The sequence below is a fragment of the Alcanivorax sp. DP30 genome (assembly GCF_009882945.1).
In the GTDB taxonomy this organism is placed as follows: Bacteria; Pseudomonadota; Gammaproteobacteria; order Pseudomonadales; family Alcanivoracaceae; genus Alcanivorax.
Genome location: NZ_WTUY01000006.1, coordinates 1 through 47688, shown reverse-complemented (window position 1 = coordinate 47688; position 47688 = coordinate 1). Strand labels below are relative to the sequence as shown.

The 47688-nt window shown below is 51.5% G+C and carries 38 protein-coding genes; 36 read left to right on the top strand and 2 right to left on the bottom strand.

The genetic code is table 11. The features are described 5' to 3' along the window. Positions 1 to 620: 620 nt before the first annotated feature. Together GQF00_RS14810 and GQF00_RS14805 are read right to left on the bottom strand one after the other, a co-directional pair. Positions 621 to 1553, bottom strand: coding sequence for a metal-dependent hydrolase (locus GQF00_RS14810; protein WP_161319966.1), 933 nt, complete (start codon positions 1551 to 1553; stop codon positions 621 to 623). A gap of 184 nt (positions 1554 to 1737) precedes the next feature. Further along, positions 1738 to 3162 carry an aldehyde dehydrogenase family protein gene (locus GQF00_RS14805; RefSeq protein ID WP_161319965.1) on the bottom strand — a complete coding sequence of 475 codons (1425 nt, stop codon included), beginning with the start codon at positions 3160 to 3162 and terminating at the stop codon, positions 1738 to 1740. Positions 3163 to 3380: 218 nt separating this feature from the next. On the opposite strand from GQF00_RS14805, the gene pbpC reads away from it, so the two are divergent. The 36 genes from pbpC (at position 3381) to GQF00_RS14620 (ending at position 47511) form a co-directional block, all read left to right on the top strand. After that, entirely contained in the window at positions 3381 to 5705 is a 2325-nt protein-coding gene (gene pbpC / locus GQF00_RS14800; RefSeq protein ID WP_161319964.1) for a penicillin-binding protein 1C, read from the top strand. Between the two features lie 161 nt (positions 5706 to 5866). Continuing rightward, entirely contained in the window at positions 5867 to 6397 is a 531-nt protein-coding gene (locus GQF00_RS14795; RefSeq protein ID WP_161319963.1) for a lipocalin family protein, read from the top strand. A 389-nt stretch (positions 6398 to 6786) separates the two neighbouring features. After that, the gene (locus GQF00_RS14790) at positions 6787 to 8268 is read left to right on the top strand and encodes a capsule assembly Wzi family protein (protein WP_237440561.1); all 1482 of its coding nucleotides are present in this window, start codon (positions 6787 to 6789) and stop codon (positions 8266 to 8268) included. Between the two features lie 24 nt (positions 8269 to 8292). Continuing rightward, positions 8293 to 9420 carry a polysaccharide export protein gene (locus GQF00_RS14785; RefSeq protein ID WP_161319961.1) on the top strand — a complete coding sequence of 376 codons (1128 nt, stop codon included), beginning with the start codon at positions 8293 to 8295 and terminating at the stop codon, positions 9418 to 9420. Then, a complete protein-coding gene (locus GQF00_RS14780; protein WP_370519513.1) occupies positions 9420 to 9854 on the top strand; it encodes a protein tyrosine phosphatase in 435 nt (144 codons plus the stop codon). The genes GQF00_RS14785 and GQF00_RS14780 overlap by 1 nt, the downstream gene beginning before the upstream one ends. 439 nt (positions 9855 to 10293) lie before the next feature. After that, positions 10294 to 12510, top strand: a complete 2217-nt coding sequence (locus GQF00_RS14775) for a polysaccharide biosynthesis tyrosine autokinase (protein WP_161319960.1) — start codon at positions 10294 to 10296, stop codon at positions 12508 to 12510. A gap of 367 nt (positions 12511 to 12877) precedes the next feature. After that, on the top strand, positions 12878 to 14152 hold the full coding sequence (tviB, locus tag GQF00_RS14770; protein ID WP_161319959.1) for a Vi polysaccharide biosynthesis UDP-N-acetylglucosamine C-6 dehydrogenase TviB: 1275 nt from the start codon (positions 12878 to 12880) through the stop codon (positions 14150 to 14152). 248 nt (positions 14153 to 14400) lie between these two features. After that, positions 14401 to 15435 carry an NAD-dependent epimerase/dehydratase family protein gene (locus GQF00_RS14765; RefSeq protein ID WP_161319958.1) on the top strand — a complete coding sequence of 345 codons (1035 nt, stop codon included), beginning with the start codon at positions 14401 to 14403 and terminating at the stop codon, positions 15433 to 15435. Between the two features lie 109 nt (positions 15436 to 15544). Next, positions 15545 to 17377 (top strand): ABC transporter ATP-binding protein, encoded by a 1833-nt coding sequence (locus GQF00_RS14760; protein WP_161319957.1) that lies wholly within the window; start codon positions 15545 to 15547, stop codon positions 17375 to 17377. Positions 17378 to 17517: 140 nt separating this feature from the next. After that, a complete protein-coding gene (locus GQF00_RS14755) occupies positions 17518 to 18378 on the top strand; it encodes a sulfotransferase domain-containing protein (protein ID WP_161319956.1) in 861 nt (286 codons plus the stop codon). A gap of 29 nt (positions 18379 to 18407) precedes the next feature. Continuing rightward, positions 18408 to 19139: a sulfotransferase family 2 domain-containing protein gene (locus tag GQF00_RS14750; protein ID WP_161319955.1), complete on the top strand. Its 732-nt coding sequence runs from the start codon at positions 18408 to 18410 to the stop codon at positions 19137 to 19139. Between the two features lie 2 nt (positions 19140 to 19141). Further along, on the top strand, positions 19142 to 20263 hold the full coding sequence (locus tag GQF00_RS14745) for a glycosyltransferase (RefSeq protein ID WP_161319954.1): 1122 nt from the start codon (positions 19142 to 19144) through the stop codon (positions 20261 to 20263). Positions 20264 to 20329: 66 nt separating this feature from the next. Next, the gene (locus GQF00_RS14740) at positions 20330 to 20941 is read left to right on the top strand and encodes a sulfotransferase family 2 domain-containing protein (protein WP_161319953.1); all 612 of its coding nucleotides are present in this window, start codon (positions 20330 to 20332) and stop codon (positions 20939 to 20941) included. Between the two features lie 5 nt (positions 20942 to 20946). Further along, positions 20947 to 21879, top strand: coding sequence for a sulfotransferase (locus GQF00_RS14735; protein ID WP_161319952.1), 933 nt, complete (start codon positions 20947 to 20949; stop codon positions 21877 to 21879). Positions 21880 to 21884: 5 nt separating this feature from the next. Continuing rightward, complete coding sequence (locus GQF00_RS14730) at positions 21885 to 22991, top strand: glycosyltransferase (protein ID WP_161319951.1); 1107 nt, start codon at positions 21885 to 21887, stop codon at positions 22989 to 22991. A 13-nt stretch (positions 22992 to 23004) separates the two neighbouring features. Then, positions 23005 to 23895, top strand: a complete 891-nt coding sequence (locus GQF00_RS14725; protein ID WP_161319950.1) for a sulfotransferase — start codon at positions 23005 to 23007, stop codon at positions 23893 to 23895. Further along, on the top strand, positions 23895 to 25016 hold the full coding sequence (locus GQF00_RS14720; RefSeq protein WP_161319949.1) for a glycosyltransferase: 1122 nt from the start codon (positions 23895 to 23897) through the stop codon (positions 25014 to 25016). Before GQF00_RS14725 ends, GQF00_RS14720 begins: the two co-directional genes overlap by 1 nt. A gap of 186 nt (positions 25017 to 25202) precedes the next feature. Then, the gene (locus GQF00_RS14715) at positions 25203 to 26285 is read left to right on the top strand and encodes a glycosyltransferase family 4 protein (protein WP_161319948.1); all 1083 of its coding nucleotides are present in this window, start codon (positions 25203 to 25205) and stop codon (positions 26283 to 26285) included. A gap of 235 nt (positions 26286 to 26520) precedes the next feature. Further along, positions 26521 to 27111, top strand: a complete 591-nt coding sequence (locus GQF00_RS14710) for a sulfotransferase family protein (protein WP_202560551.1) — start codon at positions 26521 to 26523, stop codon at positions 27109 to 27111. Positions 27112 to 27233: 122 nt separating this feature from the next. Further along, a complete protein-coding gene (locus GQF00_RS14705; RefSeq protein WP_161319946.1) occupies positions 27234 to 28226 on the top strand; it encodes a glycosyltransferase family 4 protein in 993 nt (330 codons plus the stop codon). Between the two features lie 27 nt (positions 28227 to 28253). Further along, positions 28254 to 30233 carry an asparagine synthase (glutamine-hydrolyzing) gene (asnB, locus tag GQF00_RS14700; protein ID WP_161319945.1) on the top strand — a complete coding sequence of 660 codons (1980 nt, stop codon included), beginning with the start codon at positions 28254 to 28256 and terminating at the stop codon, positions 30231 to 30233. A 3-nt stretch (positions 30234 to 30236) separates the two neighbouring features. Continuing rightward, positions 30237 to 31223, top strand: a complete 987-nt coding sequence (locus GQF00_RS14695) for an EpsG family protein (protein WP_161319944.1) — start codon at positions 30237 to 30239, stop codon at positions 31221 to 31223. A gap of 18 nt (positions 31224 to 31241) precedes the next feature. Continuing rightward, positions 31242 to 32345 (top strand): glycosyltransferase family 4 protein, encoded by a 1104-nt coding sequence (locus GQF00_RS14690; protein WP_161319943.1) that lies wholly within the window; start codon positions 31242 to 31244, stop codon positions 32343 to 32345. 19 nt (positions 32346 to 32364) lie between these two features. Continuing rightward, a complete protein-coding gene (locus GQF00_RS14685) occupies positions 32365 to 33114 on the top strand; it encodes a YdcF family protein (RefSeq protein ID WP_161319942.1) in 750 nt (249 codons plus the stop codon). A 368-nt stretch (positions 33115 to 33482) separates the two neighbouring features. Then, the gene (gene wecA, locus GQF00_RS14680) at positions 33483 to 34556 is read left to right on the top strand and encodes a UDP-N-acetylglucosamine--undecaprenyl-phosphate N-acetylglucosaminephosphotransferase (protein ID WP_161319941.1); all 1074 of its coding nucleotides are present in this window, start codon (positions 33483 to 33485) and stop codon (positions 34554 to 34556) included. Positions 34557 to 35370: 814 nt separating this feature from the next. After that, positions 35371 to 36801: an MBL fold metallo-hydrolase gene (locus tag GQF00_RS14675; protein ID WP_161319940.1), complete on the top strand. Its 1431-nt coding sequence runs from the start codon at positions 35371 to 35373 to the stop codon at positions 36799 to 36801. Between the two features lie 978 nt (positions 36802 to 37779). After that, positions 37780 to 38850, top strand: coding sequence for a dTDP-glucose 4,6-dehydratase (gene rfbB, locus GQF00_RS14665; protein ID WP_161319939.1), 1071 nt, complete (start codon positions 37780 to 37782; stop codon positions 38848 to 38850). Then, on the top strand, positions 38847 to 39716 hold the full coding sequence (rfbA, locus tag GQF00_RS14660; RefSeq protein ID WP_161319938.1) for a glucose-1-phosphate thymidylyltransferase RfbA: 870 nt from the start codon (positions 38847 to 38849) through the stop codon (positions 39714 to 39716). Before rfbB ends, rfbA begins: the two co-directional genes overlap by 4 nt. Further along, a complete protein-coding gene (locus GQF00_RS14655; protein ID WP_161319937.1) occupies positions 39716 to 40816 on the top strand; it encodes a DegT/DnrJ/EryC1/StrS aminotransferase family protein in 1101 nt (366 codons plus the stop codon). Before rfbA ends, GQF00_RS14655 begins: the two co-directional genes overlap by 1 nt. Then, positions 40813 to 41502, top strand: a complete 690-nt coding sequence (locus GQF00_RS14650; RefSeq protein WP_161319936.1) for a WbqC family protein — start codon at positions 40813 to 40815, stop codon at positions 41500 to 41502. Before GQF00_RS14655 ends, GQF00_RS14650 begins: the two co-directional genes overlap by 4 nt. Positions 41503 to 41536: 34 nt before the next feature. Then, complete coding sequence (locus GQF00_RS14645; RefSeq protein ID WP_161319935.1) at positions 41537 to 42493, top strand: NAD(P)-dependent oxidoreductase; 957 nt, start codon at positions 41537 to 41539, stop codon at positions 42491 to 42493. Beyond that, positions 42490 to 43416 carry a hypothetical protein gene (locus GQF00_RS14640; RefSeq protein WP_161319934.1) on the top strand — a complete coding sequence of 309 codons (927 nt, stop codon included), beginning with the start codon at positions 42490 to 42492 and terminating at the stop codon, positions 43414 to 43416. The genes GQF00_RS14645 and GQF00_RS14640 overlap by 4 nt, the downstream gene beginning before the upstream one ends. 4 nt (positions 43417 to 43420) lie before the next feature. After that, complete coding sequence (locus GQF00_RS14635; protein ID WP_161319933.1) at positions 43421 to 44131, top strand: sulfotransferase; 711 nt, start codon at positions 43421 to 43423, stop codon at positions 44129 to 44131. A gap of 15 nt (positions 44132 to 44146) precedes the next feature. Continuing rightward, positions 44147 to 45010, top strand: coding sequence for a sulfotransferase domain-containing protein (locus tag GQF00_RS14630; RefSeq protein ID WP_161319932.1), 864 nt, complete (start codon positions 44147 to 44149; stop codon positions 45008 to 45010). Between the two features lie 40 nt (positions 45011 to 45050). Further along, a complete protein-coding gene (locus GQF00_RS14625) occupies positions 45051 to 46472 on the top strand; it encodes a lipopolysaccharide biosynthesis protein (RefSeq protein ID WP_161319931.1) in 1422 nt (473 codons plus the stop codon). 52 nt (positions 46473 to 46524) lie between these two features. Continuing rightward, positions 46525 to 47511, top strand: a complete 987-nt coding sequence (locus GQF00_RS14620; protein WP_161319930.1) for a glycosyltransferase — start codon at positions 46525 to 46527, stop codon at positions 47509 to 47511. Positions 47512 to 47688: the final 177 nt, after the last annotated feature.

Below are 47688 nucleotides of genomic sequence, written 5' to 3'. Positions count from 1 at the left end.
CCTTGCCGAACTCAGAAGTGAAACGACATATCGCCGATGGTAGTGTGGGGCTTCCCCATGTGAGAGTAGGTCATCGTCAGGCTCTTAAATATAAAAAAAGGCCCCTCAGCGTATTATGCTGAGGGGCCTTTTTTTATATTTAGGATCACGGTGATCTCCTCTCCCTACCTCGCGGCGAAGCCGCCATGTGACAAGCGATGCCCCGCAGGGGCCAGCTTGGTGCGCCGCAGGCGTCCCGAAGGGATGACGAGTATGCTCGTCACACACTGTAGGTCATCGTCAGGCTCTTAAATACAAAAAAGGCCCCTTAGCGTAGTTCGCTAAGGGGCTTTTTTTGTATTTAGGAACACGAGGAATTCCTTTCTCTGCCTCGCGGCGAAGCCGCCATGTGACACCCGATGCACCGCAGGGGCCAGGGTGAGGCGCCGCAGGCGTCCCGAAGGGAGAGCAAGCTTGCTTGCTACCTAAGTAGGGCATCATTACCCACGCCCACGCCCACGCCCGCGCCCGCGCCCACAACCCGAAACTCGCTCTTAATCTCCATAAACAAAAAGCCGCACAAGGCGGCTTTCCATTTTTGCTTTTCCTCGCAGCTAGAAGCTAGCCACTCGGAGCTGCCTTTAATGCAGCTTCTTTTTCTTGCGCTGGCTGGCTTGCTCGTGTTGTTCGGTAAGCATGCCTTCAGCACCGAAAAGGCGATCACGCCATTCATCCAGCAGGGCATCAGTGTCGTGCTGGGAGGGATGGAAACCTGGTTTGAAGAAATCCAGGTACTGGGGCCACAGTTTGGTGAACAGTCCCTTTCCACCAAAGAGGAATTTCACCCCTTTCCAGTTGTTGCGAAGATCCAGCAGCTTGCCGTCAGAAGCCAGCATGCGCGCCTGGAAGGCGCCGATCACAGCAAAGAAGATCACCGTCACCGGAATCATGGTGCCGGCACGCAGCAGATAGTTGCCGCTTACTGTTTCATAAACATCGTAGGCAACGGTCTTGTGCTCGTTCTCTTCCAGTGCGTGCCACAGCCACAGCTTGAGGGTTTCCGGGTCCGCCAGTTCACGGTGGGATTCATCGCGCAGTAGTTGCTCGGCAATAATGGCGGTGTAGTGCTCCAGGCTCACGGTGGCAGAAAGCTGGAAAATCTTCGGGGTGTACTTCTTTACCGCTCCCAGCAACTTGCCCAGGGTCTTGTCCAGTTTTTCGGTGGGGTAGCCGAACTTCTGGCCAAGCTCGTTCCAGGCTTCATGCTCTTTGCTGTGCATGGCTTCCTGGCCGATAAAACCGGATACCTGCGCCTTGAGGGTCGGATCTGTGATGTCCTTGCGATAGTGGCGCACGGCCTGCACAAAGAAATCCTCCCCTTCCGGGAACAGGGTAGACAGGGTAATCCAGAATGCACTCAGGAACGGGTCATCCGCATAGAAGTAGCGCTTGGCCGTGTTCTCGTCGAACTGGAAGTCCAGGCGACGCGGCGGGATGTTGACCGTGGCACCCAAGGGTACCTTTTCGGCTTTCTTCTCGTTCTTCTGAATGCTGGCGGTGGCTGTTGTTGTCATAAATCCTCCTGGTCCCGGTCATATGACCGATCAATGTCTTAATGTGACATTAAACAATGTAACCATGTTGGATGTTCAGGCGGGAGGGGGGAATGGCACGGATGCGCCCCGGGCGGGGCGCTATTGCCAGTATACAAATTAGGGAAAGTTGTGTCCGCTAATGACAGGCAGGCGGAATGAGGGATCAGGCTGGCTGGAACACGGACTTGATTTCCAGGAACTCGTCAAAGCCGAACCGGCCCCATTCTCGGCCCACGCCGGATTGCTTGTAGCCCCCGAATGCGGCGGTGAAGTCCGGACCCGCGCCGTTAAGGTGGACGTTACCGGTGCGCAGGCGATTGGCCACGGCACGGGCCTGGTCGGGATCCCCAAAGACATAGCCGGAGAGGCCATAGATGGTGTCATTGGCAATGGCGACCGCTTCGTCCACATCCTTATAGGGGATCATGGTCAGTACCGGGCCAAAGATTTCCTCACGGGCAATGGTCATGTCGTTATTGGCCTCGCTGAACACGGTGGGCAACACAAAATAGCCCTTTTCCAGGCCGGCAGGCTTTTCTGTACCGCCACACACGAGCTTGGCGCCTTCCTTTATCCCTGTCTCAATCAGTGAAAGCACCCGCTGATACTGACGACCATTGGCAATGGGTCCCATCACCGTGGCCTCATCGGAGGTATCACCCACGGCAATAGCCTTGCAGGCGTTGGTCGCAATGGTTTCTGCCTCTGCCAGCTTGTCAGCCGGAACAAGCATACGCGACGGCGCATTACAGCTCTGACCGGTGTTGTTCATCATGGCGCGCACCCCGTGAGTAACGGCGGCTTCAAGGTCGCAACCGGGCAGCAGGATATTGGCGGACTTGCCGCCCAGTTCCAGCGACACGCGCTTGATGGTGGTGGCAGCCTCCTGGCTCACGGAAATACCGGCACGGGTGGAGCCGGTGAGGGAGACCACATCAATCCGCGGGTCAGAGGAGAGCAGGGGGCCGACCTTGGCGCCATCGCCGTAGACGATGTTGACCACACCGGCTGGCAGGCCCGCCTCATCGATGATTTGCGCCAGCACATTGGCAGACAGGGCCGCAAATTCACTGGGCTTGAGCACCACAGTGCAACCCACCGCCAGTGCCGGGGCCAGCTTGCACATCACCTGGTTCATCGGCCAGTTCCAGGGAGTGATCAGTGAACAAACCCCGGCAGGCTCGTGGCGGATGACGGAAGAGCCGTGCTGTTCCTCGAAGGCAAAATCGCGAGCCACCTCAAGGGTGTTGGCGATATGCATCATCCCCACTGGCGCCTGCAGATTGGTGGCCAGCCCGATGGGAGCACCCATTTCCTGGCTGATGGCCTGGGCCATCTCGGGGAGTTTTTCCTGATACAGGCCGAGGACCTTTTCCAGATACCCGAGACGGGTTTCCAGCGGGGTCTCGCTCCATGCAGGGAAAGCAGCATCGGCTGCAGCGATGGCCGCATCAATATCTGAAGCCTCGGCCATGGGCAGGGTGCCTACGGTTTCTTCCGTGGCAGGATTGATGATGCTGTGTTGCGCGCAGCCGGCGGAGGGCTTGGTCCACTGGCCGTTTATATAGAAGTGTTGCAGCGTGTCCATGCAGAGCTCCCTTGTCATGTAAATGCCGACTCATTCTGCGCTACCAAAGGCACACCGGCTATGCCTGATGTGGGGTAATAGTGACCTTTTTGCTATATTGCGAGTTACCCTGTTGGAGTAGCGCACGCGCGGCGAACCCGTTGTCGGTCACGCCTGCTCCGAACCTTGTCTGAACCCGACCCCTACGAAGTCAGCATGCCAATAGTGAAAGTGACAGCATGACAACCCGGTGGCGGCTATGGCGACTCGCACCACTGATCCTGCTGCTTCTGTTGCTTGCTGCGCTGCAATGCTGGCCGCTGCCCCAGCGTCTCCATAGCACCCCCTATGCCACTCTGATGCTTGACCGCCAGGGCCGTATGCTGGATGCGCGTATTGCCGAGGATCAGCAATGGCGCTTTGTCCCGGTTGACCAGGTGCCGGAGAAATACCGCCAGGCCTTGTTGAACTTTGAAGACCGGCGCTTTTTCTGGCACCCGGGCATTGATCCGCTCGCTATCGGTCGGGCAGCCTGGCTGAATCTGAACGCGGGACGGGTCGTCAGTGGAGGCTCTACCATTACCATGCAGCTGGCCCGGTTGCTGCGTGATGACCCACCGCGCACCCTGCCGGAAAAAGCCCGCGAAGCGGCGTTGGCCTTGCAGCTGGAATGGCACTACAGCAAGGAAGACATTCTCACCCAATACGCCAGCCGGGCACCGTTCGGGGGTAATACGGTTGGCCTGCGGGCAGCTGCATGGCGTTACTTTCAACGCGAACCTGATGCCATGAGCTGGGCAGAAGCGGCGTTACTGGCGGTGCTGCCCAATGCGCCATCCTGGATCCACCCCGGCCGCAACCGCCAGCGCCTCAAGGAAAAGCGTGATCGCCTGCTGGTGAGTCTCCATGCCAGGGGGCAACTTGACGATCGTGATCTTCAGCTGGCCCTGCTCGAACCCCTGCCGCCACCACCCCAGGCGTTACCTGCGCTGGCACCGCATCTGATGAATACGCTGCAGAAAGCCGGGCACGGCAAGCTGCTCAACACCACGCTGGATGCCACCCTGCAGCAACGGGTGCACGCCCTTGCCCGGCAACATGGTGAGCGCCTGGCGCGTGAAGGCGTGCATAATCTGGCGGTGGTGGTGATCGACCACCACCAGCAGCAAACCCGCGCCTACGTGGGCAATGTCACCCATGGCAACCGGGCGGAATATGGGGCGGATGTGGATATTGCGGCTTCGCCCCGTTCCACCGGCAGTATTCTCAAGCCGCTGCTTTACGGGCTGATGCTGGATGAAGGCTTGCTGCTACCGCAAACCCTGATCCCGGACCTGCCCACCAACTACGGCGGCTTCAGTCCGGAAAACCACGACCACAGCTATCGCGGCGCCGTCCCTGCCCACGAAGCGCTCAGCCAGTCACTCAATATCCCGGCGGTGCGCATGTTGCGAAGCTATGGCGGTGGACGCTTTCACAGCCGTCTGCAGCGCATGGGCATGAGCACCTTGTTCCGGCCAGCAGAAGACTATGGCCTAACCCTGATACTGGGTGGGGCAGAAGGGCGGCTGGATGAAATCACCGCCATCTACGCCCGGCTTATGGCCGCAGCCAGTGGCCGTGTTCCGCAGCCGCTGACCGTGCTGCGGGATCAGCCGGTTAAGAGTAAACCGCCCTACATGCTGACACCCGGTGCCGCCTGGTTGACCCAACAGGCCTTGCGCGAAGTGGCCCGACCCGGCACCGCAAGGCAATGGCGGCAGTTCAGTTCCAGTCAGCCCATCGCCTGGAAAACGGGTACCAGTTACGGACTGCGGGATGCCTGGGCAGTAGGCAGTAATGGCCGTTACACCGTGGGGGTCTGGGCAGGCAACGGCAATGGAGAGCCCGCACCGAGCCTCGGTGGTGCCGCCACAGCGGCGCCGTTAATGCTGGACGTCTTCAGCCTGCTCGGCCCGTCCCCCTGGGCGGAGCCACCCTTGTCAGAACTGAAAACCGTGCAGGTCTGTGATGACGATGGCTATCTGGCCGGCGGACGCTGCCACACCCGCGAGCAACTGGCACCGAGACAAAGCCATTTCCAGACCGTCACCCCTCACCATGTGCGCATTCACCTGGACAGCAATGGCCAGCGTGTCCATAGCGGCTGTGAAGCAGTGGCAAACATGCAGCACCGCGACTGGTTCGTGTTGCCCCCGGCCCAGGCCTGGTTCTACCGTCGTCATCATCCCGACTACCGGCCGCTACCGGCATGGCGAAAAGACTGCGTTGGTGGCGCGCTGGCACTGCAAAGCGAGCCACCCATGGCACTGGTATATCCCCATGCCGGCAGTGCCATCTATATCCCCACCGAACTCAATGGCACCCTCGGTCGCGCCATCTTCCGTGCTGTTCATCAACGCCCGTCAGCCACGCTCTACTGGCACCTGGACGACAACTTCCTGGGCGAAACCCGCCATTTCCACGAAAAAGCCATCGTCGCGGATCCCGGTTGGCATACCCTGACCCTGATCGATAATCAGGGCTTTCGCTTGCGCCAGCGCTTCAAGGTGCTGGGAAGATAAGGCGCCGTGACAGACCGTCGCCGTTCTGACAGTCAGCGGCATGAGCAAGTGGTGTTTCCGCTGTGGGTCAGGGCCGTTTCCAACGATCATTCCTCACCTGCCGATCTTCACTTCGCCTTGTCCCCATTGAGAAGATACTAACGAAACCGTTGGAGCTTACTATGCGCTGGATACTGTTGATTGCGAGTCTGTTTATGCTGCAAGCCTGCCAAAATCTACCCGAAGACCCTGTCAGCGTCGCGTCTCCCTTTGATCTGGACCGTTTCATGGGGGATTGGTATGTGATTGCCAATATTCCGACGCTACCGGAGAAGGGGGCCCACAATGCCATGGAGAGTTACCAGCGGGTTGGCCCCAACAAGGTGGCGACTACCTTTACCTTCCACAAGAACAGCTTCGAAGGTGAATTCAAGCGGATGACTCCCACCGGCTTCGTCAGCCCGGAAAACCCCGCCATTTGGGGGATGCGTTTCATATGGCCCTTCAAGGCCGACTACCGGGTGCTGTATGTGGACGAGGAGTACCGCTATACCGTCATTGGCCGCCAGAAGCGCGATTATCTGTGGATCATGGCTCGGGAGCCGCAGATCAGTGAGCGCACTCTGGAAGCACTCAAGGCTGTGGCAATAGATCAGGGATACACGCTGGAAGCGTTGGAGAAAGTGCCCCAGCAGCCACTCGACGCCCGTTGAGCCTGAGCAGCTGAAGCGAAGCGAAAGAATGCCCTCAGGGGGGCTCAGGCGGTGCGACACCCCCCCTCCTCAAATTCCCGTTATCCCTCTTTCCCCACCCGGCCCGGGGCGCCTCATGGCGCTTACCGGGGCAATTCTCATTCCTGATGGCTCGCGGATTTTATTAACCTATCCCCTGTTTTGGGGTAGGGATAACCACGTTTGTGGTTTTCTTGTTGTGAACCGCCGCAAATCATTCGCATTACGGTAAACAAACTGTAAAATACGATCTCTTGTCATATAGATGACAAAAAAAAGCCCCCATAATGCGCCCCTTGAGACGCAATCGTCAGGATAGGATGTCCTTTGTGAGAGTACCCCGTCGCGTAAGCTACTGGATTGGAAGCCTTTTGGTTCTCTGTATCTCCAGTGCACAGGCCTCTACACCCTGGGTGCCTGCTGGCGATCTTGCCGCCCGACACCATATTGAAGCCCTGCAAACCCAGGGCTGCCTAAAAGGGCTGTCTCTCACCTGGCCCATGAGCTGGGCCGCAGTCATGAGGGCCATGCGCCAGGGGCAGCAGCAATTGTCCGACGCGCAATCCCAGATCTGCGAAATCAGCAACCATTACCAATACCTGCAAACCGCCGAGAACAGCGCCCGCGCTAATACTCGTGGTGCGACGTTGAGTCTGGGCGGCGCCAACCAGGAACCGCTCTACACCGCCTTTGATACCCAGCCCGAAGACACCTTTACCGGGCAGATGGCGTTATACGCCACCGGGCAGCACTGGTCCGGCCGCCTGGCTGTGGGGTACGCCGATGGTGAGCGGGATGATCAGCACCTGCGATTCGATGATTCCTATATTGCTGGTGTTGTGGGCAACTGGCAGCTGGGCGTGGGCGCCATTGATCGCTGGTGGGGGCCAGGCTGGCAGAGCTCACTGGCGCTGTCCAACAATGCCCGTCCGGTACCCGGCATCTGGCTTTCCCGTCATATGCTTACCGCGCCAGAAAGCCCCTGGCTACGCTGGGTCGGCCCCTGGGACCTGCAGCTGATTGCCGGGCAGCTGGAACACGACCGCGCTATCCCCGATGCCAAGGTGCTGGGCGCCCGCTTCGTGTTCCAGCCCCTGGATTCCTTGCAGATTGGCCTGTCGCGGCTGGCCCAATGGGGCGGGGAAGGGCGTCCGCAGGATCTGGAGGCCTTCTTTGACGCCTTTATTGGCAAGGATAACGGCGAAAGTAGCGGGTTTGATGATGATGACGACCCCAGCAACCAGATTGCCGGCGTAGATTTCCGTGTCTCGCTCACGCCCTGGGATGTGCCAGTGGGGCTCTATGGCCAGTTCATGGGGGAAGATGAAGCAGGGGGCTTGCCCTCAAAACTGTCTTCACTGGCGGGCTTTGATCTCGTCTCCTCTCTGGGTAATGGCTCCCAGCGCTGGTTCGTGGAAGCCACCGAAACGGTCGCCGGAAGCTGGATCAGCGAACGTCGTTTCAACACCATGTACGAGCATGGCACCTATAAAAGCGGCTTCCGCTACCATGGCCGCAATATGGCCAGCACCTGGGAAGGCGACGCCCGAGCGGTTACTTTTGGCATACAACAATATTTTCGTAGCGATGTTACATTCGCTTTGCACCTGACCCAGGCTACGCTCAATCAGGATGGGGTGATTCGTGCCGTAGTGCCTGACGATGGCTATCAAGTCCTGCAATCCGTTGAAGAGCAGGATGTGACACTGGCAGAACTCCGTATTGGCCACCCCCTGCTGGGCGGCACCTTCCACTGGCTGTTATCCGCCAGTGATGAGCCCATCGTGACGCCGTTTGAAGAGCGTGAGCGCTGGACCGCAGGGGCGGAATGGACCCGGGATTTCGCCTGGTAATTGATGAACACAATGAAGGCTTCAATGAACGCAACGGTTAAAAGTTTTGTGGCGCTGGGGATTGTCTTCCTGGGGGGCTGCACCGTGGTGCCCGGTTCCTACCATTCCACTACGCCGGGGTGGTTTTTGGATGAAGATGAAATCTCCGAAGGGGAGCCGCTGCCGGATGTGGTGGAAGTCCATGCCATTGGTACGGCGATTCTGAAGCAGCAGCGGATCCACCCGGTCGACAAGGGCGTGCCGGAAGAGATCAATCTTTCCGATGACCAATACGATTACCAGGTTGGTCCTGGTGACGTCTTGCAGATCACCGTCTGGGATCATCCGGAACTGACCATTCCGGCAGGCTCTCTGCGCAGCTCGGAAGAATCCGGCAACTGGGTCCATAACGACGGCACCATCTTTTACCCCTATGTGGGTATCATCAACGTGGAAGGTCTGAAGGTGACCGAGATCCGCGACATGATCACCGAGCGCCTGTCCCGCTATATCGAAAATCCCCAAGTGGATGTTTCCATCGCCGCTTTCCGGCACAAGCGCATTTATGTCACCGGCGAAGTGGATGAACCGGGTCTGTACCCGGTGACCAACGTGCCGACCCGACTCATCGACGCCATTGGCGAAGCCGGTGGGCTGACCCAGTCCGCAGACTGGAGCAGTGTGGTACTGACCCGAAACGGCAAGGATTACCGTCTGTCCCTGCGGGATATCTACCAGTACGGCAACACCAGCCAGAATGTCTTGTTGCAGCCCAATGACGTCATCAACGTGAACCCGGTTACCGATGCCAAGGTGTTTGTGCTCGGTGAAGTGGGGCAGGCCTCCAGCCTGCAGATGGGTCGCAATGGTTTGACGCTGGCAGAAGCGCTGGCAGAGAACGGCAGTTTCAATCAGCAGGAATCAGATGCTTCCGGGGTGTTTGTATTCCGCAAGGCGCCAGTGGGGGCAGATCACGGTATCGACATTTACCAGCTTAATGCCAAGGACGCTGCGGCACTGGTACTGGCAGACAGTTTTGATCTACGTGAAAGAGACATCGTCTACGTGACCGCCGCGCCGCTGGTCAAATGGAACCGGGTACTGCGCCTGCTGGTGCCATCCATGACAACGCTGCTGCTAGGCGTCAGAACCGAAGAGATCTTGAGCGAATAATGGCCATGTTTCAGCGGATACTGGTGATTTGCGATGGCAACATCTGCCGCAGCCCCACCGTGGAAGCCATGCTGAAGGCGCTGAAACCGGGCCTGGCTATCTCGTCTGCGGGGTTGATCGGTCTGGAAGGGCAGGACATGGAGCCCACCGCCCGCGAAGTGGCTGCGGATCACGGTCTGGAATGTGGCCCCCATATTGCACGCAAGCTCACCAGTGAAATGTGCCGCGACAGTGATCTGATCCTGGTCATGGAAAGCCGCCAGAAAGACCGGTTGGGGCAGAAGTTTCCGGAAGCCAGCGGCAAGACCTTTCTGGCGACCCACTGGAACGGGAAAAACGACATCCCTGACCCTTACAAACGGGGTCGGGATGCGTTCGAACGGATCTACCCGATGATGGAAGCGGCCACCAGGGCCTGGGCAGAAAAGTTGTAGAGCAGCTGTGAGCTGCGAGGAAAAGATAAAACCGCACCAGCCTCGCCGTAGGAGCGTCGCTGGCGGCGCGATCCCCGAAGGGGGAGTGAAGCGAAGGAGTTCAATGCAGGAGCTTGCTTGCAAGCGAACCGCCGCAGGCGGGGCCCGAAGGGACTGTTTTAAAGAGACAAAAGACAAAAATCTTCGTCCCTCACCAAGCGTAGAGAAGGAACGTCGGTAGGCGGCCCCGAAGGGGTGAGCGCAGCGAATAACCGGAACTCCTACAAGGGGCCGCCCCCCGTAGGAGCCTGCCTGCAGGCGATGGTTTGTAGGCCCGGAGAGAAGCGAACAGGGCGAAGCCCAGCATTTGTTTTTCCTCACAGCTAACAGCTAGTAGCTCGCAGCTTGTACGGAATCGCCTGCAGGCAGGCTCCTGCAGAATTTAGATAACGGATAACCAATGGCAGACAACAGCACCATGACACAACGGCAGCAGGCCAACCCCGGTGATGATGACATCGACTTCGGCTACTTGTTTGGCCTGCTGCTGGACAACAAGTGGCTGATTATCGGCACTGCCCTTTTGGCGCTGGTGCTGGGAGCCCTTTATGGCATATATGCCACTCCGATTTACAAGGGCGACACCCTGCTGCAGCTGGAAAAGAAAAGCAGTGGTGTACCGGGGCTGTCCGAGCTGAATAACATCTTTGCGGAAGAAGCCTCCGCCGCTGCAGAAATTGAAATCTTGCGCTCGCGTATGGTGTTGGGCGAAGTGATCGAACAACTGAAGATGAACATTCGGGTATACCCGGATCGCCCCGCCTATATCGGTCGCTTCATGGCCCCGGACCCTGCGCCAGCGTTTGCCCCCAAGCCTCTCTTCGCAGGCTATCGGGACAGCGAAACCTTCGTCACCGTAAGTGGTTTTATGGTGCCTGAACGGCTGGAAGGGCGCGCATTTACGTTGCGGGAAGAGAATGGCAACCCGGCGCTTTATCTGGGCAATGATCTCGTGGCAACAGGACCGCTCGGGCAAACCCTCAAGAGCGAAGATGGCAGCATTCAGCTAGACCTTAATGAATGGCAGTTCGGCAATGAGCCGCTCAAGCTCATCAAGCTGACCGACGTAGCTGCCGTCAATAGTTTGCGCGGCTCCCTGGCCATTCGAGAGGTAGGTAAGACTGGCATGCTCAGCCTGACCATGACCGGCCCCAGCAAAGCGCGAATCAAAGCCACCCTGGATGCCATCAGCGAAGCGTATCTGCTGCAGAACGTAGAGCGACGCTCTGCCGAAGCGGAGAATAGCCTGGAATTTCTCGGCGAGCAGCTGCCCAAGATCAAGGACAAGCTCACCGCGTTCGAAGAGAAGCTCAACGCCTTCCGTCTGCAAAGCGAATCGGTGGACCTGAGCATGGAAACCCAATCTGTGCTCCAGCAAAGTGTAGATATCGAAGCCAAGATCAATGAACTCAAGGCGAAGGAAGGGGAGTTGGCGACACGCTTTACCAAAGAGCACCCCGCCTACCAGAGCCTGCTTCGTCAAAAGGCCTCACTGATAGAACAGAAGCGCTCCCTGGACAAGCAGATCAAGTCCTTGCCGGAAACCCAGCAGGAAATCTTGCGCCTAATGCGGGATGTGGAAGTCACCCAGCAGATTTATATCGGCCTGCTCAACAAGACCCAGGAGCTGCGCATACTCAAGGCGGGTACGGTGGGGAGCGTGCGGATTATTGACAAGGCACTGGTGCAGCCTTCACCCATCAAGCCGAAGAAAGCGCTGATTGCAGCCATTGCCATGGTGCTCGGCGGTTTGGGCGCAGCGGGTGTGGTCCTGTTAAGAGCGCTACTTAACAAAGGCATTGAATCGCCTGACAAACTGGAAGAGCAGGGGGTTGCGGTCTACGCCACGGTTCCTTTGTCAGAAAAACAGGTGAAAGCCAATAGGCTGACCAACGTAAAACAGCGCCGTGTGCGTGACACAAAAAGTGCAGGCTCCGCCATCGCCCTGCTGGCCCAGGATGACCCCACCGATCTGGCCATCGAAGCGCTGCGCAGCCTGCGTACAAGCCTGCACTTCGCCATGATGGATGCCGATAACAAGATCTTGATGATCACGGGCCCCAGCCCGGCAGTGGGCAAGTCCTTCGTTTCCGCTAACCTGGGCGCGGTGCTGGCCCAAACAGGCCAGCGGGTCCTGGTGATCGACGCGGACATGCGCAAAGGGCACCTGCACCGTTACTTCCAGTCTGACAACAAGCTGGGTTTGTCAGCGTATTTGTCGGGGCAAAGCGGCAAGGAAGACATCATCCAGTCATCCGGCATCGATAAGCTGGACTTTATTGCCCGCGGCAAAGCCCCGCCGAACCCGTCGGAATTGCTCATGCATGAGCGCTTCAAAACGCTGATGGATTCACTCAGTGACGACTACGACCTGATCCTGGTGGATACCCCGCCAATCCTGGCCGTCACCGATGCTGCCATCGTCGGCCAGCTGGCGGGCAGCAGTCTTCTGGTCACACGTTTCGGCGTCAATTCGGTCAAGGAAGTGGATGCCGCGCTTACCCGTTTTGCCCAGAACAAGGTGGAAATCAAAGGCGCCATCCTCAACTGCATGGAACGCCGCGCCACCAATGAATACGGCTACTACGCCTACGAGTACGGCAAGAGCAAGGATTGAGGCAAAGCAGCTGCGAGCCTCAAGCTGCAAGCTACAAGGAAAGGCAAAATCGTAGGAGCCTGCCCGCAGGCGAAGTTTTTTTGTAGGACCAGAGCGAAGCAGAGGAAACGCACGATTTATTTGTAGGAGCACCTCTTGAGGTGCGAACCGCCGCAGGCGCAGGCCCGAGGGGCAATGTTGTGTGGGATCTTGCCTGTAATCGATACCCACCGGTTCGTCCCTCAAGAGAGACTCCTACAAGGGTGCGCGTATCCCGTAGGAGCGTCGCTGGCGGCGCGAACCCGGGGATGGCCCAAGGGCCGTGACGAATACTGAACAGCAAACTGGCACCGGTAGCGGGCAAAGAGATCAGGTAAAGAGAGACCAAATGGAACTGGAAAACATCAAACTGGCCGTTATTGGTCTGGGTTATGTGGGATTACCGCTAGCGGTGGAATTCGGGAAACACCGCCCGGTTGTGGGGTTCGACATCAACCAACCGCGTATTGATGCCCTTAATAATGGCCATGACGCCACCCTGGAAGTGGGTGATGCAGAACTGGCCAGCGCCAAACAGCTCACCTTCAGTGCCGACCCCGCTGCCCTGAATGACTGCAACGTCTACATCGTCACCGTGCCCACCCCCATCGATGAGCACAAGCGCCCGGACCTGACTCCACTAATCAAGGCTTCCGAAACCATCGGCAAGACCTTGAAAATGGGCGACATCGTCATCTACGAATCCACCGTTTATCCGGGTGCCACCGAAGAAGACTGTGTTCCGGTACTGGAAGCGGTCTCCGGCCTTTCCTTCAATCAGGACTTCTTCGCCGGCTACAGCCCTGAACGGATCAACCCGGGCGACAAGGAACACCGGGTCACCACCATCACCAAGGTGACCTCCGGGTCCACACCGGAAATTGCCGAACTGGTGGACAAGCTGTACAGCTCCATCATCACTGCCGGTACCCACAAGGCCTCCTGCATTCGGGTGGCCGAAGCGGCGAAAGTGATCGAAAACACCCAGCGAGACCTGAATATTGCCCTGATCAACGAACTGTCCATGATCTTCAGCCGCATGGGCATCGACACCGAAGAGGTGCTTCAGGCTGCGGGTACCAAGTGGAACTTCCTCCCATTTCGGCCAGGGCTCGTAGGGGGGCACTGTATCGGGGTCGACCCCTACTACCTGACCCACAAGGCCCAGGCCATCGGCTATCACCCGGAAATCATCCTCTCTGGTCGTCGCATCAACGATGGCATGGGTAGCCACGTAGCCAGCGAGCTGGTCAAAGCCATGCTGAATCGTTGTATCCAGGTCAACGGTGCCCGGGTGCTGGTCATGGGGCTCACCTTCAAGGAAAACTGCCCGGACCTGCGTAACACCCGCGTGGTCGATGTGGTCAGGGAACTGCAGGACTACAATATCCAAGTCGATGTTCACGACCCCTGGATCAACGCGGCAGAGTCCGAACACGAATACGGCATCTGCCCCATTGCCGAGCCTGAACAGGGCGCCTACGACGCCATTATCCTCGCGGTTGGTCACAATCAGTTCAAAGCCATGGGCGCCGCCAACATCCGCGCCCACGGCAAACCGGAACACGTGCTCTACGACCTGAAATACATCCTCCCCAAAGAGGACGTAGACATCAGGTTGTAAAGGTAGCTGCGAGCTGCGAGGCGCAAGCCACAAGCCACAAGCTACAAGCTACAAGCTACAAGCGGCAAGCTGCAAGGAAAGGCAAACTCGTAGGAGCGTCGCTGGCGGCGCGAACCGCCGCAGGCGGGGCCCGAAGGGCCAGGACAAACAGGGCGGTAGCCCGCCTTTGACTTCCCTTGCAGCTTGAAGCTTGTAGCTATTGGCTCGCAGCTGGAAGCTTGTTTATACACACGAACAAGGGATTGGACATGACAACTCGCTACGAACAGGTACAGGAAGATCTCAAAGCCAACCCCAAAACCTGGCTTATCACCGGCGTGGCAGGCTTCATTGGCTCCAACCTGCTCGAAACCCTGCTGCGCCTCGACCAGACCGTCATCGGTCTGGACAACTTCGCCACCGGCCACCAGCACAACCTGGACGAAGTTCAGCACACCGTCACCGCTGACCAATGGGCCAGATTTACCTTCATCGAAGGCGACATCCGCAACCTGGACGACTGCAAAAAAGCCGTCACCGGGGTCGATTACGTGCTCCACCAGGCCGCCCTGGGCTCCGTGCCGCGCTCCATCAACGACCCGATCACCACCAACCAGGCCAATATCGACGGCTTCCTGAACATGCTGGTGGCATCAAAAGATGAAGGCGTACAAAGCTTCACCTACGCGGCCTCCAGCTCTACCTACGGCGACCACCCGGGCCTGCCCAAAATCGAAGACCGCATCGGCAAGCCGCTATCTCCTTATGCCGTCACCAAATACGTCAACGAACTCTACGCGGACGTATTCGCCCGCACCTACGATTTCAACACCATCGGCCTGCGCTACTTCAACGTCTTTGGCAAACGTCAGGACCCCAATGGTGCATATGCCGCGGTCATCCCCAAATGGACGGCGGCCATGATCAAAGGTGATGAGGTGTTCATCAACGGTGACGGTGAAACCAGCCGGGACTTCTGTTTCATCGAAAACGTGGTGCAGATCAACCTCCTCGCCGCCACTGCAGAAGCAGATGCCAAGAATCAGGTGTACAACGTAGCCCTGGGCGACAGAACCACGCTAAATACTTTGTTCGATGCCCTGAGAACCGCCCTGAAAGAGAGCAACGTCAACTACGAAGCGTCCCCAAGCTACCGGGATTTCCGCGCCGGTGACGTTCGTCACTCCCAGGCTGACATCAGCAAGGCACAAAACCTGCTCGGTTATGAGCCTCAATTCCGTATCTACAACGGCATAGGGAAGGCCATGCCTTGGTACGTGATGCATCTGAGTGGTGGGCGGTAATGCTGTCTATTGATAGCCATAATCAAGGATTATTACTCCTTAACTTCAGCGGGAAGTTGCGTGGAGCACTGTGTAATAGCAAGCAAAGATTGATTTTGAGAGCTACATCATGCTGAAACAGCTAAAAGAGCTATACCTGCTGCTCGATGCAGACCAGAGGAAAAAACTTCTGCAGCTTCAGGTGCTGGTTATTCTTATGGCGTTTTCTGAGATGGCCAGCGTAGTTGCCGTTGGGCCGTTCATGTCTCTGGTGGCCGACCCTGCCGTTCTGGAAAGTGATGGCGTACTGGCTAAAGCGTATGCTCTGTCAGGCCTGACAGAACCAAGCGATTTCATGTTTTGGCTTGGCATTGGCGTGCTGTTAATGCTTGCGGTAGCTGCAGGCGTTTCGATTCTGACCATATGGCGCCTATCTGTTTATGGTGTGCAGGTTGGCGCACAGATCAGCTCTCGTCTGTATCGACACTACATGTATCAGAGTTGGCTTTTTCATGCGGGGGGGAGCAGTAGCCAACTTGTCAACAAGATTGCACAGGAAGCGACACGCCTGAACAATGGTGTAATCAACCCCTTCATGCAGCTGAACTCACGCCTTGTCTTGGTGTTGCTAATGTCCTTGGCGTTGGTGATTTATAACCCGCTGGTGGCTGTTATCGGTGTGAGTGTTTTTAGCTGCTCTTACCTGCTTATCTTCAAATTCATCCGGTCACGCATCGTCAGAAATGGCAGAATGGTAACAAAGGCGCAAAAACAGCGTTTCAAAATGATGGGAGAAGGCCTGGGTGGAATAAAGGATGTGATTCTGCTGGGGCGACAAGAGAGCTTTGTTTCTCGTTTTGCCAATGCTAGCAAGCAGATGGCCGATGCGCAGGGAAAAAACCGGGTGATGGGACAAACCCCCAGATACATCATGGAGCTAGTGGCGTTCAGCACCATTATCTTCTTGATCCTTTACCTTTTGTCCAGCAATGACGGCAATATTGCTGCCGTTCTTCCGATCCTTTCCGTCTATGCGTTGGCAGGAATGAAGCTCTTGCCTGCGTTTCAGCAAGTATATGCAAGCTTTTCACAGATCAGGGGTAGCCTGGCGGCGTTTGACGAGATCAGGGAAGATTTGATTAACAGTGAAAATGACACTGGTATGGGGTGTCGAGAGACAAGTGAAAAGCAACGACTTGATTCAATAGGAAAACAGCAGTCTAAAGTATTAAAAGTAAACAAGACAGTTGAATTCAAAAATGTGACGTTCTCGTATCCGGGAAAACCCTCACCGGCACTGAATGCCCTGAATCTGACCGTGCCAGTGAATAAGGTGATTGGTTTGGTAGGGGCATCAGGTTCAGGGAAATCCACGGCAATCGATATGCTTCTTGGCTTGATTTCGCCAGATAGTGGTGAGGTGCTGATAGATGGGAAGCCGTTAGCTAATGATGACAAAAGAGCATGGCAAAACGGTATTGGGTTTGTCCCTCAATCCATATTTCTTTCAGACAGTTCCATTGCTGAGAACATAGCCTTTGGCATACCAAAAGAGAATATTGACGAAGGGAAAGTCAAAAAAGCGGCGTCGATGGCGCACCTTGATGAGCTGCTTTACGAGTTGCCAGAAGGGCTGCAAACCCGAGTGGGTGAGCGTGGAGTACAATTGTCTGGAGGTCAGCGTCAGCGTATTGGCATTGCCAGAGCGCTTTATGATGATGCGGATATTCTTGTGATGGATGAAGCCACCAGCGCGCTGGATGGCATTACGGAAAAATATATCATGGATGCTATCCATGATTTATCTGGAAAGAAAACAATCGTTATGATTGCGCATCGGATCACAACAGTAAAGGCATGCGATAAAATCTTTCTATTGAAAGATGGGAGAGTCTCAAATGAAGGTAGTTATGACCACTTAATGATAAAAGATGTTAATTTTAGGAAGATGGCGCTTCAATAAAGCAGGTGCGATGGCTATGTGGTGAGGGGGTATTTCATGCTTCTAAAATAAAAAGTTCCCCAAGCCGATTTGCGAAAAATTATCAAAAGTTCAAGAGTTATGTTGTGGAGAAATAAAGTGGAAGAAGGGATTTGACATTAATGAATTTTAATAAAGATAAGCCAGACTTTATTTGCCTTGGTGCGCCACGGGCTGGGACAACCTGGCTATTTGAATGGTTAAATCAGCATCCCGATGTCTTTATTCCCGAAAAAGAAATCCACTTTTATATAAAAACTCAAGGTAGGGACTTTTATGAAGAAAAAGGAATCTCTTGGTACCAGAAGTTATTTGAGAACGCGAAAGCTAGTCAGGCTGCAGGAGATATCGCTGCTGGATACTTAAGATCTGAAAATGCTAGGGACAGGATTAAATTGACGGCTCCAAACGCTAAGTTAATTGTAATGATTAGGAATCCTGTTGAGCGGATCTGGTCCGATTATCAATATCGGTTGGGAAATAGATCATTTGATGGCTCGTTCGATGAGTTTCTGAAAAATAAAAAGGGTATTCGTGCTCTTAAAGATGGTTGCTATGCTGAGCAAATCAAGCTCTGGATGTCTGTTTTTAAAAAAGAAAGATTTCACTTTGTTGTTTTGGATGATGTTGAGCTTGATCGACAATATGAAATATCCAAAATTTGCAGATTTATTGGGGTTGGTGACTTTGTTCCAGTGGATTCAGCTCGACGAGTTAATGAAGCAAAAAGGGTTAGAAGTCGATGGCTGGCTGTTATCTATCATAAAGCCGCGCAATTTGCGGCGAAGTATGATCTGAATTTTTTGCGAAATCTTTTTCGAAAGTTGGGCTTAAAATATTTCTACGATATCGTTAACAAAGCCCAGGCGAGAAAAGCTGAAATGACCAATGCTCAAAGAGACTTTCTTAATAATTATTATAGAAATGATATTGAAGAGCTTGAGATATTATTGGGGCGAGACTTGTCACGATGGTGTTCGTGAATTGTTTATTATGATGTGTGAGATGCATTGTGCCGCTATATGATTTTCAAGGTAAAAAACTACTTTTTGTTCATGTTCCAAAGTGTGGAGGAACTTCGCTTGAAGAGCTATTTTCACGAGTAATGGGGAAGCCTGGACTTTATGGACCATTGACGGGAAGCGGGTTCAATCTCCAACATTCCCATGCTGAAATGCTGGAATTAATTTTGCCAAAAAGCTTTGTTGATTGTTCCGTCCTAATAACAAGAAATCCGTTTGATAGGATTGTGTCCATATATCAATGGACATACAAAAAAGATATTGGGAAGCCGTATTTAATCCCGCCGTTTCCAATTTGGCTTGACTATGTGCTGCTGAGAGCTAGAAGAAACCCTATGCATGGCAATAATTTTATTAGGCCTCAAGTGGATTTTATTTATCCAGGGTGTGATGTGTTTAAACTTGAGAAGGGGCTTCAGTCTCCAGTTGATCATATTGAAGCTCAATTAGGAATAAATTTTCAATATGAAGTAGGGCATAAATACAAGACCAATAAAATTAACAATAGTTATTTGGATCCCTTGGCAATAAGAAGAATAAGGGAATTTTATCGAGAAGATTTTGAAGCTTTTGGTTATTCGGATAAATTTGAGGAATCCAGTGCAGCAAGAAAAGTAGACTGTATTGATCGGGATTTGAGTAGATACAATATGTGGTGCAAGTATTTTCTCAAAGGTGGGCCGCAAAAGTTGTTTTACTTTATTAAAGCAAGGATGAATTGATTGTGGCAGCAGGATCTAGTCGGAATAATAGTAATCGAGTTTGTGTCGTTATCTATGATTTTGAGCCTCGCGGTGTACAGAGAGTACAGATTCGTTTGGCAAATGAGTTTAGTTCTCTAGGTTATGACGTCGATGCTTTGGTTTTTAACTGCTCTGGCCCACTTTTGTCAACCCTTTCACCAAGCGTCAGTGTTGTTGACTTATCAGCAAATTCTGCAAAGTCAGCCTTTTTTAAAATTATAAAATACTTGTTTTATAAGAAACCACAGGCGATCTTTTCAGCTGAGGACCATATAAATATTGTGGCGTTAATAGCTTGCCAATTAGTACCTGTAAAGATTAAATGCGTAGTTAGCTGTCATGTTTCACCTAAATTGTGGGCATTGAAACCGAAGTTTTTATCTAAGCGCTGGTATATGGTTATGCTGGCAAAAGTGCTTTACCCCAAAGCTGATAAATGTGTGGCTATTTCGTCAGGAATGAAGCAAGAATATCTCGAAATTTTAGGTGTTAACCCTGACAAGATCACTGTAATTTATAACCCTGTGCTGAGTTTAAATTCCGAATCGGCAGTTTCTGATTTCCAACACCCGTGGCTAAATCATCCTAATATTAAAGTGGTGTTAGGTGTTGGTAATTTGTCACGAATCAAAGGCTTTGATGATTTGATTAGGGCGTTTTCACTTCTTCAAAGCAGAGAGTTTCTACGATTAATAATCGTCGGCGATGGTCCCGAAATGGAGAATCTTGTCTCTCTATCAAATGAACTTGGGTTGCGAGAGTTTATTGATTTTGTTGGCTATAGCCCAACCCCTGAATCCTTCATGAACCTTGCCGACGTTTTTGTGCTGACTTCGCGATCAGAGGGTCTCCCAACAGTCCTTATCGAGGCAATCGGAGCAGGCTGTCCTGTTGTGTCAACTCGATGTGGCGGGGGGGCTGTTGAAATAATGGAAGATGGTGATCTAGGTCCGCTTGTTGATGTTTCTGATGTTGAGGGGATTTGTGAGGCTGTTCATCAGGCTCTTAATAACCCGATAAAGAAAAGTAAGCTAATCAAAAGCTCTGAAAGATTCTCTTCGTCTGCTATAGCCATGGAATATCTTGAAAGAATATTGATCTAGGTCGTCGCTTATAATTGATATTGTTTTTATTTAATGAATCATTAAAGATTATATGTTGGTGAAAAGATGAGGCTCTTGAATAAAGTTGGATACGAAAAAAACAGATTTAGATATAGATTCGTTGATAACTTCTACTTTGTCCATATAAACAAGACGGGCGGAAGCAGTCTAGAGAATGCTTTAAAGATTCCCTTCGAGCACAAGACAGCATCTGAAATAATAAGTGAGGTGGGAATCTCTAAGTGGGAAAGAAGATTTACATTTGCGATTGTGAGAAACACGTTTGATAAGGTTGTTTCCCATTTTCATTACAGGGTTAAAACCAATCAAACATCGCTTGGGGATAAAAAGCTGTCATTTAATGACTGGGTAAAAGCCTGCTATCGAGACTTCGATAAAAGGTATTTAGATAATTTCAAAATGTTTATGCCGCAATTTAATTGGGTTTCTTCTGAATCTGGAGATGTGATTGTTGACTTTATTGGTCGATTTGAAAATTTGAATAATGATTTCGATTACATTGCTAAAAAATCTTCGATTCGAGCCACTTTGCCGCATGAAAAAAAATCTAAGCGCCAGGACTTTCGGGGATACTACGATTCTGAGACAACTGAGTTGATTGCTTCTTTCTTTAGAAAAGATCTTGATTTTTTTAACTATGGTTTTGACGGAGAGTAGGAGGTATGATCCTGAATAACGGCTCCCGCTTTGCAGACTTTTTTATTATTGGCGCCCCTAAAGCGGGGACAACTGCTCTGGATGCATATCTTCGCCAACATCCGGATATTTTCATGTGCCGTAAAGAGGCACATTATTTTTGTTCTGATTTTCCCGGGAATATCAATTTCTCCTCTTTTAAAGATTACCTGGATATTTTCGATGATGCGAAAGATGGCCAAATGATAGGAGAGGCATCTGTTTGGTATTTGTATTCTGAGGCCGCTGTTGGCGAGATTCTAAATATTAACCCTGACGCAAAATTTATTGTCATGCTGAGAGATCCCGTCAAGGCAGCGGTGGCAACCCATGGTGAATTACTGCTGGATTTGCGTGAAGATGAGCCAAACTTTGAAAAAGCATGGCGACTTCAGGGGGACCGGCGCAAAGGGCATAAGCTCCCTCTTAATTGCAGAGAGCCCAAGCAACTCTTTTATAAAGATGTTTGTTCCTGGAGTCATCAAATTGAACGCCTTATTAATCAGGTTCCTGAAAGAAATTTGAAAGTTATAATAATGGAGGAGTTTTTCTCAGATTCTGATAAAGGTTTTAATGAGGTGTTGGCGTTTTTGGGAAAAGAGGAGAGATCTTTAGATAGTTACCCGGTTATTAATGAAGGTAAGAGAGTTAAAAGCATTTTTCTTTTAAAGTTTTCTCGTGATATTCCTAAGCGCTTTCCAAAATTATTTAATGTACTAAAGGTTGTTGCAAATTCTACTGGGCTTCATCCAGGTCGCATACTGAATGACTTTGTTTCAACCAAAAATGTTGTTACTAAGTCCCGTAAGGCTATTCGTGAAGAATTTCGCCGTGAGCTTTTGGGAGAATTCAAGCAAGATGTAGAAAGTCTTGAGCGTATTCTTAATCGATCCTTGGGTGAATATTGGTTGAAAGGATAAGTCTCATGGCGTTACATGAAAAAAAATCCACCCGAGTTATTTTCTTTTATCACGGTTCAGGAACATTCAGTTACGGTGTGGCACAGGTTTTTCTTCACGTTCTTAATGGGCTAGATAAATCACGATTTGAGCCTATTTTGGTGATTACGGGCAGTTTGGATGAGCCCATTGCTAATTTAGATAGCAATGTGAGGGTGGTCGAGCTGCATAAAAGAAGTCTTAAGGGCGTTTTTTTTTCATTTGTCTCATGCCTGAAAGAATGTCGTCCTGAAATTGTCATTTCTGCGATGGAGCACCCAAATGTTCTTGCAGTATTAGCCAAGTTTGTCTCCAGGCTTGATTTTAAATTGATAATTACAAGTCATAATGTTCTCACAAGCAGACTCAATGAAATGTGGAGTAAAAGGCAGGCTAGAGTTGTTCGCTTTCTAATTCCATTAATGTATCCGAGAGCAAATTTTTTTCTTTGCGTTTCAGATGCTGTCAGGAAAGATTTTTTGGCTTACATTAAAACCCCAGTAAGAAATGCTGTCATATACAATCCGGTTTTTCCTGAATGTTTGTTAAGTCGAGCCCCTGTTGCTAAAGAAAAAGGTCTTTTGGTTGTCTCTAGCAGATTGACAACTCATAAAAATGTATCAGAGGCTGTGCGCGCTCTATCGCATCTTGATGAAAGCTATAGGCTAATTGTTCTTGGTGATGGTTCAGAGCGGGTAAAGCTTGAAAGGCTGGTGGTTGATCTGGGCTTGGAAAGCCGTGTTGATTTATTAGGTTTTGTGAAAGACCCATTTGCTTATTATAGTAAAGCTGAAACTCTTGTTCACCCGTCCAGGTGGGAAGGGTTTGGTAATATTCTGATTGAAGCGATGGCTTGTGGGTGCCAGATTGTTGCAAATTCCCAGGCTGGTGCGCCATCGGAGGTGCTATGTAATGGGGAGTATGGTTTCCTGTATGAAGGTGGAAATGCTGAGTCGCTTGCAAACAATGTTTTGAAGGCGAGATCTGAGCCAAAGGATCGTCAATCTTTGATTAACTATGCGTCTGAGTTTACTGATGTGCGTGTGGCGCGCCAGTATGAGCGGTTATTTGATTCTCTTCTGATGGATACCTGATTCCGGAACAAAAATGGATTTCTTTATAGTTGGCTACCCTAAGGCCGGCACTACTTCTTTATATGAATATATGAAAAGCAACCCGATGTTGTTTTTTCCTGAAGTCAAGGAGCCGCATTATTTTACCCGGGATTATCCGGGTTGCCGAGTTGTGGACACCTTTGATCAATACATGAGTCTTTATCAAGCGGCGTCTGAACAGCAATTAAAAGGTGACGCTTCTGCATCTGTTATTCATTCTGACTTCGCGCTTGATGAGATCATTAATAAATTTCCCGATGCAAAATTCATTGTCATTCTGCGTGATCCGGTAGCTGCATTTGTCTCCTTTCATGGAGAATTGCTACATAACCTTAATGAGGCTGAGCAAGATATCGAACGGGCTTGGTCCCTGCAAGAAGACCGAGCTAATGGGGAATGTATTCCGTCTACTTGCTTAGAGCCTGGTTTTCTACAGTATAAAAGTGTTTTCAACTATCGGTCTCAGCTGCCTGCTTTTTTTGATAAGGTTCCTGAATCACAGCGGCTTGTTCTTATTTTCGAAGAGTTCTTTGCCGATCCTCGGTCAGGATATCTGCAGGCGCTTGACTTCCTCGACATTGAGGATGATGGGCGGCTTGATTTTGGTGCAAAGAACACGGCACGAAAACACAGATTCCGAACATTGGCTGAAATCCACAAAAAACTGGTTAACGGCAACAGCGTTTTTTATCGCTGGGCCAAGGCAGTGCTTTCCTTCCTTGGTGTCCACCCTTCGTCGCTGATCGCCCGTTTTAATCAACTTCCTGGTGGAAAGCCTGAATTAAGTACTAAGTTTAAAGATGAGCTTGAGCAATATTTTCAAGCGGATATTGATGCTGTCGAAAAGTTGCTTGGTCGACCCGTTGATAGTTGGAGGAAGTAGTGGCTCGCATTGGTATTGTCATCTATTCCCTTGCCGGGGCTGGCGCAGAAAGAGTTTCCATCAATCTTGCTCATGAGTTTGCTGCAGCTGGGCATCAAGTTGACTTTATTTTGGGGCAGGCCGGGGGGGAACTTTTTGATGAGGTGCCAGTGGGGGCGTCTTGCATTGTGGCATCCCAGCCTCGCGCGGGAGGATGGCGGTCCGCCATTCGCGGTTACATCGATCAGCAATCGCCGGATGTTCTGTTGGCTATGATGGAAGGGGCTGGCGTGCTGGCTATTCAGGCGGCAAAGGGGAGATCTGTCCCTGTCTATGTCGTTTCTCATGTGCACTTTTCTCGTCACTGTCGCCAGTCGCCAAGAATAAAGGAGCGATGGTTAATGCCTATGGCTGCACGCTGGTATCTACCGCGTGCAGCCGGCGTTATCGGTGTTTCTCGTGGGGTGGCAAGTGACATTCAGCATTCAGCCAAACTTGATCCTGGCCGTGTTCACTCGGTTTATAACCCCATTTTGTCAAATGATTTCTTCCTGAAGGCATCAGAGCCCGTCGAGCACCCTTGGTTCGCGCCTGACCGTAACTGGTTAAATGTTATTACTGTTGGCAGGCTTGCTGCTCAGAAGGATCATGATACTTTGCTCGCCGCGATTGCGATGGTGAATCAAAAACAGCCTGTTCGCCTTATGGTATTCGGCCAGGGTGAGCGACGGGATGAGTTGCATGCACTTTGTGCATCTCTGGATATTCAGGCCATTGTTGAATTTTCTGGTTATGACCCTAACCCTTATAAATTTATTGCTGGCGCAGATGTCTTTGTATTGTCATCCCGCTGGGAGGGATTTGGTAACGTTCTTGTGGAGGCCTTGGCATGCGGGACACATGTTATTTCCACTGATTGTCCTAGTGGCCCCAGTGAGGTTCTTGATTATGGAGTGTATGGGGTCTTGGTGCCGGTGAATGATCCTGTCAGGTTGTCTAACGCAATTATCGAGTCAGACCGTAATTTGATTCGTCATGCTAATCTTGATGCTCATCTTGAAAAGTTTATGACATCATCTGTTGCCCGGCAGTACCTTGAAGTTATGGGCCTGGATGGCGGAGGTGATTATGCCAGGGATTAAAAGTGGCCGGTTCTTAACTCCCTTTCTTTGGTGGGGCAGCGTTAAGTCAGGCTGTTCATTTCACTTACCAACGACAAAGATCCCTGGCTCTGTTTCACTTTTTCCCCTCAAGGTAGTTCATAAAATTAATGATACGTATCCTGATGAATTTTCGTCGTTTGGATACTTTTTTGAGGCTGAATTGGCGTGAAGCTGCTTTTTGTGATTGGAAATATTTCTTCTTCTGGCGGCACAGAGCGCGTCACAACGGAAATTGCTGCGGCATTGTCTGATGCTGGCCATCACGTGTCTGTTCTTAGTCTTTTTGGTCCTGCAAGCCCCTGGTTTGACCTTCCTGAAGCTATTTCTGTCAAGGCTGCAGGTTTGAGGCCTGCCGGTGGCAATTTGTTTCGTGCTGCTGCGATATCACGTTGCTTGTATCAGGCTGCTGTTCGTACTGAAGTCGATGCCGTGATTCTGGTTGACTCTATTCTTTTTGCCTTTTGTATTCCTTGGGCCCGGTTTTCCCGAGCAAAGATCCTTTGCTGGGAACATTTTAATTTGTCTACCAGTCATGGCACCTCCATGCGAAGCCTGGGCCGCTTAGCCGCTTCTCGCATGTGTGACAAGGTCGTGGTCCTTACGGAGCGCGATGCAGCGGCTTGGCGTGCCAAGTACCGTATTTCTGACCGTGTGCAAGCAATCTGGAATCCCATACCTCGATTTTCTTCATACCAATCATCTCCTTGCGATCAGGAACCACGTATTGCCTTGGCAGTGGGTCGACTGGCTCCAGAAAAAGGTGTTGATGTTCTATTGAAGGCCTGGAAGGAATTGGGCGATGCCAGAGATGGGTGGGTATTACGTATTGTGGGTGGTGGCGAGGATGAAACGTCCCTCAAAGTCCTCGCCAATGATCTTGAGGTTACCAAATCTGTTGTTTTTGTTGGGCAGGTTCGCGATGTGGCTGCAGAGTATCGTGCTGCATCCTTGTATGTGATGAGTTCTCGCTGGGAGGGGCTACCCATGACTCTGCTTGAGGCGCAACATTTTGGCTTGCCCAGTGTTTCAACCGACTGTATGACTGGGCCCAGAGAGGTTCTTTCCTGCAATAACGGGATTCTTGTCAAGGAGGAAGATCCTGTGGATCTTGCCCGTGGAATGGCCAGATTGATGGCTTCCCCTGCGCTGCGTCTGGAGCAGGGAGCGGCGGCGCGAGAGAATGCCTGCCGTTATGCGGCTGCCAGCATCTCCATGCAGTGGGAAGAAATGCTGGAGCGCCTGGAGTGAATATTGTTTTTATTTTGGGCCTCGTTTCGTCATTGCCATCTTATGGCACTTCCATGAGGTTTTTCACGGTTTTGGGCTTGCTCATGGCTGTGGCGGATCTTCATGAAAAACCGTGATAAAAGTAAGCGATTATGATTTTTATAATCTGTAAATATTTGATTCAGAATAATCTATGAGGATTTTTCTTTCATTTTATAGAAAGAGATGTGTCATATTTTAACCTTTGGTGTTTGTTATGGAAAAAGTTTTTGGAATTGGTTTTCATAAGACAGGAACTACTAGCTTGGCACTTGCTCTTCAAATGCTTGGCTATAGGGTGACTGGCCCTAATGGAGTAAAAGATCCGTTTATTGCTGATAATGCTCTTGCTATGGCCATGGCGTTGGTGGAGCAATATGATGCTTTTCAGGATAATCCTTGGCCTATGTTGTATAGGGAGGTCGATGAAAGATGCCCTGGGGCTAAGTTCATTCTAACTTATAGAAATGAAGAAAGTTGGATTAATAGTTTGGTAAACCACTTTGATAAAAATGATACACCAATGCGAAAGTGGATCTACGGTCCTGGTAGCCCCGTCGGTAATGAGAATGTCTATCTTGAAAGGTACAAAAGGCACAATCAGGAAGTTAGAGAGTATTTTAAGGGAAGGGCGAGCGATTTTATTGAGGTTGATATTATGTCAGGTGATGGTTGGCCTGAACTGTGTGGTTTTTTGGGCTGCTCTGTTCCCGATGAGAATTTCCCTCATGCAAATAAGTCTTCTGATAGAAATCCCCCAAAAAGCAGTTTCTCAAGGGTTAATAACTTTCTGAAAAACTTCTTTTAAAAAAGATTTTTCGCCTTTTATTTTCAATCATATAAATTTGGTAATGCATTTGGATTTATATTATTTGAGTCTTGGTGTCGGCGTTTATGAGTGATCATAGTTTAGTCAGGGGGACATATAATGTGGCGCATCTGGTTCCCTATGATGCGGTTGGTGGTGTTGAGGTTGCGGCCAAGAGCATTGCTGATGGCACTTATGATGGATTCTCATTTTCTCGATTGTATCTCGCGGATAAACAGAGAAATGAAAGTGAGAACCAGCCTGGTGTTTATTTTCGCGCGCTCGGGCGGCTCCTCAGATTGAAGCCGGACCTTGTTATCGCCTCATTATGGCGCTGTTGCGCGGTTCTTGTCTTTTACAAGCTGTTCCGGCCCCGCGTCAGAGCTGTGACCTTTCTCCATTCAGCCTGTACAGTCCACTGGCTCGATTTTATCTTGAACTACTTTTCCATGTGCCTTTCCAGCGAGATTTGGGCTGATAGCTTGTCTACTCTCAATGCTCGTGTGCCTGGCCGCTGGCACCGGAAGGCGAGAGTTATCTCATTTCTGGTTGATCGTGTTTCTCCCGTTCAGCGGATGACCCCGAAACCGCGCTTTGTATTTTGGGGCAGAATTCACTCCATGAAAGGTCTTGGCAGGGCCTTAACGGTTTTTCATGAGTTCCAGGAATTTTTTCCTGACGCGTCTTTTTCCATAATAGGCCCTGATGATGGCGAATTAGCCTTCCTCCGAAAGCTGATTGTTGAAACGGGCATACAGAATGTTGAATTTCCCGGTTGCATGGATCGTGAGGATATCTTCGCTTTCGCTAACAATGGTTCTTTTTATCTGCAAACCAGCGTTGATGAAGGCATGGCCATGTCCGTGGTGGAAGCCATGCAGCTAGGACTGGTGCCTGTGGTGACCCCGGTGGGGGAGATTCCCCGATATTGTCAGGATGGCCACAATGCGGTGCTGGTCCATGATGATGAGAGCGCGGTTAGATCTGTCTTGCGGTTGCTTGATGATCCTGAGGAATATCAGCGGCTTTCTCGCAATGCGGTTCAAACCTGGCAGGACAAACCCTTATACCGTGATGATGTGCTGGAGGCTTGCAGGCATGTTCTTGCGGTCTAATCGCGCAGTTTTCTCGAGAGTTATCTCATGTGCGGCATAGTGGGCTTGATAAACCCGCCTGCTGCGGTTGGGGGGCGGGACTTGGCTTCCACGGTGCAGTCCATGGCGGAGACGATCATTTCCCGTGGGCCGGATAGCCAGGGCGTGTGGGCCGATGACGATGCAGGCCTGGCGCTTGGGCATCGTCGATTATCCATTGTTGACCTGACTGAAGCCGGGCATCAGCCCATGGTGTCTCCCTGTGGCCGCTATGTACTGGTCTTTAATGGTGAGATCTACAATCACCTAGCGCTTCGATCAGCGATTGAAGCGCGAGTGGAATCGCCGGTTTCCTGGCGAGGGCATTCGGATACTGAAACTCTCCTTGTCTCTTTTGCTGTTCAAGGTGTAGAGGCGACGTTAAGCGCGGCCAGTGGGATGTTTGCACTGGCTTTGTGGGACCGCCGAGAACAATGTTTGACCCTTGCACGGGATCGTTTCGGTGAGAAGCCGCTCTATTATGGCTGGGTGGCCGGCGGGTTTGTGTTTGCCTCAGAGTTGAAGGCGCTGCATTCAGTTCCCGGCTGGCAGGGCGAACTGGATAACTCGGTTGTTGAAAACTACCTACGCTATGGTTGTGTAGGCGGTCGTCGCAGCATCTTCCGGGATGTATTTAAGCTTTCTCCGGGGGCAAGCCTCACGCTATCACGGTGCGAGCTTGCATCGGGAGTACGTCCTGTGCCCTCTATTTGGTGGTCGTCCACTGACGTGGCCAGCGAGATGCTCGACGCGCGAGAGACGCAACCAGCCACATCGGAAGAGGTGGAATCCGTCCTGCAGGGTGCTGTTGGGCGTATGATGGAGGCGGACGTGCCGCTTGGGGCTTTCTTGTCCGGCGGTGTGGACAGTTCTTTGATTGTTGCCCTGATGCAGAAACAGGCATCTCGCCCAGTTAAAACTTTTTCAGTCGGCTTCGATGATACGCGCTATGATGAATCCAGCCATGCGGCGGCCGTGGCTGCCCATCTTGGTACGGATCACACCACTTTGCGCGCTAATGCTGATATGGCGCTGGACCTGGTTCCCAGATTGCCCCAATTGTATGACGAGCCGTTTGCAGATTCTTCCCAGTTGCCAACCTGTTTGGTGTCTTCACTGACACGAGACTATGTGACTGTAGCGCTGAGTGGTGACGGCGGTGATGAGATGTTTGGTGGTTATAACCGTCATCTATGGGGGCCACGTGTTTGGTCGAAAGTCTCCGGTTTGCCATTAGTGGTTAGACATGCGTTGGGTGGCTTGATCAGGACGGTTTCATCAGGTGGGTACGACAAGCTGATGCAGGCAGCATCGCGGGTGATGCCTTCCCGGTTTCAGGTGCGAACGTTTGGCGAAAAGCTCTACAAGCTGGCTGACGTGTTGTCCTGTGATTCATTTTCTGCCCTCTATACCGACCTTTCCTCCATGAATCGGCATCCTGGTGCGTTGTTGAATGGGAATTCCAGGCAGGCAAGGCCTGAGGCTATTGATCTAACGGCGTTTGCGGGTTTCAGCCAGGCTGAGTGGATGATGCTGATGGACACCCTGACCTATATGGTGGATGACGTGCTGGTCAAGGTGGATCGTGCCAGTATGGCATCGAGCCTGGAAGTCAGGGCTCCGTTCCTCGATCCGGAGGTATTCAAGACTGCCTGGCGGTTGCCGCTCTCCCAGCGAGTGGCAGAGGGAGAGGGCAAACGGGTATTGCGTGATATTTTGTATCGGCATGTCCCTCGAGAATTGATCGAGCGTCCCAAAATGGGGTTTGCGGTACCGCTGGATGAGTGGTTGCGTGGCCCTCTGCGTGAGTGGGCCGAGTCGTTACTGTCTCCGCAGGCGTTATCTCAACTTCCCATGCTGGATAGTAAGGCCGTGCAACGCTGTTGGCAGGCGCACCTTCAGGGTAAGGGGCATCATGCACAACAGCTGTGGGTAGTCTTGCAGCTTGTTGCGTGGTCCGGACATTGGCGGCCAAGGGTGAGCGCATGAGACGTGTCCATTTCAGGAGCCATTAATGTTGCCCTATTGGTTTTTCTTTCNCTTTTCTTTTCTTTGGCCATTGGCCTTCGCCATCAGGTGGGGGGGGATTGGTTTGCCTATAGCCGCATATTGGATCAGCAATCACTGAAGTCATTGTGGGAGGTTCTTCAGGGCGAAGATCCGGGTTATCACTTGCTTTGCTGGGTGGTTGCCCAGTCCGGTGGGGCTATTTATTGGGTCAACACCGTTTGTGGCATGCTGGTGATGGCCGGGTTGGTACGGTTTTGCCGCACGCTGCCTTTACCCTGGTTGGCTCTCCTGGTGGCGGTGCCGTATTTGATTATTGTGGTCGGCATGGGCTATTCCCGCCAGGGCGCGGCGTTGGGGCTGCTGATGATGGGTCTTGTATCGCTTCGCAATGGCAGGATGGCTGGTTTTGTATTCTGGGTTGTGCTGGGTGCGACGTTTCACAAGTCGGCGGTGTTGATGCTGCCGGTTGCCGCCCTGGCGTCCACATCCAATCGGATTTGGAGCTTTTTATGGGGCGGCGTCATTTCTCTAGCGGCTGCTTATTTGTTTGTCTTTGACTCTGCGGATCGCCTCTGGGCGAATTACGTAGAAGCGGATTTGCAGTCCCAGGGGGGAATGATCCGTGTTCTTATGAACGCTGTTCCTGCAGCGATATTCTTGTTTTTACACCGATATTTTGAGTTGAATCCCAATGAGCGAAAGCTCTGGTGGTGGATGTCGGTGCTGTCGATGGTATGTGTGCCGTTGGTGGCTGTTTCTTCTACCGCTACTGACCGTGTTGCGCTATACCTGATTCCTGTTCAGCTTTTTGTCTTCTCGCACCTGCCGTTTATTTCCCGTGATCCGCGGTTCCGAGGGTTAATTACGATAGGGATTATTGGGTATTACGCGCTGGTCCAGTTTGTCTGGCTGGTTTTTGCCACGCATTCCTTCTTATGGTTGCCATATCAGACTTGGTTTTCTGCATAGGCAGCCTTGGTGAGTTGTATGGATACGGTTTTTCTCACGTCGAATACCTCCTGGTACTTGTATAACTTCCGTAAGAGCACTATTAGTGCCCTTAAAGACCAAGGTTACAAGGTGGTATGCCTTTCGCCTCTGGATGACTTCAGCCAAAGACTTGAGTATGAGCTGGGTGCTGAGCATGTGCCGCTACCCATGGTGGGGAAGAGCACCGGTGCGCTTCAGGAGCTTCGCAGCCTGTTGTTCATCTGGCAGACGTTCCGACGCCACAAGCCGGTTTTCGTCTTTAACTTCACCATCAAGCTGAACCTTTATGGTGGCTTGGCGTGTACGGTGTTGCGGGTGCCGTTTTCCAACAATGTCTCTGGCCTGGGGACGGCTTTTATCCATGATTCCTGGCTGTTTCGGCGGGTACGGCAGGTGTATGGCTGGGTGAATCGCCGGGCACGGCATTTGTTCTTTCAGAATGAGGAGGATCTGGCGGTATTCCGGAATGCCGGGTTGCTGGGTGATACGCCGCTAACACTGTTGCCGGGCTCCGGTGTGGACCTTGAGCATTTTAGTATGCAGCCTCTGCCTGCCACTGAGACGATTACCTTTGTGATGATTGCCCGCCTGATGGGGGACAAAGGTGTGCGGGAGTACGCCGGCGCGTGCCGGCTGCTCAAGGCGCAGGGTTTTCCGGTGCGTTGTCTGTTGGTGGGGCCGTTGGGGGTGAGTAACCACAGTGCGGTTAGTGAAGCGGAAGTCGCTGGTTGGCAGGGTGACGGTATTCTCGAGTATCGCGGTGCAACCGACGATGTGCGCCCGGTGATTGCGGAATCCCATGTGCTGGTGTTGCCGTCCTACCGTGAAGGGATGCCTCGTACGGTACTCGAAGCGGCGGCCATGGGCCGACCGGCTATTGTGACGGATGTGCCGGGTTGTCGGCAGGCCATTGAAGCTGGCAAGACTGGCTGGCTTTGTGAGGCACGCAGTGCTGAATCTCTTGCAGAGCAGATGTTGAAATTCATCGCAATGGGGGAAGAAGATCGGCAGCAGGCGGGGGTGGCGGCCCGTGCGCGGATGGAAGCCTCTTTCAGTGAGGCGCGGGTGGTCCAGGCTTATCTCGATTGCCTTGCCGGTTAATACAGCATAGGCATTATTCATGTACATCCTTTCCAAATTTGCCATTGCCCTTATATCTCCGCTGGGAGCTTCGTTGTTTCTCGGTGCTGTCGCGGTGCTTTTTGCGTTGTGTAAGTGGCGTCGTTTCTCTTTGCTGCTGGGTTTCCTGGCTTTGGGGTGGTTGTGGGTGTGGTCGCTGCCTGTTGCCAGTGACCGGTTGCGTGCCACCCTGGAAGGACAGTTTCCTCCCGTGACGGTCTCGGCCCTGCCAGAGGTGGACGCGATTGTGGTCTTGGGGGGCGGCGTGACGCCGCCTTCGATGGGTAGTGACATGCCTAACCTTGAGGGCGGTGCTGACCGTGTGTGGTTTGGAGCCAGGTTGTTTCATGCGGGTAAGGCGCCGTTGGTGGTGCTGAGTGGCGGTAGTGATCCTGAATACAGTGTATTTTCAGAGGCGGAATCCATGGCTCTTTTTATTGGGGCCATGGGGGTAGAGCGCGATGTGTTGCTCCTTGAGTCTGCCAGCCGTAATACCTCCCAGAATGCAGCTTTTACTGCAGGTCTCCTTGCTGAGGGGGGCGTTAACCGGATTCTGCTGGTGACTTCGGCGCTGCATATGCCCAGGGCGGTGGCACGGTTCGAGGAGGTAGGGATGACGGTGATCCCGGCGTCGACAGATCATGAGGTGTTACATCGGCCGGGATGGCAGCGCTGGCTGCCGGACACCGGGGCGTTGGATGGCAGCGCGCGGGCCATGAAGGAGTGGGTGGGCCTTTGGGTTGGGCGGTGAAAAAAAACAGCTGCGAGCTGTCAGCTTTGAGCTGCAAGCTGCGAGGAAGGGCAAGATCTGAAGATCGCCTGCGGGGAAGGCTTTCGTGTGGGGTGGGTCGGGATGGCCTTTTGGGGTTAGTGTCGGTTACTACTATTTTCTGGTTTTTCAGATTTTGTGCTTCTTTACCCCATTTAGGGGATCCGTTTCTAGCCTTGTGGCTATACAATTGCTGTAATTTTTTCGTCATTGAGTAGTGGTTCACTGTTCTGGCGAATAGAATCGCGCGTTGGTTTTTTTGAAATTTGGGCCTGGGCTGCTGTCTTCAAGAAGAGGGACCTTCTCTTGAGCCCGGTCTTTTTTGCCACCTAATTGATTAGGTTTTGTACATGGAAGCTGCCGGCACATCTCTTCTTTCGGGCGTTTTTGCCTTGATTTCTTTGCGGATGCTTATGCCCTTTGCGGTGAAATTCCGCCTTGTGGATAAACCCGATCAGCGTAAATTGCACAAAGGTGCGGTGCCCCTGGTGGGTGGTTTGAGTGCCTTCCTTGGCGTGTTTCTGGGCTTTATGCTCGGCATGCCGCTGACTTCCGGCTACCTGGTTTTCCTGTTGTGTGCCTCTGTGTTGGTGTTACTCGGCGCCGTGGATGATGCGCGGGATCTGCCTGCCAGGTTCCGTCTGCTTGCCCAGGTCGTGCTGGGGGCGTTGCTGGTTTATGGCTCTGGTGATTCACTGGAGTCGTTCGGCAATCTGGTTGGGCTAGGCGTTATTGAACTGGGTGTGTTTGGGCCGCTGGTGTCCATTGCTGCTGTGATCGGTGCTACCAATGCGTTCAATATGATTGACGGGATTGATGGCTTGGCAGGTAGTCTTTCACTGATTGCCTTGCTGTCTCTGGCGTTACTGTTTTCGGTATCCGCGGAACACGAGGCGGGTTTGGCGTTGTCTCTGGGATTGTCCTGTGCGCTGATTCCCTACTTGATGGCAAACTTGCGGATTCCTCCGTTCAAGCGTCGTATCTTCATGGGTGATGCGGGTTCCATGTTCATCGGTTTTGCCATTGTATGGCTGATGATTCAGGGGGCGCCGCTGGAAGGCGCAGCTTTCCGTCCGGTGACTGCGCTGTGGTTGATTGCGTTGCCGCTGATTGACATGGTGGCCATCATGGTACGGCGTGCGCGCAAGGGCCAATCGGTAATGAACCCGGATCGTGAGCATTTGCATCATATCTTCATGCGAGCTGGCTTCTCTGATCGCCAGGCCCTGGTGCTGATTTCTTTTGTGGCCATGCTGTTTGCTGGTTTTGGCCTTCTGGGTGAATTCTTCCAGATCCCCGAGTGGGTGATGTTTGCGGCCTTCACATTGGTGTTTGCCCTGTATGATTATGCGCTTGGCCGGGTGTGGCGTTTGCTGGCCCTGTTTCGGCGCAAAAGCTCAGTTAGAAAACTGACTGTAGGGTAATGGAGGTGCCTCCTTGGCTTGCTATTGGCTGTTCAAGACAAATGAAAAAGCTACAAGCACAAGCCAAACAGACTCTGCTCTCGGCCCAATGAGTCTTCGTTTTCTTCTGCAAGCTTGTTGTTACACTGCCTTCACGCCAGTGGACCAACATGTTTGCTTTGCTCGTTGCCTCTTCCTGCATCAGTGATCCTTTTCGCTTCAGTTATATCCGATTGCTGCTATGCCATTATTGTGTTCAGGTTGGAATAGTTTTTGGCAGAATGACGGTGCGTAAAATTGAGCGTCGTGGTCCGGGCCTTAGGGTTTAGCCTTCTTTCCCGCAGGGAGCCGGCAGGGTGCTTTGGAAGGGGAGTGTTATTTGCGACTCAAGCAGAGTGCTGATGGCTTGAGCGCAAGAGGCTGTTGCAGGAAAAGGGTTAGACTGTTCGTTTGCGGGCCAGCTCCTACGAGGGAGGATTTTCTGGGTGCCGGGAATGCTGAGCCTATTCGAATATGATGCCGCGTCTATCAATATCGGCCATGGCGATTCTCACTTCCTCATAACAGAACGCATCGGCAGGTTCCTACGGTGCCTAGGCTTGGGTGCTTGTTTGTATATCTGGGCAGTTGGGGGGCATCATTCGGACAGTACGTTGTTTTTCCCTCCGTAAGCGTTGAAGGCTGCGCCAGGGATTGGTGCGGAGAAATACAGCTATGAGCCGCGAGCTGCTAGCGACGAGAAAAGGCAGGGAGGTCCGTGCATTTGGCAGTGACTTTGTTGTTTGCCTCGTCGCTAGCAGCTCGTAGCTATTAGCTGCTTTTCAAAGGATTGAACATGGATTGTCGTGATGAACGCCAGGATGGCGGGTTTCCTTATGTGGTGCACCACGGTGCGGTGCAAGGGGTGACGGGCTCGGCCCATGAATGGGTGGTGAGCGAGTCGGCCTCGGTGCTGATTGACTGTGGGTTGTTTCAGGGCCGTGATACCGGCCCGGCTGGCGCGTCTGCGTCGGATCTTTCCATTGATTTCGATATTTCCCGGATTCAGGCAGTGGTGCTGACCCATGTGCACATTGATCACGTGGGCCGGTTGCCGTGGCTGTTTGCGGCGGGCTACGACGGCCCGGTGTTTTGCAGTGAGCCGTCCGCGCGGTTGCTGCCCATTGTGCTGGAGGATGCCTTCAAGCTGGGCATCAGCCGCCAGCCCGAGCAGGTGGAGGCATTTCTCACGTTGCTTGAGGCCCGACTGGTGGCGGTGCCCTATGAGGCCTGGACAGCGCTGCCACTGGAGGGCGAGTCGGTTTTTGTCCAGCTGTTGCCGGCGGGGCATATTCTTGGTTCGGCCTCGGTCTCCTGCCGAAATTCACAGGGGCATGTGACGGTGTTCTCCGGGGATCTGGGGGCCAGGCTGGCGCCGATTCTCCGTTCCGCGCAGCCACCTTACCGGGCCGATTGCCTGGTGATCGAAAGCACCTACGGGGACCGCTTGCATGAAGGGCGGGCGGCGCGCTCGGCCCGACTTGAGCGGGCCTTGATGAGAGCTATGGAGGATAAGGGCACGTTACTCATTCCCGCCTTCAGTATTGGCCGTACCCAGGAATTGCTGTACGAGCTGGAAGGGCTGATTCATCGTCATCGCTCTGCGCCGCTGAATGAGCATCTGGATTGGGATGAACTGCCGATCATTCTCGATTCGCCGCTGGCCAGCCGGTTCACCCGGGTGTATCGGGAGCTGGATGATTTCTGGGATGCGGAAGCCCTTGAACGTCTTGATGAGGGGCGTCGGCCGCTGAGCTTTGAGCAGTTGCTTACCGTGGATGATCATGATGCTCATCAGCGCATGGTGCGTCATCTGGCAGAAAGTGCTCGTCCGGCAGTGGTGATAGCCGCCAGCGGCATGTGTGCCGGTGGACGGATCATGAATTACCTGAAGGCGATGCTGACCGACCCTCGCCATAATCTGCTGTTTGTGGGGTATCAGGCCAGGGGAACACCCGGGCGGGTGATCCAGCAGGAGGGGCAGGGGGGTGAGGTGGTACTGGATGGTCAGCGCTATTCCATTGCCGTGCCGGTGACGTCCATCAGTGGCTATTCCGCCCATGGAGACCAGCGGGATCTGCTGGATTTTGTGGAGGGGATGGAAGATTGGCCAGAGGAAATCAGGGTGGTGCATGGGGACCCGAAGGCAAAAGCCGGGCTGAAGGCCGCGCTGGAGGATCAGTATCGGCGCCGGGGGATGTCGGTGGGGGTGTGTTTGCCGGGGTAGTCTGGTACTAGCTACGAGCGTCTAGCTGCTAGTTAAGACATCGCGCCGCCAGGGCCGGTTTTATGTGGGAGCTTGCTTGCAAGCGAATGGTCCTGCCCCGGGCAAACGGGAGATCGCTTGCAGCCAAGCTCCTACGAAAACCGCTCCTGTGGTGAGGGGGGCGGCTTTCCCGACTCTTTGCTTATTCCTATTTCGAATCAATAACCCCTTCTTATATCCCTTTTTAGCTGTAAAATGCGGCTTTTATGATCATGCGTGCTGCACCGCAAGGGTTCGCAGACTGAATCTGGATATTCTGCTTACCTTGTTGATAGTGGCCTCGGTGCTGGTAACCGTGATTATTCTCCGGCCCAGCGCTGGAAGGTTTTGCCAATCCTGGCTTATGACCTCTGCCGTCCTGTACGTGGTGGAGGCGACGTTACACGATCCCGGGGCGATCGACTGGGTGGCTCACAGGCTACTTGGCCAACCCAAGACAGTACTTTCCAGCCAGTTCCAGCTAATTGCGCCAGCGTAGTCGCTGCTCAGCGCGTTTCTGAACAACGTCACTGTGGTGGGGATGATGATTCTTGCGGTGCAGGAATGGGCTCAGCGCTTGAAGCTGTCTGCATTCGGCATTATTGATGTGGCCTGGGTGGGTATTCCCGTGCTGCTGGTGTGTTGCCTTGAGTGAGGACGTTTGATCGCTGCAATGATGGATCATTCAACTTCATGTGATTACATCGCAGGCAAAAGGTTACAATGAGGATTTATAGGGGCTGCGGCCGGTGAAACAGTTCTGGCTTTGAGTATGGAACACTGCCTTTGGTGATTGTTTGATAATGCTCTCCCTCTCCTCGAACCATGGCTTGGTTGGTGGTGCATTCCCCACGAATATCGGCAATGCGACAGACCTGCTAGGCTAAGCTCCCGCCTGAAGGTAAAGGGGGCACGCCGTTCATCGGCATTAGCGACGACACTGAACGAAAAGAGTATTTCATGAAGATTTTGGTTACCGGCGGTGCGGGCTTTATCGGTTCCGCTGTGATTCGTCACATCATTAACAACACGGACGGCAGCGTAGTCAATGTGGACAAGCTGACCTACGCCGGTAACCTGGAAAGCCTGGCGGAGGTCGTTGACAGTCCTCGCTATGCGTTCGAGCAGGTGGATATCTGCAACAGACAGGAGCTGGAGCGTGTTTTCCAGACCCATAAACCTGACGTAGTTATGCACCTCGCTGCGGAAAGTCATGTAGACAGATCTATTGATGGCCCTGCGGCCTTCATGGAAACCAACATCATCGGGACCTATACCTTGCTGGAGGCTGCTCGACAGTACTGGTTATCCCTGGGGGAAACGGCTCAGCAGGCGTTTCGCTTTCATCATATCTCGACTGATGAAGTCTACGGTGATCTGGAAGATCCTGAAGATCTGTTTACTGAATCCACTCCGTATGCCCCCAGTTCACCGTATTCGGCCAGCAAGGCGAGCTCTGATCACCTGGTGCGAGCCTGGCGCCGAACCTACGGGCTTCCGACGCTGATTACGAATTGCTCAAACAACTATGGACCCTACCATTTTCCGGAAAAGCTGATTCCGCTGATGATTCTCAATGCTCTGGAAGGCAAGCCCCTCCCTGTTTACGGGAAGGGCACCCAGGTCAGAGACTGGCTCTACGTGGAAGACCATGCCCGTGCACTCTACAAGGTGGTTACTGAAGGTCGGGTTGGCGAGACATACAATATTGGTGGTCATAACGAAAAGCAGAATATTGAGGTGGTGCATGCCCTCTGTGCACTTCTTGAAGAGCTGGTACCAGAGAAACCAGAGAACGTGAAAAATTATCATGATCTGATCACCCACGTGCAGGACCGGCCCGGCCATGACCTGCGCTATGCCATTGATGCGAACAAAATGGCCTGTGAATTGAACTGGAAACCGGCAGAAACATTCGAAACGGGCATCAGAAAGACTGTTGAGTGGTATTTGAGCAACAGTGAGTGGTGCCAACATGTTCAAGATGGCAGCTATCGTCGTGAGCGCTTGGGTAAAGGAGAGAAAACATGAAAGGTATCATCCTGGCGGGAGGATCCGGAACCCGGCTTTATCCCATCACCAAGGGGGTCTCCAAACAGCTCTTGCCCGTTTACGACAAGCCGATGATTTACTACCCGTTATCCGTGCTAATGCTGGCGGGAATCCGGGAAATACTGATTATCACGACCGCTGAAGAGCTGAGTAGCTACCAGCGCCTTTTGGGTGATGGCGAGCAATTTGGCATCTCTTTGCAATACAAGATACAGCCGAGCCCGGATGGACTTGCACAAGCATTTATTCTCGGTGAGGAATTCATAGGCAAAGATAGCGTTTGCCTGGTGCTGGGAGACAACATCTTCTATGGCCAGAACTTTAGCCCGAAGCTTCAGGCTGCTGCCGCCAAAACCAGCGGTGCCACGGTGTTTGGCTATCAGGTGAAAGATCCTGAGCGTTTTGGTGTTGTGGAATTTGATGACAATAAACGCGCTATCTCCATTGAAGAAAAGCCAGAGAAACCCAAATCCAATTACGCGGTGACGGGCCTCTATTTTTATGACAATGATGTCATCGAGATTGCCAAGGCCGTGCAGCCCTCAGCGCGTGGAGAGGTTGAAATTACCAGTGTAAACGAGGCCTATCTTAATCGTGGGGACCTTGATGTAGAGCTCCTCGGACGAGGCTTTGCGTGGTTGGATACCGGTACTCATGAAAGCCTTTTGGAAGCCGCCCAGTTTGTAGAAACCATCGAAAGACGGCAGGGCTATAAAATTGCCTGCCTGGAGGAAATCGCCTGGCGGAAAGATTGGCTGAGCACCGAGCAAGTGGAAGAAGTTGGGCGTTCGTTGTCGAAAAACGGGTACGGGCAGTACCTGCTTGATATTATCAAGGGGCCATAATGATTCCTGTGGTCAAGCCGTACCTACCGAGCCGCGAGAAGCTGGACAAGTATATTGACGGAATCTATGAGCGTGCATGGCTCAGCAATAATGGTCCTCTGGTTCAGGAACTGACTGCGCGGCTGGAAGATTATCTTCAGGTTAGCAATCTTCTGTTGGTCTCCAACGGCACACAGGCGTTGCAAGTCGCTTACCATGCGCTTGAGCTCAGTCGTGGGGCGCAGGATACCGAGATAGAGGCAATTACCACCCCGTTTTCCTTTATCGCGTCTGCAAGCTCCCTCAAATGGGAAGGCATCAACCCTGTATTTTCTGACATACACCCTCAGACCTGGTGTTTGGATCCTGCCGGGCTTGAATCTGCCATTACCCCAAAGACACGCGCTCTGGTTCCTGTGCATGTTTTTGGCAATGCCTGCGATGTGTCGGCAATAGACGCCATTGCCAGGAAGCACGGCCTGAAAGTTATTTATGATGCATCCCATGCCTTTGGCGTAAAGTTCAAAGGAGAAGGTCTGCTAAATCATGGTGATGCTGCAACCCTCAGTTTTCATGCCACCAAGCTTTTCCACACAGTGGAAGGTGGTGCCGTCGTGTTCAAGCGAAAAGAAGACCTCGAACGCGCAAGAAAAATTATCAACTTTGGTATTGCTGGTTCCGGACGCATTGAAGCGTTGGGGATTAATGCCAAAATGAACGAGTTCCAAGCCGCAATGGGCTTGTGTGTCCTTGATGAAATCGATGCCAATATTGATGCTCGAAGTAAAGTATGGCGCTTCTACAAGCAGGAGCTGAGTGACACCGTACAATTTCAATGCCAAGACGCTGATCTGGTCAGTAATTTCTCGTATGCGCCGATAGTTTTAAACAATGAAGGTGAGGTGGAAAGAGTGATTGCTGCGCTGGCGATGATAGATATTCAGAGCAGAAGATATTTCCATCCCTCACTGGAATCCCTGCCTTGCCTGGGACAGCACAAAGTGCAGCCAGAATCTTCCTTGATCGCGAGCCGAATACTTTGTCTTCCGATGTACGCGGGGCTTAATCAGGAAGTTCAGAAGAAAATCACGAACACGATAAAGGCAGAGTTGAATCAATGAGACTTGCTCTGATGCAACCTTACCTCTTTCCCTATATAGGCTATTACCAGCTTGTTTATGCTGCAGACCTTTTTCTGGTTTATGACGATGTCGCCTACATTAAACAGGGGTATATCAACAGGAATAGCATTCTTAATAAAAATGGGGTAACGCGATTTACTGTGCCTGTTCCGGGTGCGTCGTCTTTCAAGATGATCTCTGAGCTTAGTTTTTCCGAAGACGTTCGGAAAGTCCAGCAAGCGATACAGCAGAGCTATTCAAAATCCCCGTATTTTGATGCCGTTTTCCCCATGATAAATGAGATTCTTGAACACCCTGGCCGCTCTATTGCGGATCTATGCATGCACAGCTTTAAGGTTGTGTTCTCATATCTGGGTATAGAAAAGGAAATGCTGAAAACCAGCGACCTTGAATATGAAAGGAGCTTGTCGGCTCAAGACCGGATTCTGGCGTTGTGTGAAAAATTCGGGGCCGACACCTACATTAATGTCCCGGGTGGACGAAAGTTATATTTAAAGCAAGACTTTGAGGATAGAGGGGTAGATCTACAGTTCATTGGCCCTGAGGGGGTTTCCTATGCCCAGAGAGGTGAGGAGTTTGTTCCTGATCTCTCAATGATAGATATTCTCATGAATTGTTCGGCGGATGAAACTGTGGATTTATTAAAGCGTTACACGCTTTCCTGACAGTCATGTGCTCATCTGGCTATTGAGGTGATAAATGAAGAGCGTTTTGGTCCTGGGAGCATCGGGCAGTCTTGGCCGCGGTATTATTGGCTCTCTTAAAGACCGATACAGAGTTACGGCTACCTACTCGGGAAACAAGTTTGAAGAAGAGGGGGTGGATGTACAAAGAGTTGATATCACGGACCCGTCGAGCCTTGAAGCATTGGGCGGTGAATATGAAGCGGTTATTTTTATAGCTGGTGCGATGCCTGCCACTATGGCTGGTTACCACCCACAACGCTATATCGACACGAATATCTCCGGAACACTTAATGTTCTTGAGTACTGCAGGGTCTCAGGCATAAAGAAGGTCGTCTATGTAATGACCTTCTCTGATGTCTCTCACAAGTTTTATAATGGCGTGCCGATCAAGAGTGATGAAGAAAGAGGGCTGACCTATACCGGGGATCATGCCGTTTACGCAATCACTAAAGTGGCTGCCTGCGATCTTATTGAACATTATCATCAGGAATGGGGCTTGCAGACCATTATTCTGCGAATCCCGACGGTTTACTGTGCGGATGAGAACTTTAACTACTTTGTTGACGGAAAAGAGAAGGTTAAAGCATATGTGCAGATGATCAAATCGATCGTCGCTAACAAGAGTGTAGAGGTATGGGGTAATCCGGGTAACGCCAAAGATATGCCTTACATCAAGGATTTTTCACGCTTGGTGGGCTTGGCAGTGGATAATGAAACCGCTCAGGGTACCTTTAATGCCGGTACCGGCGCTCCCGTTAGCCTTGATGAACTGGTCGATACAATGATTGAGGTGTTTTCTCCGAATGAGGCGGTGGAGAAAATCTATAAGCCAGAAAATGCTTCTCAGCCGAATTTTACGTTCGATATGTCCAAGACAAATGAAGTGTTTGGATTCGAGCCTGAATGGGACTTGAAAAGCATGCTTGAAGATATTCGTGATGTTCTGGGAATTAAGGCATTCAGGTCATGACTTCAGCAACGCTTCTTCTCCACTTGGGCCTGCCTAAAACAGCGACTAGCTCATTACAACATAATGTGTTTTTGCCGCTTGGAAGAGAAGGCCGGATAAATTTTTTAGGCAAGTGTCTTGATTACAATTACAAGACAGCTAAAGTCTCGGTGGAAAATTATCGTGGAAAATTTATCCGCGATGTCGCTGAAGGGAAAATGTCCCTTGGGGAAGGAAGGGAAGCTCTTGAGGCAAGTCTGAACCCGGATCGACTGAATGTTTTCAGTGACGAAGGCATTATGGTGGCTTACCCCGGTAGGGCTAATCTCACACTAGCTGAAAAATTTGCCAATTTGGAAAAGCTGCTTACCGGATACAATGTCAAAGTTGTAGTGACTCTTCGAGAGCCGGTGGATTATCTGTATTCGCTCTACGTTGAACTCTACCCGGATTTTTGTAGCAAGGTTCGAGAGCTCGACAGCGTAGAGAAGTACACGAATACATTGCTTGAGCGCCCTGATGATTGTTTGTTCGAATCATACCATTTTAGCAAATGGCTTTCTCGCCTAGAGAAATCTTTCCCGGTGACGGTTATTGAATACGATCAATTGAAGGACCCAGCGTCTGAAGCATTCACTATATGGAGTTCGCTTCTAGGCATAACTCAGGATGATTTTTACGAACACTTCAATTCACAGGCAGTAAATACCAAAAAGAAAAGCGGGAAGGAAGTTGAAATTGTCAGGGATCTAAAAGGCCTGGAAATTTATTTCCATGGGTTGCTTGTGAATAGCGGTTTTGTCTTTAGAGCTGTTAAAAAGCTTTATCATGCCTTTGGTATAAAAAAGCTGCTTCGTTATCGTTTTGGGGCCGGAGCGACCCATAAGTATCCTTCTGATGCCAAGTGCCAGGAGCTAAAGGCGGTGCTGGGTTATGGAGAATAGCATTATGACTAACGATAGTGGGTTACGTCGTCTGATCAGGCCTGTATATTACTATCTCCGCAGTGTCACGGACACGCTGAGAGTCCTTTTTCGCGGCAAACAAAAAGTTTTTGTGCTGGGGTTTAATAAGACTGGCACTACCACAATGAAAAAGGCCTTGGACGACCTTGGTTATATGGTGGGTAGTGAGCGAGCAGCGAAACCACTTTTTAAAGACTGGAAGAAACGTGATTTCAAGCCGATCATCGCGTTTTGCAAATCGGCTGAAGCATTCCAGGATTCTCCTTTTTCATTTCCTTATACCTATGTGGCCCTTGATCAAGCCTATCCTGGCAGCAAGTTCATCCTGACGGTCCGTGATGATGAGGAACAGTGGTATCGTTCCATCACCCAATTCCATTCGAAGCTTTGGGGTGAGGGTGATGGTACGCCACCGACCAAGGAACAGCTGAAAACCGCTTTCAATGCTTATAAAGGTCGCCCATGGGATGTGAATAGAGCCTTGTTCAACTCCCCGGAATCTGATCCCTATGACGAAGCCGCACTCAAGAGCTTCTACAGATGGCACAACCACTGCATTAAGGAATACTTCCGCGACAGGGCGGATGATCTCCTGGTGATTAATGTGGCTAAGCCCGGCGCTTACAGGGAGTTTGTCGATTTTTTAGGTGTTGAATCATCCGCCGATGGGTTTCCCTGGGAAAACAAAACCTGAATTGTGAGTGATGTCTTGAAAGCATTCATCAAGAAATCGGTAAGACACCTGCGTGAAGCCGCTTTTGGCGGTGGCCGACCGGATTTCATTATCGTCGGAGCTCAGAAGTGTGGCACGTCTTCCCTGTTTGATTATCTGAATAAGTCCCCTGGCATGTTGGGCTCGACCATTAAGGAGCTGCATTACTTCGACAGAGAGGACAATTTCGGAAAAGGTGATCAGTGGTATGAATCTCACTTCCTGAGGTTGCCAGGCAAGCAGAATTTGTTGTTTGAGGCTTCGCCGTCATACCTGGCGCGTGAAGTAGTCCCTGAGAGAATCAAGGCCTACAAACCCGACATCAAGATAATTGTTCTTTTGAGAGAGCCGGTAAGCCGTGCCTACTCAGCCTGGAATATGTACCGTTACATGAGTGAAGAGGGCAAAGTCCCTGCATCGACACTCAATGATCATCTTGGTCGTACCGAAAGCCCCATCTTTAAGGTTTTTTTTAAAAATGGCTGCCCGTCTTTTTCCGATTATATCAATTACGAACTTGACTTGATTGGTCAGGGTGAGACGGAAGAAGAGCCGGGTTTGCTAAGGAGGGGGTTGTACAAACCTCAACTGGAACGTTATGCCAGCTTCTTTGGAAGAGAGAATCTTCTTATTATCGGGTTTGGTGAGTTGAAGCGAGATCCAGAGGCCGTGATAAAGCGGTGTCATGAATTCGTTGGCCAGCCTTATCATCAGCCGGTGCAAAATAAGGAGAGAAAAATCCAGAACCAAAAGCCGTATGTGTCGCCAATTGGTGAGCATGATATGGCGGTTCTGAACGAATTTTACTCCAGGCCAAATGCCGAGCTGCATGATTGGCTTGGTTATGAAATAGACTGGTGATTGAGTATTTTTGGTGTCGAAATCTAGCAGGAAAATAGGGGTGGGCGTATTCTGGACCTTCCTGGAAGTTCTTCTTTCCAGAGGTGCGCAGACTTTTTTCACTCTTTTTTTGGCATCGATTTTAGCGCCAGAAGCGTTTGGTTTAATTGCTATTGTCGCTGTTGTTTTTGAGCTTTCCAACGCTATGGTCAATGCTGGCTTCACCCAGGCATTGATCAGGGCCAAGACAATTAGTGATGAGGAACTGAGCACAGCTTTCTGGAGCAATCTCGGGATTTCTTTGATCATTTATCTTTTGATCATCAGCATTTCGGGAGGTATTGCAGACTTTTACGATGAAGCTGTGATTGGTCCAATGGTGATAATCATGGGCTTGGCTGTCATCGTTAATGCATTTCGGATAGTGCAAACGGCAATTCTTAGCCGCGATATGAATTTCAAGTCGCAAATGCTCGCGGCGACAACAGGGACGATGGTTTCTGGCGTAATTGCTGTAGTGATGGCCTATAACGGAGCTGGGGTATGGAGTCTTGTTGCCCAGATGCTCATTAGTCAGGTTGTTAACACCGTCTTTCTCTGGTGTTCGACGCACTGGTTGCCCAGGTTTCAGTTTAACTACCAGGCGTTTATTCAGCTTTTTGATTTTGGTAAATACCTGGTTGTTGCCAATATATTCAATATCCTTTTCAAGAACTCCTATGCGTTAGTCATCGCTAAGCTTTTCAGTCCGGAAGTGACGGGCCTTTACTACATGGCCAACAAGATCACCAAAATTCTTTCGCAACAGATGACGGGTGTGATTCAGAGAGTCTCTTTTCCCATGCTTTCGAAGCTTCAGGATAATGATGAAGTCTTGAAGGAGAGATATCGGCAGATAATGCAGTTAAGCGTCTTTGCTATGTCGTTTGTCATGTTGGGGTTAGGGGTTTTTGCAAAACCGCTTTTTGAGGTTTTGCTTGATGAGAAATGGGCTCAATCTGTGGTCTTCCTGCAGCTCCTTTGCCTGACAGGTCTCTTTTATCCCGCTCACGCCTTGAATGTGAATTTGCTCATGGTTAAGGGGAGAACAGATCTCAATCTTCGGCTTAACCTGATAAAAAAAGTGATTCAGCTCGCAGTGTTGATTGGATCCGTATCTTACGGAGTCCTTGGTATTGTGGTTGGGCAGGTACTTGCCTCTGTTCTTTCTCTTGTTCCCAATACCTTGTATACCAGCCGTCTTATTGGTTACACATTTTGGCTTCAATTTCTTGATTTGATAAAGCCGGTGCTGTCAGCTTTGCTTGGTGCGGCTGTGTTTTGGGGTTTCATGAAGGTTGATATTTCACCGATCCTGCTCAAGCAAATGTTAGCTGGGGTGCTGGCATGTGCCTGCTATCTGGCTTCATCATTTGTGTTGAGAGCAGAAGGTGCATTGATGATGTTGAAGCAGCTCAAAGCGCTTCATGCTCGATTAAAGTAAATATATTTCCCGGGTGAACGATTCGATGGGTAATGGAAGGGAAAAAGTAACGATGGATGTGCTAACGGTTGGTTCCCAAGCTCCAAGGCCGCCAGAACCCCTGCCGGAATCCGACATCATGGCTTACTGGAGTAATCCGGAAGACAAGCCCGTGGTTTCGATATTGTGCCACTGCTTTAATCATGAACTCTTTCTGGAGGATACCCTGAACGGTTTTCTGATGCAGAAAACCGACTTTCCCTGGGAAATCATTGTGCATGATGATGCTTCTACTGATAACTCTGCCGATATCATCCGGCGTTATGCAGAGGCCTATCCGTCGATCATCAAGCCTATACTCCAGGAAGAGAACCAGTTCAGTCAGGGGTTGAGGCCTACTTTTTTTACCACCAAGGCAGCCCTTGGTGAGTATTTTGCTCCGTGTGATGCCGATGATTACTGGCTGGATCCCGACAAGCTTCAGAGGCAGGCGGATTTCCTGTCAAATAATCCCAAGTATGCAGTGTGTGGACACAACGCCTTCATTGTCGAATCCGGAACAGTTGTCAAAACCTCCAAACTGCCGCCGATCAATAGAGCAGATGTCTCTGCAAAAAGGCTGTCTCAAGGCTGGTTCATCCTGACATTTACCACCATGTTCAGGCGTGATTATGACTGGTACCCGGAAGAACACTCAAAAGTGGTCAACGGGGATGCCTTCTTCTTCAGTCGCCTGGGCAAGGTTGGTGGCTACAAGTATCTGTCAGACATCAAGCTTGGGGCCTATCGCGCGCACCCTGGTGGGGTTTGGTCTGCTCTGGATCAACAGAGTCGGGATGCCACAACGCTTAATAGCGCTTACTGGATGTCCCAGTATTACAAGCGTATAGGCGATAGAAGCTTGAGTTTTCACTATGCCCAGAAAGTATCCCTGACCGCATTGGAAAGTCTCGACGTCATGAGCATCCCTCAGTTGCTCTACTTTAACTGGAAGTTGATCAGGCAAATGATCAAGAAGCGGTTTCGTTTTCTTGCCCAGCTATTGAATAAACAGGATTAAGGATAGCGCGTCCGCATCTTGTGACTGTTCATATGGTTGTATACTCATAGCCCGCCCCGGCAGGCTTACCGAAGATTCAGCCACAGTGATCCTGCCCAGGACTTTCGGACACGCTTTTAAGCAGCTTGTTGTGCCTCAAACGCTTCCGGGCTGAGGTGGCCGTTGGCGCTGTGTCGG

Coding starts and splice junctions, on each gene's coding strand:
- GQF00_RS14675 (WP_161319940.1), top strand. CDS start 35,371: ATGGATTGTCGTGATGAACGCCAGGATGGCGGGTTTCCTTATGTGGTG.
- GQF00_RS14635 (WP_161319933.1), top strand. CDS start 43,421: ATGACTAACGATAGTGGGTTACGTCGTCTGATCAGGCCTGTATATTAC.
- GQF00_RS14690 (WP_161319943.1), top strand. CDS start 31,242: ATGGATACGGTTTTTCTCACGTCGAATACCTCCTGGTACTTGTATAAC.
- GQF00_RS14795 (WP_161319963.1), top strand. CDS start 5,867: ATGCGCTGGATACTGTTGATTGCGAGTCTGTTTATGCTGCAAGCCTGC.
- GQF00_RS14740 (WP_161319953.1), top strand. CDS start 20,330: ATGAGGCTCTTGAATAAAGTTGGATACGAAAAAAACAGATTTAGATAT.
- GQF00_RS14725 (WP_161319950.1), top strand. CDS start 23,005: ATGGATTTCTTTATAGTTGGCTACCCTAAGGCCGGCACTACTTCTTTA.
- GQF00_RS14765 (WP_161319958.1), top strand. CDS start 14,401: ATGACAACTCGCTACGAACAGGTACAGGAAGATCTCAAAGCCAACCCC.
- GQF00_RS14805 (WP_161319965.1), bottom strand. CDS start 3,162: ATGGACACGCTGCAACACTTCTATATAAACGGCCAGTGGACCAAGCCC.
- GQF00_RS14760 (WP_161319957.1), top strand. CDS start 15,545: ATGCTGAAACAGCTAAAAGAGCTATACCTGCTGCTCGATGCAGACCAG.
- GQF00_RS14775 (WP_161319960.1), top strand. CDS start 10,294: ATGGCAGACAACAGCACCATGACACAACGGCAGCAGGCCAACCCCGGT.
- GQF00_RS14645 (WP_161319935.1), top strand. CDS start 41,537: ATGAAGAGCGTTTTGGTCCTGGGAGCATCGGGCAGTCTTGGCCGCGGT.
- GQF00_RS14780 (WP_370519513.1), top strand. CDS start 9,420: ATGGCCATGTTTCAGCGGATACTGGTGATTTGCGATGGCAACATCTGC.
- GQF00_RS14785 (WP_161319961.1), top strand. CDS start 8,293: ATGAACGCAACGGTTAAAAGTTTTGTGGCGCTGGGGATTGTCTTCCTG.
- GQF00_RS14640 (WP_161319934.1), top strand. CDS start 42,490: ATGACTTCAGCAACGCTTCTTCTCCACTTGGGCCTGCCTAAAACAGCG.
- GQF00_RS14620 (WP_161319930.1), top strand. CDS start 46,525: ATGGATGTGCTAACGGTTGGTTCCCAAGCTCCAAGGCCGCCAGAACCC.
- asnB (WP_161319945.1), top strand. CDS start 28,254: ATGTGCGGCATAGTGGGCTTGATAAACCCGCCTGCTGCGGTTGGGGGG.
- rfbA (WP_161319938.1), top strand. CDS start 38,847: ATGAAAGGTATCATCCTGGCGGGAGGATCCGGAACCCGGCTTTATCCC.
- pbpC (WP_161319964.1), top strand. CDS start 3,381: ATGACAACCCGGTGGCGGCTATGGCGACTCGCACCACTGATCCTGCTG.
- wecA (WP_161319941.1), top strand. CDS start 33,483: ATGGAAGCTGCCGGCACATCTCTTCTTTCGGGCGTTTTTGCCTTGATT.
- GQF00_RS14655 (WP_161319937.1), top strand. CDS start 39,716: ATGATTCCTGTGGTCAAGCCGTACCTACCGAGCCGCGAGAAGCTGGAC.
- GQF00_RS14735 (WP_161319952.1), top strand. CDS start 20,947: ATGATCCTGAATAACGGCTCCCGCTTTGCAGACTTTTTTATTATTGGC.
- GQF00_RS14650 (WP_161319936.1), top strand. CDS start 40,813: ATGAGACTTGCTCTGATGCAACCTTACCTCTTTCCCTATATAGGCTAT.
- rfbB (WP_161319939.1), top strand. CDS start 37,780: ATGAAGATTTTGGTTACCGGCGGTGCGGGCTTTATCGGTTCCGCTGTG.
- tviB (WP_161319959.1), top strand. CDS start 12,878: ATGGAACTGGAAAACATCAAACTGGCCGTTATTGGTCTGGGTTATGTG.
- GQF00_RS14730 (WP_161319951.1), top strand. CDS start 21,885: ATGGCGTTACATGAAAAAAAATCCACCCGAGTTATTTTCTTTTATCAC.
- GQF00_RS14685 (WP_161319942.1), top strand. CDS start 32,365: ATGTACATCCTTTCCAAATTTGCCATTGCCCTTATATCTCCGCTGGGA.
- GQF00_RS14710 (WP_202560551.1), top strand. CDS start 26,521: ATGGAAAAAGTTTTTGGAATTGGTTTTCATAAGACAGGAACTACTAGC.
- GQF00_RS14755 (WP_161319956.1), top strand. CDS start 17,518: ATGAATTTTAATAAAGATAAGCCAGACTTTATTTGCCTTGGTGCGCCA.
- GQF00_RS14810 (WP_161319966.1), bottom strand. CDS start 1,553: ATGACAACAACAGCCACCGCCAGCATTCAGAAGAACGAGAAGAAAGCC.